The organism is Oceanobacillus sp. CFH 90083, from assembly GCF_009389585.1.
Classification (GTDB): domain Bacteria; phylum Bacillota; class Bacilli; order Bacillales; family Amphibacillaceae; genus Oceanobacillus.
In genome coordinates this window covers 230,685-288,355 of record NZ_VIYG01000001.1, presented here as the reverse complement: position 1 = coordinate 288,355, position 57,671 = coordinate 230,685, and the positions used below count along the sequence as shown (strand labels likewise).

At 39.1% G+C, this 57,671-nt stretch carries 54 protein-coding genes, 2 tRNA genes and 2 other annotated features (1 of these 58 only partly in view); of the genes, 47 read left to right on the top strand and 9 right to left on the bottom strand.

The features are described 5' to 3' along the window. Positions 1 to 121 precede the first annotated feature (121 nt). The 11 genes from FLK20_RS01450 to yihA all read left to right on the top strand — a co-directional run bounded on the left by FLK20_RS01450 (position 122) and on the right by yihA (position 11,503). Positions 122 to 1,195, top strand: a complete 1,074-nt coding sequence (locus FLK20_RS01450; RefSeq protein WP_152654780.1) for a GerMN domain-containing protein — start codon at positions 122 to 124, stop codon at positions 1,193 to 1,195. A 168-nt stretch (positions 1,196 to 1,363) separates the two neighbouring features. Then, positions 1,364 to 2,110: a ribonuclease PH gene (gene rph / locus FLK20_RS01445; RefSeq protein WP_152654779.1), complete on the top strand. Its 747-nt coding sequence runs from the start codon at positions 1,364 to 1,366 to the stop codon at positions 2,108 to 2,110. A 19-nt stretch (positions 2,111 to 2,129) separates the two neighbouring features. Further along, positions 2,130 to 2,723 carry an XTP/dITP diphosphatase gene (locus FLK20_RS01440; RefSeq protein ID WP_152654778.1) on the top strand — a complete coding sequence of 198 codons (594 nt, stop codon included), beginning with the start codon at positions 2,130 to 2,132 and terminating at the stop codon, positions 2,721 to 2,723. Between the two features lie 21 nt (positions 2,724 to 2,744). After that, a complete protein-coding gene (locus FLK20_RS01435; RefSeq protein ID WP_152654777.1) occupies positions 2,745 to 3,254 on the top strand; it encodes a metallophosphoesterase family protein in 510 nt (169 codons plus the stop codon). Between the two features lie 193 nt (positions 3,255 to 3,447). Continuing rightward, positions 3,448 to 3,521: transfer RNA gene (locus FLK20_RS01430), tRNA-Gly, on the top strand. 4 nt (positions 3,522 to 3,525) lie between these two features. After that, positions 3,526 to 3,599: transfer RNA gene (locus FLK20_RS01425), tRNA-Arg, on the top strand. A gap of 398 nt (positions 3,600 to 3,997) precedes the next feature. Then, the gene (locus FLK20_RS01420) at positions 3,998 to 4,972 is read left to right on the top strand and encodes a tetratricopeptide repeat protein (protein WP_152654776.1); all 975 of its coding nucleotides are present in this window, start codon (positions 3,998 to 4,000) and stop codon (positions 4,970 to 4,972) included. A 119-nt stretch (positions 4,973 to 5,091) separates the two neighbouring features. Beyond that, the gene (gene tig / locus FLK20_RS01415; RefSeq protein ID WP_152654775.1) at positions 5,092 to 6,378 is read left to right on the top strand and encodes a trigger factor; all 1,287 of its coding nucleotides are present in this window, start codon (positions 5,092 to 5,094) and stop codon (positions 6,376 to 6,378) included. A gap of 551 nt (positions 6,379 to 6,929) precedes the next feature. Next, positions 6,930 to 8,207, top strand: a complete 1,278-nt coding sequence (clpX, locus tag FLK20_RS01410; RefSeq protein ID WP_152654774.1) for an ATP-dependent protease ATP-binding subunit ClpX — start codon at positions 6,930 to 6,932, stop codon at positions 8,205 to 8,207. A 388-nt stretch (positions 8,208 to 8,595) separates the two neighbouring features. Then, positions 8,596 to 10,932, top strand: a complete 2,337-nt coding sequence (lon, locus tag FLK20_RS01405; protein ID WP_152654773.1) for an endopeptidase La — start codon at positions 8,596 to 8,598, stop codon at positions 10,930 to 10,932. Then, positions 10,922 to 11,503 (top strand): ribosome biogenesis GTP-binding protein YihA/YsxC, encoded by a 582-nt coding sequence (gene yihA, locus FLK20_RS01400; protein WP_152654772.1) that lies wholly within the window; start codon positions 10,922 to 10,924, stop codon positions 11,501 to 11,503. The genes lon and yihA overlap by 11 nt, the downstream gene beginning before the upstream one ends. Positions 11,504 to 11,549: 46 nt before the next feature. Here the strand turns inward: yihA and FLK20_RS01395 are convergent, their stop codons facing one another. Then, positions 11,550 to 12,029: a LiaF transmembrane domain-containing protein gene (locus FLK20_RS01395; RefSeq protein ID WP_152654771.1), complete on the bottom strand. Its 480-nt coding sequence runs from the start codon at positions 12,027 to 12,029 to the stop codon at positions 11,550 to 11,552. A gap of 367 nt (positions 12,030 to 12,396) precedes the next feature. On the opposite strand from FLK20_RS01395, the gene hemA reads away from it, so the two are divergent. The 8 genes from hemA to ysxE all read left to right on the top strand — a co-directional run bounded on the left by hemA (position 12,397) and on the right by ysxE (position 21,079). Beyond that, positions 12,397 to 13,770 carry a glutamyl-tRNA reductase gene (hemA, locus tag FLK20_RS01390; protein WP_152654770.1) on the top strand — a complete coding sequence of 458 codons (1,374 nt, stop codon included), beginning with the start codon at positions 12,397 to 12,399 and terminating at the stop codon, positions 13,768 to 13,770. Positions 13,771 to 13,893: 123 nt separating this feature from the next. Then, the gene (hemC, locus tag FLK20_RS01385) at positions 13,894 to 14,820 is read left to right on the top strand and encodes a hydroxymethylbilane synthase (RefSeq protein ID WP_152654769.1); all 927 of its coding nucleotides are present in this window, start codon (positions 13,894 to 13,896) and stop codon (positions 14,818 to 14,820) included. A 2-nt stretch (positions 14,821 to 14,822) separates the two neighbouring features. Beyond that, the gene (locus FLK20_RS01380) at positions 14,823 to 15,590 is read left to right on the top strand and encodes a uroporphyrinogen-III synthase (protein ID WP_152654768.1); all 768 of its coding nucleotides are present in this window, start codon (positions 14,823 to 14,825) and stop codon (positions 15,588 to 15,590) included. Beyond that, on the top strand, positions 15,583 to 16,566 hold the full coding sequence (gene hemB / locus FLK20_RS01375) for a porphobilinogen synthase (protein WP_152654767.1): 984 nt from the start codon (positions 15,583 to 15,585) through the stop codon (positions 16,564 to 16,566). Before FLK20_RS01380 ends, hemB begins: the two co-directional genes overlap by 8 nt. Positions 16,567 to 16,579: 13 nt before the next feature. Then, positions 16,580 to 17,866 carry a glutamate-1-semialdehyde 2,1-aminomutase gene (hemL, locus tag FLK20_RS01370; RefSeq protein ID WP_152654766.1) on the top strand — a complete coding sequence of 429 codons (1,287 nt, stop codon included), beginning with the start codon at positions 16,580 to 16,582 and terminating at the stop codon, positions 17,864 to 17,866. A 214-nt stretch (positions 17,867 to 18,080) separates the two neighbouring features. Beyond that, entirely contained in the window at positions 18,081 to 18,623 is a 543-nt protein-coding gene (locus tag FLK20_RS01365) for a GNAT family N-acetyltransferase (protein WP_152654765.1), read from the top strand. Positions 18,624 to 18,791: 168 nt separating this feature from the next. After that, the gene (spoVID, locus tag FLK20_RS01360; RefSeq protein ID WP_152654764.1) at positions 18,792 to 19,943 is read left to right on the top strand and encodes a stage VI sporulation protein D; all 1,152 of its coding nucleotides are present in this window, start codon (positions 18,792 to 18,794) and stop codon (positions 19,941 to 19,943) included. Between the two features lie 137 nt (positions 19,944 to 20,080). Further along, positions 20,081 to 21,079, top strand: coding sequence for a spore coat protein YsxE (gene ysxE, locus FLK20_RS01355; protein WP_152654763.1), 999 nt, complete (start codon positions 20,081 to 20,083; stop codon positions 21,077 to 21,079). Here ysxE and FLK20_RS01350 read toward each other — a convergent pair. Continuing rightward, positions 21,076 to 21,264: a hypothetical protein gene (locus FLK20_RS01350; RefSeq protein WP_152654762.1), complete on the bottom strand. Its 189-nt coding sequence runs from the start codon at positions 21,262 to 21,264 to the stop codon at positions 21,076 to 21,078. The two genes, ysxE and FLK20_RS01350, sit on opposite strands and share 4 nt — an antisense overlap. Positions 21,265 to 21,489: 225 nt before the next feature. After that, positions 21,490 to 21,735 (top strand) — a binding site (T-box leader). Between the two features lie 194 nt (positions 21,736 to 21,929). On the opposite strand from FLK20_RS01350, the gene FLK20_RS01345 reads away from it, so the two are divergent. Continuing rightward, the gene (locus FLK20_RS01345; RefSeq protein ID WP_152654761.1) at positions 21,930 to 24,575 is read left to right on the top strand and encodes a valine--tRNA ligase; all 2,646 of its coding nucleotides are present in this window, start codon (positions 21,930 to 21,932) and stop codon (positions 24,573 to 24,575) included. Between the two features lie 49 nt (positions 24,576 to 24,624). On the opposite strand, the gene FLK20_RS01340 is transcribed toward FLK20_RS01345, so the two are convergent. Then, complete coding sequence (locus FLK20_RS01340) at positions 24,625 to 25,473, bottom strand: ATP-grasp domain-containing protein (protein ID WP_152654760.1); 849 nt, start codon at positions 25,471 to 25,473, stop codon at positions 24,625 to 24,627. Then, the gene (locus FLK20_RS01335) at positions 25,470 to 26,366 is read right to left on the bottom strand and encodes an ATP-grasp domain-containing protein (protein WP_152654759.1); all 897 of its coding nucleotides are present in this window, start codon (positions 26,364 to 26,366) and stop codon (positions 25,470 to 25,472) included. The genes FLK20_RS01340 and FLK20_RS01335 overlap by 4 nt, the downstream gene beginning before the upstream one ends. 262 nt (positions 26,367 to 26,628) lie before the next feature. Here FLK20_RS01335 and FLK20_RS01330 point away from each other — a divergent pair, with 262 nt between their 5' ends. From FLK20_RS01330 to minD, 8 genes are all read left to right on the top strand, one after another. Continuing rightward, positions 26,629 to 27,885 (top strand): bifunctional folylpolyglutamate synthase/dihydrofolate synthase, encoded by a 1,257-nt coding sequence (locus tag FLK20_RS01330; RefSeq protein WP_152654758.1) that lies wholly within the window; start codon positions 26,629 to 26,631, stop codon positions 27,883 to 27,885. 251 nt (positions 27,886 to 28,136) lie between these two features. Next, positions 28,137 to 28,997, top strand: coding sequence for an SPOR domain-containing protein (locus tag FLK20_RS01325; RefSeq protein ID WP_152654757.1), 861 nt, complete (start codon positions 28,137 to 28,139; stop codon positions 28,995 to 28,997). Positions 28,998 to 29,251: 254 nt separating this feature from the next. Continuing rightward, entirely contained in the window at positions 29,252 to 29,938 is a 687-nt protein-coding gene (gene radC, locus FLK20_RS01320; RefSeq protein ID WP_152654756.1) for a RadC family protein, read from the top strand. A gap of 205 nt (positions 29,939 to 30,143) precedes the next feature. After that, complete coding sequence (locus tag FLK20_RS01315) at positions 30,144 to 31,181, top strand: rod shape-determining protein (protein ID WP_194165489.1); 1,038 nt, start codon at positions 30,144 to 30,146, stop codon at positions 31,179 to 31,181. 266 nt (positions 31,182 to 31,447) lie between these two features. Beyond that, positions 31,448 to 32,332: a rod shape-determining protein MreC gene (mreC, locus tag FLK20_RS01310; protein ID WP_152654755.1), complete on the top strand. Its 885-nt coding sequence runs from the start codon at positions 31,448 to 31,450 to the stop codon at positions 32,330 to 32,332. After that, the gene (gene mreD, locus FLK20_RS01305; RefSeq protein WP_152654754.1) at positions 32,329 to 32,853 is read left to right on the top strand and encodes a rod shape-determining protein MreD; all 525 of its coding nucleotides are present in this window, start codon (positions 32,329 to 32,331) and stop codon (positions 32,851 to 32,853) included. Before mreC ends, mreD begins: the two co-directional genes overlap by 4 nt. A gap of 111 nt (positions 32,854 to 32,964) precedes the next feature. Beyond that, a complete protein-coding gene (minC, locus tag FLK20_RS01300) occupies positions 32,965 to 33,651 on the top strand; it encodes a septum site-determining protein MinC (protein ID WP_152654753.1) in 687 nt (228 codons plus the stop codon). Beyond that, the gene (gene minD / locus FLK20_RS01295; RefSeq protein WP_152654752.1) at positions 33,644 to 34,438 is read left to right on the top strand and encodes a septum site-determining protein MinD; all 795 of its coding nucleotides are present in this window, start codon (positions 33,644 to 33,646) and stop codon (positions 34,436 to 34,438) included. Before minC ends, minD begins: the two co-directional genes overlap by 8 nt. A 118-nt stretch (positions 34,439 to 34,556) precedes the next feature. Here minD and FLK20_RS01290 read toward each other — a convergent pair whose 3' ends face one another. Continuing rightward, positions 34,557 to 35,423, bottom strand: a complete 867-nt coding sequence (locus FLK20_RS01290) for a site-2 protease family protein (protein WP_370453145.1) — start codon at positions 35,421 to 35,423, stop codon at positions 34,557 to 34,559. Next, entirely contained in the window at positions 35,407 to 36,195 is a 789-nt protein-coding gene (locus tag FLK20_RS01285) for a M23 family metallopeptidase (RefSeq protein WP_152654751.1), read from the bottom strand. The genes FLK20_RS01290 and FLK20_RS01285 overlap by 17 nt, the downstream gene beginning before the upstream one ends. 246 nt (positions 36,196 to 36,441) lie before the next feature. Beyond that, positions 36,442 to 36,517, top strand: a sequence feature (ribosomal protein L21 leader region). Positions 36,518 to 36,532: 15 nt separating this feature from the next. On the opposite strand from FLK20_RS01285, the gene rplU reads away from it, so the two are divergent. From rplU to pheA, 6 genes are all read left to right on the top strand, one after another. Beyond that, positions 36,533 to 36,841 carry a 50S ribosomal protein L21 gene (rplU, locus tag FLK20_RS01280; protein ID WP_147207905.1) on the top strand — a complete coding sequence of 103 codons (309 nt, stop codon included), beginning with the start codon at positions 36,533 to 36,535 and terminating at the stop codon, positions 36,839 to 36,841. Positions 36,842 to 36,858: 17 nt separating this feature from the next. Then, a complete protein-coding gene (locus FLK20_RS01275) occupies positions 36,859 to 37,188 on the top strand; it encodes a ribosomal-processing cysteine protease Prp (RefSeq protein WP_152654750.1) in 330 nt (109 codons plus the stop codon). Between the two features lie 14 nt (positions 37,189 to 37,202). Beyond that, on the top strand, positions 37,203 to 37,493 hold the full coding sequence (gene rpmA / locus FLK20_RS01270) for a 50S ribosomal protein L27 (RefSeq protein WP_152654749.1): 291 nt from the start codon (positions 37,203 to 37,205) through the stop codon (positions 37,491 to 37,493). 205 nt (positions 37,494 to 37,698) lie between these two features. Continuing rightward, a complete protein-coding gene (locus FLK20_RS01265; protein WP_152654748.1) occupies positions 37,699 to 38,232 on the top strand; it encodes a Spo0B domain-containing protein in 534 nt (177 codons plus the stop codon). 2 nt (positions 38,233 to 38,234) lie between these two features. Further along, complete coding sequence (gene obgE, locus FLK20_RS01260) at positions 38,235 to 39,515, top strand: GTPase ObgE (protein WP_152654747.1); 1,281 nt, start codon at positions 38,235 to 38,237, stop codon at positions 39,513 to 39,515. Between the two features lie 308 nt (positions 39,516 to 39,823). After that, on the top strand, positions 39,824 to 40,678 hold the full coding sequence (gene pheA / locus FLK20_RS01255; protein ID WP_152654746.1) for a prephenate dehydratase: 855 nt from the start codon (positions 39,824 to 39,826) through the stop codon (positions 40,676 to 40,678). Between the two features lie 148 nt (positions 40,679 to 40,826). Here the strand turns inward: pheA and FLK20_RS01250 are convergent, their stop codons facing one another. Continuing rightward, the gene (locus tag FLK20_RS01250; RefSeq protein ID WP_152654745.1) at positions 40,827 to 42,449 is read right to left on the bottom strand and encodes a BCCT family transporter; all 1,623 of its coding nucleotides are present in this window, start codon (positions 42,447 to 42,449) and stop codon (positions 40,827 to 40,829) included. A gap of 494 nt (positions 42,450 to 42,943) precedes the next feature. Between FLK20_RS01250 and safA the strand changes: the two genes are divergently transcribed. The 9 genes from safA (at position 42,944) to yajC (ending at position 50,207) form a co-directional block, all read left to right on the top strand. Continuing rightward, a complete protein-coding gene (safA, locus tag FLK20_RS21510) occupies positions 42,944 to 44,125 on the top strand; it encodes a SafA/ExsA family spore coat assembly protein (RefSeq protein WP_194165488.1) in 1,182 nt (393 codons plus the stop codon). Between the two features lie 283 nt (positions 44,126 to 44,408). Continuing rightward, the gene (locus FLK20_RS01240; RefSeq protein WP_194165487.1) at positions 44,409 to 44,903 is read left to right on the top strand and encodes a YhcN/YlaJ family sporulation lipoprotein; all 495 of its coding nucleotides are present in this window, start codon (positions 44,409 to 44,411) and stop codon (positions 44,901 to 44,903) included. Positions 44,904 to 44,987: 84 nt separating this feature from the next. Then, entirely contained in the window at positions 44,988 to 45,719 is a 732-nt protein-coding gene (locus tag FLK20_RS01235) for a YebC/PmpR family DNA-binding transcriptional regulator (protein ID WP_152654743.1), read from the top strand. A gap of 65 nt (positions 45,720 to 45,784) precedes the next feature. Further along, the gene (gene ruvA, locus FLK20_RS01230; protein ID WP_152654742.1) at positions 45,785 to 46,393 is read left to right on the top strand and encodes a Holliday junction branch migration protein RuvA; all 609 of its coding nucleotides are present in this window, start codon (positions 45,785 to 45,787) and stop codon (positions 46,391 to 46,393) included. 77 nt (positions 46,394 to 46,470) lie between these two features. Continuing rightward, the gene (gene ruvB, locus FLK20_RS01225; protein WP_152654741.1) at positions 46,471 to 47,478 is read left to right on the top strand and encodes a Holliday junction branch migration DNA helicase RuvB; all 1,008 of its coding nucleotides are present in this window, start codon (positions 46,471 to 46,473) and stop codon (positions 47,476 to 47,478) included. Beyond that, complete coding sequence (locus FLK20_RS01220; protein ID WP_152654740.1) at positions 47,478 to 47,669, top strand: DUF2905 domain-containing protein; 192 nt, start codon at positions 47,478 to 47,480, stop codon at positions 47,667 to 47,669. The genes ruvB and FLK20_RS01220 overlap by 1 nt, the downstream gene beginning before the upstream one ends. Before the next feature lie 36 nt (positions 47,670 to 47,705). Further along, positions 47,706 to 48,734: a tRNA preQ1(34) S-adenosylmethionine ribosyltransferase-isomerase QueA gene (gene queA / locus FLK20_RS01215; protein ID WP_152654739.1), complete on the top strand. Its 1,029-nt coding sequence runs from the start codon at positions 47,706 to 47,708 to the stop codon at positions 48,732 to 48,734. 59 nt (positions 48,735 to 48,793) lie between these two features. Next, positions 48,794 to 49,933, top strand: coding sequence for a tRNA guanosine(34) transglycosylase Tgt (gene tgt, locus FLK20_RS01210; RefSeq protein WP_152654738.1), 1,140 nt, complete (start codon positions 48,794 to 48,796; stop codon positions 49,931 to 49,933). 16 nt (positions 49,934 to 49,949) lie between these two features. Then, entirely contained in the window at positions 49,950 to 50,207 is a 258-nt protein-coding gene (gene yajC, locus FLK20_RS01205; protein ID WP_152654737.1) for a preprotein translocase subunit YajC, read from the top strand. 74 nt (positions 50,208 to 50,281) lie between these two features. On the opposite strand, the gene FLK20_RS01200 is transcribed toward yajC, so the two are convergent. Beyond that, the gene (locus tag FLK20_RS01200) at positions 50,282 to 50,665 is read right to left on the bottom strand and encodes a TIGR04086 family membrane protein (protein ID WP_152654736.1); all 384 of its coding nucleotides are present in this window, start codon (positions 50,663 to 50,665) and stop codon (positions 50,282 to 50,284) included. 124 nt (positions 50,666 to 50,789) lie between these two features. Further along, positions 50,790 to 52,343 carry a stage V sporulation protein B gene (spoVB, locus tag FLK20_RS01195; RefSeq protein WP_152654735.1) on the bottom strand — a complete coding sequence of 518 codons (1,554 nt, stop codon included), beginning with the start codon at positions 52,341 to 52,343 and terminating at the stop codon, positions 50,790 to 50,792. Positions 52,344 to 52,486: 143 nt separating this feature from the next. On the opposite strand from spoVB, the gene FLK20_RS01190 reads away from it, so the two are divergent. From FLK20_RS01190 to recJ, 4 genes are all read left to right on the top strand, one after another. Beyond that, entirely contained in the window at positions 52,487 to 52,786 is a 300-nt protein-coding gene (locus FLK20_RS01190; protein WP_152654734.1) for a post-transcriptional regulator, read from the top strand. A gap of 42 nt (positions 52,787 to 52,828) precedes the next feature. Beyond that, complete coding sequence (gene secDF / locus FLK20_RS01185) at positions 52,829 to 55,081, top strand: protein translocase subunit SecDF (protein WP_152654733.1); 2,253 nt, start codon at positions 52,829 to 52,831, stop codon at positions 55,079 to 55,081. A gap of 194 nt (positions 55,082 to 55,275) precedes the next feature. Beyond that, positions 55,276 to 55,638, top strand: coding sequence for a LapA family protein (locus tag FLK20_RS01180; RefSeq protein ID WP_152654732.1), 363 nt, complete (start codon positions 55,276 to 55,278; stop codon positions 55,636 to 55,638). A gap of 89 nt (positions 55,639 to 55,727) precedes the next feature. Beyond that, positions 55,728 to 57,671, top strand: the 5' portion of a protein-coding gene (recJ, locus tag FLK20_RS01175; protein WP_152654731.1) for a single-stranded-DNA-specific exonuclease RecJ. The gene runs 366 nt beyond the window's last position; the window shows 1,944 of its 2,310 coding nt (coding positions 1–1,944); its start codon is at positions 55,728 to 55,730; its stop codon lies beyond the right edge, outside the window.

The window sequence follows — 57,671 nt, the reverse complement described above, 5'->3', positions numbered from 1 at the left end:
GCTGTGTCTTTTATCGTATCCAATGAATTAGAAGTTTATTAATAAACAATCTAATTCATGGTCTATTTCTTGAGGTGGGCTCGTATGATTAATAGTACAAACCATCTTGGGAGGTAGTTGCATGAGTAAAAAGATAATCCGAATAATAGGAGCTTTTGGAATATTAGTCTTGTTGGCAGGATGCTTTAAAGGAGAGCAGTCATCAAAAGAGGTAGATCCTCCGCAAAATGCAGAAGCAGTAAACGGTGAAGAGACGGTAGATGAAGAAACAGTGGATGGGGAAGATACTGCAGCTACTCCTGTGGAAGCAGAAGATACGGTTTCCAGAGAGTTGTATTTAATTGATTCAAATGGGATGGTTGCTTCGCAAATGGTTGAACTTCCTGTTCCTGAAGCAAATCAAGTGGCACAGCAAGTAATGGAATATATGGTTAAAGGTGGTCCAATAACACCGATGCTGCCAAACGGCTTCCAAGCGGTACTACCAGAGGACACGGAAATTCTCGGTATTGACCTTCAGGAGGATGGCACGATTATCGTAGATTTATCAGGTGAATTTTCTGATTATGAGGCAGCATCAGAACTTCCTATTTTAGAAGCTGTTACGCATACCTTGACACAATTTGATAATGTTCATAAAGTCAAGCTCCGGGTAGAAGGAGTTGATTTAAAAGAAATGCCTGTAAATGGTACACCGATTAATAATGGATATACGCGGGCAAATGGAATTAACCTGACAAATAATGATACATTGGATTATTTTAATAGCAGTCCTGTAACGATGTTTTACCCGGTAGAGCGGGAAAATAATCGCTATTATGTTCCTGTGACGCAGTATGTAGAGATGGAAGATGAAAATGATTTGGAAGGTATTGTCAATGAGCTGATAGATGGTCCCGGATATCAAAATGATGTGGTAAATGTATTTAGTCCGGAAGCTGCTTTAACTGCAGAGCCGGTTATAAAAGAAGGCGTCGCTCATCTAACTTTCAATGAAGGCATTCTGATGGATGCCGAGCAAAATATTATTTCAGATGAAGTGATGGAGACAATGGTCAGAACCTTAACACAGCAGTCGAACATTGATGCAGTTAATGTACAGGTTGAAAATGTGGATGAAGTATTTAATGAAAATGGGGAACCTTATTCTGAACCGGTATCTGCACAATTGTTTACACCAAGTGAAGAATTATAACCGAATCATATATACCCTGTAGCATCTAATGCGTGATTTAATCACGCATTAGATGCTTTTTTATTTAACAATACAATTTGATAATACATCATTCTTTTCATTGCATTCTCATGTTTCTTTTTTAGAAAATATGATAAGCTATGTAATGTGAAATAAGGAGGAAGTCGAATGGAAAGACACGATAATAGAAAAGAAAACGAGTTACGAACAATAAAAATAACACCAGGTTATATTACACATCCGGAAGGGTCTGTTTTGATTGAAATGGGTCAGACAAAGGTGATTTGTAATGCAAGTATTGAAGATAGAGTACCGCCATTTATGAGAGGGCAGGGAAAAGGCTGGATTACAGCGGAATATGCGATGCTGCCGCGTGCAACAGAACAACGTAATATTCGGGAATCTTCAAAAGGAAAAGTAAGCGGGAGAACAATGGAGATTCAGCGCCTGATTGGACGTGCGTTACGCTCTGTCGTTGATCTATCAAAAATCGGTGAACGGACAATCTGGATTGATTGTGATGTTATCCAGGCAGATGGAGGAACAAGAACTGCTTCCATCACTGGTGCGTATGTTGCTATGGTAATGGCGCTACATCAGCTTGTTGAAAAGGAACTGCTTAAGGAGCTTCCAGTAACAGATTACTTAGCAGCCATTTCTGTTGGTGTATTACCAGATGGAAAAGAAGTACTGGATTTAGATTATCAGGAGGACAGTACAGCTGATGTCGATATGAATATTGTTATGACTGGAAAAGGTGAATTTGTAGAGCTTCAAGGAACTGGAGAGGAAGCTACGTTTAGTGTGAATCAATTACAGGCAATGCTTCGTTTAGGGGAACAAGGTATTAATGAGTTAATCAGCCAACAGAAAGAAACACTTGGCTCTATCACAGATTTGGTTAACCAAGACTGATTTCATTAGGGGAGGTACCATGAAGAAAATTATTATTGCAACCAAAAACAAAGGAAAAGTAAAAGAATTTAGATCTTTTTTTGCTCCGTATGATATTGAAGTTGTGTCCTTGCTTGATTTAGATGAGGAAGTTCCAGATATTGAAGAAACAGGAGACAGCTTTGTGGAGAATGCAGCGATAAAAGCAGAGCAGATTTCCAATCTGTTTCAGCAGCCAGTGCTTGCGGATGATTCGGGACTTGTAATTGACAGCTTAGATGGAAGACCAGGGATTTATTCGGCACGTTATGCAGGAGAGCCAACAGATGATCAGGCAAATATGGATAAAGTGCTGAAGGAAATGCAAGATATTCCTGAAGAAGAACGCGGTGCCCGATTTGTTTGTGTTTTAGCCATTGCTCACCCTGGTGAAGAGCCTATGTTTGTAACGGGCTATTGTGAAGGGCGTATTCAAACAGAACAGAGTGGAGAAAATGGTTTTGGCTATGATCCTATTTTTGTGCCGGCAGGGTATAAGAAAACAATGGCAGAGCTTGATCCAATTGAAAAAAATCAAATAAGTCACCGGAAGAAAGCTATGAAACAATTGGAAAATAAAATACATTTGCTGTAAATAAGGAAGAGAGGGAGTATAATGACAAGCGTACTGATTACAAGTGACAGTCATGGATTAACGAAAGAACTGAATGAGATTACAAAAAGACATAGTGTAGATTTATACATTCATTGCGGTGATTCTGAACTGGATTTTGATGCAGCAGAGCTAAGTGCTTTTTATAAAGTAGGCGGGAATTGTGATTTTGATTCTCTCTATCCAGATCAGGAAGTATTCGATTTAGATGAGCTGCGTTTTTTTGTAACACATGGCCATCTGCATCAGGTAAAAGGAAGCTTAACTAATCTATCCTACGCAGCTGAGGAATATAAAGCAAATGTGGTATGCTTTGGTCATACGCATATTGCAGGCGCTGAAAAAATTGGCGCTCAGTTATTTATTAATCCGGGAAGTATTCGTATGCCCAGAAATCGTGTTGAGAAAACCTATGCTATTTTAAGCTGGGAAAACACTAATCAAGTACTGGTAGACTTCTACACGTTAAAAGGTCGGAAAGTAGAAGATATGACCTATCGGACATCTTTATAAAAGATCATAAAAGCAGATCCTATTTTGGATATGGGGTCTGCTTTTAAAGGTCGTTTTTTTCTTTGTACAAAGGGAATTTAATCTCTTTGAGAAAGCTTAAAATAAAATTAAAAAATCTGTTGACAAATACTTCTATCCAACATATAATATTACTTGTCCGTTAAAAACGGCGTACATAATGGCTACGGCAATTGCGGGTGTAGTTTAATGGTAAAACCTCAGCCTTCCAAGCTGATGACGAGGGTTCGATTCCCTTCACCCGCTCCATCTTGTCCCAGTAGCTCAGCTGGATAGAGCAACAGCCTTCTAAGCTGTGGGTCGCAGGTTCGAATCCTGCCTGGGACGTAAATAGACAAAAAACTCAAACCCTTGCATATCAAGGATTTGAGTTTTTTTGTCTGTGGCGTACGATGCACTCACACATTTTGCTTACCTCACTCTGGAGTAATTCCCCTTTGATAAAAATGAAACCTCGAAGAAAAAATGCAGGATCAAAGGTAGTCCTGATGATAGTTCATCTTTTCGCAATTTTATTACATGAGAGAATAAAAAAATGTATAATAAATTTATCTGTTAATATAGACCCTGTCCATTTTTAACGGTAACATGATAAGAGGATATTAGTATGTGGGATAAACGCTTTAAAATTCAGCCCCGAATAAAAAGTTTAAATAATAAAGATTAGGGAATAACAGATTTAGACTTCAAGCATATTTTGGGCAAGCCAGAATAGAGGTGAACAAATGAAAGATAGTACAAAAATCATTTTATTTCCGAATACCAAAAAGCAGCTGGAAGAGGAAGGGCTGCATGCTTTAAAGGAAAAGAGATATAAAGAAGCATTAGATAAATTAAACTGTCTCATTGCATATCATGAAGGAAGTCATGAAATCTACATTGGTAAATTAATGTGTTTGATGGAATTAGGAAATTATAAAGACGCTGAACGGCTCAGTGAAGAACTTCTGGCCAAAAAGGATGCACATTATTATCATTACTTCCATATTTATTTAACGATTCTTTTTCAAACAAGCCAATATCAGCATTTGATGGATTTGTTAGAAATAGAGTTTGAACATAATATGATTCCTGACATGCTTCAGGAACCTTTTCAGCAGCTATACGAGATGAGCGGCAATATGAAAATCGGAATTGATGAAGATAATGCTATAGGCTTTGCGAAAGAGCTGAAGGAAGCAGTAAGAGAGAATGATTACCTGAAGCAATGGAATCTGATCGACAATCTTCGGCGAATACAGGCAGATCCAAACGAGGAGAATATCCGGATGCTGGAAAACCCTCAGGTGCATCCGGTTATAAAAACAGCTCTGTTAGAATGGTTTAAGGAATCAGGTGTAGAAAGATCAGTCCACATACATAAGTTTGAAACAAAAATGATGATGCAGCCGTCTGAACTGAGCCGGATCTCTAAGGAAAAAACGTACATAGCTATCATGAAAGAATTAGAAAAACGTGCAGAAGCTAATCCTACTTTACTAAATATGATTGGACAGCTAGTATATCGTTATTTTTACGTAACCTATCCGTTTACACCAAAAGAAAGTGATATACTTATCTTTGCAGAAGCAGTCTATCTGCTTGGAAATGATTATTTGCAGATGGATACCCGGCAAGAGGAAATGGATAATGCGGCAGAAGCCTGGACGGAATCTATAAAAATTTGCAACTCTCTTTATTTAAGTATTATTGAAGAGTAGTAAAATGCTTGAAACACGAAAGATATGTGTTATAATGAGGTGGTTGTAAATTAGGAAAAATGATTAATCAAATGAATAATGAAATACAATGATAGATTTGATTTTTGGAGGGAATAATAATGACAACAAAATGGGAAAAACAAGAAGGAAACAAAGGAGTATTAACGTTTGAAGTATCCGTAGAAGATTTCGATCAAGCGTTAGACCAAGCTTTTAAGAAAGTATCGAAGGATGTTCAAATTCCTGGATTTCGTAAAGGGAAAATTCCTCGCGGTCTTTTTGAAAAACGTTTTGGTGTAGAATCTTTATATCAAGATGCAGTGGATATTGTACTTCCAGGTGCTTATTCTGAAGCGGTGGATGAAGCGAATATTTTCCCAATTGCACAACCTTCTATTGATATTGACCAGATTGAAAAAGGGCAGCCGCTTGTTTTCACTGCTGAAGTAGAAGTGAAGCCAGAGGTGAAGCTTGGTGAATATAAAGGGTTAGAAGTAGAAGAAAAATCTGTAGAAGTAACGGATGAAGATGTAGACCAGGAAATTGAAAATCTTCGCGAACGTCAAGCAGAATTAGTTGTAAAAGAAGATAGTGAAATTGAAGATGGCGATACGGCTGTCATCGATTTTGAAGGCTTCAAGGATGGGGAAGCTTTTGAAGGCGGACAAGGTGAAAATCATTCATTGGAAATTGGTTCCGGTCAATTCATTCCAGGTTTTGAAGAGCAGTTAATCGGTAAAAAAGCTGGCGATGAAACAGAAGTTAAAGTAACCTTCCCTGAAGAGTACCATGCAGAAGATTTAGCAGGTCAAGAAGCTGTATTTAAAGTGAAAATTCATGAAGTAAAAGCAAAAGAATTGCCAGAGCTTGATGATGAATTTGCTAAAGATGTAGATGAAGATGTAGAAACACTTGATGAATTAAAAACGAAAAAACGCGAAGAACTTGAAAACAGCAAAAAACAGCAAGCTGAAAATGAAAAACGCGAAGAACTGCTTCAACAAGCTTCAGACAATATCGAAGTAGATATTCCTGATGCGATGGTAGATACCGAAGTAAACCAAATGGTTCGCGAATTTGAACAACAGCTTCAAATGCAAGGTATGACCCTGGAAATGTACAGCCAATTCTCAGGACAAGACGAAGATGCGTTAAAAGAGCAAATGCGTGCTGATGCTGAAAAACGTGTGAAAACAAATCTTACTTTAGAAGCAATCGCTGAGGCAGAAGATCTTACAGCTACGCAAGAAGATATTGATGCAGAGCTTGAAAAAATGAGCTCTACGTATGGTGTCGAAAAAGAACAGCTTGTACAAATGCTCGGCGGCTCAACAGAAACATTAGAAAATGATTTGAAAATGCGTGCGGCAATTGACTTCTTAGCAGAAAACAGCAAAACAAAATAAGATAATTATTAAACAAATAGAAAAGACAAGGTGCGCTAAAATTCGTGCCTTGTCTTTCCTGTTAATTAAAGCAGAGTCGTAAAATGAATCCTTTTGTCAAAGATTAGATGTATTAAGCAGTTGCAGATGCTCTGCAGATAGAATTGCAAATAGTTGACATTTAAAAGAATTAATGCATACTGGAATGACAGACTTATCATACAATTGCTTATGGAAGTGCAGAAGAGGATGCTCAAAAAGCCCCCAAATGATAAATGGCAAGTGAATGAACTTCTTGCTTCTATTTTGGTTACTTTTTGAACACGTATAAAAAGGTAAATTATTTTGTATTTCCATATGTATCTGATATGATGAATTATAAAGCTGACTGCTAATCGGTAATGACACAAGAAAAGGTTGCTGGAATGATGTAAGCTGAATGTTCCCGGCCAAATGATTTTTTGTGAAGAGAACGAAGAAGTTCAAATGATGGCAGCTGGTTCAGGTGTTATATATGTAATGACTGTGTTGAGAAAGTCTAGAGAGATTGTTGAGGAAGGCGGCGAAAAGTAATGTTTAAATTTAATGAAGAAAAGGGACAATTAAAATGTTCTTTTTGTGGCAAAAGCCAAGAGCAGGTCCGGAAGCTGGTAGCTGGCCCTGGCGTATATATATGTGATGAATGTATTGAATTATGTACAGAAATTGTTGAGGAAGAGCTTGGTACAGAAGAAGGTATGGAAATGAATGAGATTCCAAAGCCCAAAGAAATCTGTGATATCCTTGATGATTATGTTATCGGGCAGGATAAAGCAAAGAGAAATCTTTCTGTTGCGGTGTATAACCATTACAAACGTGTAAACTCAGGTATGCAAAATGGTGATGTAGAAATTTCGAAAAGTAATATTGCAATGATTGGCCCGACAGGCAGCGGTAAAACACTCTTAGCTCAAACATTAGCAAGAATTATTAATGTACCATTTGCAATGGCAGATGCAACATCATTAACAGAAGCAGGGTATGTAGGAGAAGATGTGGAAAACATTCTTCTTAAATTGATTCAATCTGCAGACTACGATGTAGAAAAAGCAGAAAAAGGAATTATTTACATTGATGAGATTGATAAAGTAGCCAGAAAATCTGAAAATCCTTCTATTACAAGAGATGTATCTGGAGAGGGTGTACAGCAGGCGCTTTTAAAAATTCTTGAAGGTACCGTAGCAAGTGTTCCTCCTCAAGGCGGAAGAAAACATCCGCATCAGGAGTTCATTCAAATCGATACAACAAATATTCTCTTTATCGTCGGCGGAGCATTTGACGGAATTGATCAAGTAATTAAACGTCGTATTGGTAAAAAAGTTATTGGCTTTGGTGCCAATGAAGAGCAGGAAGAGCTGGATACTGCACAGCTGTTAGCCAAAGTCCTTCCGGAAGATTTATTACGCTATGGTCTTATCCCGGAATTTATCGGGCGTATCCCGGTAATCGGCAGCCTTACTCCATTGGATGAGGATGCACTTATTGAAATTCTGACCAAGCCAAAAAATGCACTGGTCAAGCAATATCAAAAGCTGTTTGAAATCGATAATGTAGAGCTGGAATTTGAGGAAGATGCACTTACGGAAATTGCTAAAAAAGCAATTGAACGGAAAACAGGTGCACGTGGTCTTCGCTCTATCATAGAAGGCATCATTGTAGATGTTATGTTTGATCTTCCTTCTAGAGAAGATGTGGAAAAATGCGTCATTACAAAGGATACTGTTATTCAAGAAAATGGCAGTCCAAAACTGATTTTTCAGGATGGAACCATTCAAGAAGGAAACGAAAAATTACCAAAAGAAAGTGCATAATTAAAAATAAATAAAGGAATGAAGAATGCAGATTCTAAGCAGGATCTGCATTCTTCCTCTTTTTTTACTTTAGGAAGGTTTATGTTATGCAATAAAGTACAACAGCCAGGATGTCCAAGTATCAACACTTCCCACTTAATGTGGTCTTGCTCAATCGATGAAAGCGTAACGAAAGCTATCTGCGCCTTTCAGGGTTAGCTTGCTCGGTTTTCCTTAGTCAATAAAGGCTATTATTTTTTTAAAACGAGTATAGTTACTCATAGATGTCTGTATACTTGTTCATAATAAAAGAAGACATGATGTGTTTACATTTTGATGATTTTTTTTTACACTGAGAAAGAGCCTTACAGAGAAAAATAATTAATAAAAGAAAACAGGGGGTGAATGTATGACAGCAAACTATTTAAAAATGCCGCTGCTGCCTTTGCGGGGATTAATTGTATTTCCGTCCATGGTACTGCACCTTGATGTTGGCAGAGATAAGTCTATTGCTTCATTAGAACAAGCTATGTTAGCTGATCAATACATATTTTTAGCTTCACAAAAGAAAATGAATTCAGATGATCCAAGTGCTGATGATATATACCATATCGGAACGGTTGCAAAAATAAAACAAATTACAAAGCTGCCGAATGGAACACAGAGAGTACTTGTTGAAGGATTTTATCGGGCAGAGGTTGTCCGCTATCTGGAAGAAGAAGAATACTTTATTGCAGAGGTAGAGGAAAAAGAAGATATTGTCGGAGATGCGTATGAAACAGAAGCTCTAATGCGTACGTTACTTGAACAATTCCAGCAATACATAAAAGTTTCCCGGAAATTAACGGAGGAAACATTTGAAACAGTTGGAGATATAGATAACCCGGGTCGATTAGCAGATATGATTACCTCTCATCTTTCTTTAAAGTTAAATGATAAGCAGGAAATATTAGAATGCTTCGATGTGACAGAAAGAATACATAAACTCTTAAGTATTATTGCTGATGAGCGGAAAATTTTATCCATTGAAAAGAAAATTGGACAAAAGATTAAAACGTCGATGGAAAAAACACAAAAAGAATATTATTTAAGAGAGCAGTTGAAGGTTATACAAAAGGAATTGGGTGACCGTGATGGAAGAACTGGCGATTTAGAGCAGCTCCGGACAAAAATTGAACAGTCCGATATGCCTGAGAGAATTACCAATGTTGCAATGAAAGAGCTGAGCCGTTATGAAAAAGTGCCGCAGTCATCAGCAGAAAGCTCTGTCATCCGGACTTATATTGAATGGCTTGTTGCGCTTCCTTGGCAAACGAAAACAGAAGATAATATCCAAATGAAAAAAGCGGAAAAAGTATTAAATGCTGATCACTATGGATTGGAAAAAGTAAAGGAACGCATCCTGGAATATTTAGCGGTTCAAAAGCTGACCAATACAATAAAGGGTCCTATTCTATGTTTAGTTGGACCGCCTGGAGTTGGGAAAACTTCTTTAGCGAAATCTATTGCTGGGGCGATTGACCGGAATTTTGTCCGTGTTTCTTTAGGCGGAGTTCGTGATGAAGCGGAAATTCGCGGTCATCGCCGGACTTATATTGGAGCAATGCCGGGGAGGATCATGCAAGGTATGCGGCGGGCAGAAACGATTAATCCCGTATTTCTATTAGATGAAATCGAGAAAATGTCAAATGATTTTCGAGGGGATCCATCTTCTGCCATGCTGGAGGTTTTAGACCCGGAGCAAAATCATACCTTCAGTGATCATTATATTGAAGAGACCTATGATTTATCCAATGTATTATTTATTGCTACAGCAAATAATGTTAATAGCATTCCAGGGCCGCTGCTTGACCGGATGGAATTAATCTCGATACCCGGATATACAGAGGTTGAAAAATTGCATATTGCAAAGCGTCATCTCTTACCGAAGCAAATTAATGAACATGGACTTTCAAAGCGTAAAATACAGATTCGTGAGTCTGCTATTATGAAGCTGATCCGGACGTATACCAGAGAAGCAGGTGTCCGTGGTTTAGAAAGACAAATTGCAACACTTTGCAGGAAAGCAGCCAAGGAACTGGTTTCTGACGAGGCTAAGGATCGAATTATTATTACCGATCGAATCGTTGAAGAATATTTAGGTAAGCCGATATATCGTTATGGATTAATTGAAGAGGAAAATCAAATTGGTGCTGCCACAGGACTTGCATACACAGCGGCAGGCGGCGATATTTTATCGATTGAAGTGACCCATTATCCTGGAAAAGGAAATTTAAAGCTTACTGGTAAACTCGGTGGAGTTATGCAGGAATCGGCACAGGCTGCCTTTAGCTATGTACGTTCTCGTACACAGCAATTGGATATTGAAGCTGACTTCTATGAAAAATATGATATTCATATTCATGTTCCTGCTGGTGCTACACCAAAAGATGGTCCTTCAGCTGGCATCACGATTGCTACTGCACTTGTATCCTCATTGACAGGGTGTCCTATCAAAAGAGAAGTTGGGATGACTGGTGAAATTACACTTCGCGGTCGTGTTTTACCTATTGGAGGATTAAAGGAAAAAGCATTAAGTGCACATCGTGCCGGGGTGACAACGATTATTTTACCTGCGGATAATGAAAAGGATATAGAAGATATTCCGGAAAGTGTCCGGGAAGGACTTCAGTTTATCCCGGTAAAGCACTTAGATGAAGTATTAGAAATTGCATTAGAAAAAGGGGGCGAGCAATATGAAAGTTAATCAGGCAGAAATTGTTATCAGTGCTGTCAGCGAGAAGCAATATCCAGAAGAACAATATCCTGAATTTGCATTGGCAGGCCGCTCGAATGTTGGGAAATCCTCCTTAATTAACAAATTAATTAACCGAAAAAACCTGGCAAGGACTTCCTCCAAACCAGGAAAAACACAAACATTGAATTTTTATTTGATTAATGAATCCATTTATTTTGTCGATGTCCCGGGTTATGGCTATGCGCAAGTGTCTAAAAAGGAACGAGCAAAATGGGGCGGTATGATGGAGGAATATTTTAAAAACAGAGAATCGCTTCGGGCTGTTATTCTGATTACAGATTTACGTCATGAGCCAACAGCTGATGATGTACAGATGTATGATTATTTAAAATTCTTTGAGCTGCCGGTCATTGTGATTGGAACTAAACTGGATAAAATTGCAAAAACAAAACAGTATAAGCATATTAAGCGCTCTAAAAAGGTCCTTGAAATGGATCCGGATGATATCTTTATTCCTTTTTCAGCCGAAACTGGAGAGGGGAAAGATGCAGTCTGGGGAGCAATAAAATCCTTTATATAGAGATACAAGAGGGTGCGGTTAAAAGCAGAAGCTTCTAACCGCACCCTTATTTACGTTTTAGCATAATAATACCTAAAAGGATAAGCAGAATCGGCCAAAAACGCTCTAAAAATGAAACAATCGGTGCAAGCCAGCTTGTATATATAGACAGCTGTTCTGCAAAAAGAAAAATTAAACCTAGCAGAATGGAGGAAGCACCTAAGAAAAATCCTTTCTTCGTTTTGGTATAACGAACGATAAAGGAAAGACCGATAATAATTAAATAAATAGACCAATCATCAATCCAAAAGGGATACTGTTTTACGCCATGCAGATGGATACCAACACCAAACAGTAATGTGCCTATAAACAAATTCTGATATGTTTTTGTTGTATAACTGTGAGCAATGATCCCAAGCCCAATCACAATCAGTAAAGATTGCCATGAGTAAAGGTCTACAAAAAACGGAATGCGCAGCTCCCGGAGCAAAAGAAAAACACCAATTCCGATACACAGATAAGCAAGCAGCGAATGCTTTCTTTTCATTGAAGTTCCTCCTTTCATGCCTGTCATCTACCTAATGTTAAACTACTATGTAATTGTAAGAACAATCCTCATTAGAAAGATCAAGAAAATCGCTTGGTCTTTAAGCATATTTAAAGTGCAAAAAAGCGAGTTCCTTGCTATAAAAGATTAGTTATGTTACATTACAGTCGGAATAAGTTGTTGTGGCGAGCGTATTTTAATTCACTTGAATGAATTATTGTTTTTATACATATTCTTATGTAACGTACGAATTGTTTCAGATTCTGTTCACATTTTAGCACGAAATGGATTTTATAGCATGTTATAATGATTATTAGTTAATAATAATAAAAGATAAGAACTATTTTATCATAGTGGGGGTAGTACTGTGCATATTTTAAAGGTTGGTTTTAATTACAAAACAACCCCTGTAGAAATTAGGGAAAAATTCACATTTAATGAAGAACAACTGACTGAAGCAATGATTGCATTAAAGAATCAGAAAAGTATTCTTGAAGATGTCATTGTTTCAACGTGCAATCGGACGGAAGTATATGCAGTTGTAGACCAGCTCCATACCGGGAGATACTATATAAAGCAATTTTTAGCAGATTGGTTTGGAGAGGACAAAGAAATATTTTCAACCTATCTGCATATTACAGAGAATGATGGTGCAATGGAGCATTTATTTCGGGTAACAACCGGGCTTGACTCTATGGTGCTTGGAGAAACACAAATTCTTGGACAGCTGAAACAAGCTTTTTCCAAAGGGCAGCAAGTAAATACAACAGGTACTATATTCAATGAATTGTTTAAACAAGCTATTACATTTGGAAAACGAATGCATAAAGAAACAGGTATTGCTGAGCATGCTGTTTCCATCAGCTATGCAGCTGTGGAATTAGCAAAGGAGAAGTTTGGAGACTTAACGGATAAGCATGTTGCTATTTTAGGTGCTGGAAAAATGGGCGAGTTGGCAGCAAAGAATATTCAAGGTGCCGGTGTAAAAGAAATTACTGTCATTAATCGCACACAAGAAAAAGCAAAAAGGATGGCTGATAAATTTGAAGCCAAGATTGCGGGAATGGATGAATTATCCTTTATACTTGAAGAAGCTGATATATTAATCAGTTCTACTGGATCAGAGTCTGTTATTTTATCCAAACAAGATATTGAAAAGGTACGAAAGAAACGTCAGGACAAAGAATTATTCTTAATAGACATTGCTGTTCCCCGGGATATTGATCCGGAAATCGCCGGGGTGGATCAGGTTGCTTTATATGATATTGATCACTTGCAGCATATTGTAGATGATAATTTAGAGTCCAGAAAAGCAGCAGCCGGACAAATTGAATTATCCATTGAAGAGGAAATTGTTCAATTTAAGGAATGGATGAAAACACTTGGGGTTGTTCCTGTTATATCTGCGCTTAGACAAAAAGCATTATCTATTCAATCGGAGACAATGAAAAGTATCGAACGGAAAATACCGAGCTTAACAGAACGTGAGAAAAAAGTACTTAATAAGCATACAAAAAGTATTATTAATCAGCTATTGAAAGAGCCGATTACGCAAGCAAAGGAATTGGCAGGTACGGAGCAGGCAGATGAGGCATTGCAGCTATTTGTTGATATTTTTGGAATTGAGAATGAGGTAAGAGAGGAGCTTGAGAAACAAATGAGAAAAAAGGAGACATCAACCCAATTTACTCAAGAGGATATTGCATCTTTTCCAGCAGTGGAGCAGGTACCAACTGCTTAATTGAAGTAATTCCTTTATCCTACATCATTCATATCCAACCAGGAGGTCATTTCATCACTTTCTGGTTGCTTTTTATTGTAAAAGAATTGCGAAACCCTAAAGAAGAATCAAGGAGGAGACATCATGCGAAAAATTATGGTTGGTTCCAGAAAGAGTAATTTAGCGATTACACAAACGAAATGGGTTATTGAACAGTTGAAAAAAGCTGGTGTAAACAATGAATTTGAGATAAAAAAGATTGTTACCAAGGGAGATCAAATTCTTGATGTAACGTTATCAAAAGTTGGCGGAAAAGGTCTTTTTGTGAAAGAAATTGAAAAAGCGCTGTTTGACAAAGAGATTGACTTTGCTGTCCACAGTATGAAGGACATGCCGTCTACACTTCCAGAAGGACTGGAAATTTCCTCTATTCCTGTCAGGGAAGATCACCGCGACGCTTATATTGCGAAAAATAATGTGAAATTAGCAGACCTTCGTGAAGGTTCAATTGTTGGAACGAGCAGCTTACGCAGAGGTGCACAAATTCTTGCTGCCAGGCCGGATTTAAAAATTAAATGGATCCGCGGCAATGTAGAAACGCGTATCCGCAAGTTAAATGAAGAGGATTATGATGCGATTATTTTAGCTGTATCCGGCTTGAAGCGTGTCGGTTTAAGTGAGAATCTGATTACAGAGTACTTGGACCCGGAAATTTGTGTGCCTGCTGTAGGACAAGGGGCGCTGGCGATTGAAAGCCGTGCAGATGATTTGGAATTAAAAGAAATTGTTCAAAAGATTCATGATGAATATACAGCAAAAACGGTATTAGCAGAACGTACTTTTCTGCATTTATTAGAAGGCGGCTGTCAGGTTCCTATTGGAGGTTATGCTTATTTAGATGGCGAGGAAATTGTATTAACTGCCTTAGTAGGTACACCGGATGGAAAAACAATTTTGAAAGAAGTGGTTCGTGGAGACGATCCAGTTCGAGTTGGCAGAGAAGCTGCTGAGCTATTAGGGAAACAAGGTGCTAAGGAAATTGTGGAACGTGTGAAAGAGGAGATGGAGTAATCATGGGGGAGCCGCTTCGTGGGGAGCGCATTTTAATTACGAGAGAAGAAACAAAAGCTGCTGAGATGGCAGAGAAGGTCTCTAAGCTGGGGGGAAGCCCAGTTGTCGTCCCGATGATTGAAATAAATGATGTAGAGAAGCCTGAAAATAAAATAATTCTGGAGCGCCTTTCCAGTTTTGAGTGGGTATTTATAACAAGTGCAAATGGTGTACAGGCCTTTTTTCAACTGCTCCAACAACATCATAAAAAACTTCCACAAGGATTACAGTTCGGCATTGTTGGAAAGAAGACAGAGGAAGTATTAGAAGCATACGGTTATACTGCCTCTTTTGTCCCGTCATCTTTTGATGCGCTGACGATGGCAGAAGAATTTACGTCATTTCATACCACAGATAAACCTGTGTTGTTAATTCGAGGCAATTTATCTCGACAGATTCTGCCAGAAAAACTGCGAGAAGCACAGATTCCTTATGAAACGTTAGAGGTATATGAGACAATATACTGTACAGAATCCAAGCAGGAGCTTAACAATGTGCTTTCGACCATAGATTATATAACGTTTACAAGCCCATCAACCATAGATGCATTTGTGACTTTGGCAGAGTACATTCCCGATAAGGCAATGTATATTTGCATCGGTAAAACAACGAGCGAAAGGGCAAAGGAGTTAGGTATTCCTAATTTATATACATCTGATCCATATACAACAGATGCAATGCTGCATTTGATTACTGAGTTAGCGAATGAAAGGAAGATGAATCATGAGTGAATTCATATTTGACAGACATAGACGTTTGCGTTCATCGGCTTCGATGCGCGCGCTTGTCCAAGAAACACATTTAAGGGTGACTGATTTTATTTATCCGATATTTGTTATTGAGGGGGAGGATATCCGGAATGAAGTTCCTTCTATGCCGGGAGTGTACCAGCTTTCTTTTGACCATTTGTTAACAGAAGTGGAGGAAGCTTATCAATTGGGAATTCGTTCCCTTATTTTATTTGGTGTTGTTGCAGAAAAGGATGAAATTGGCTCAGAAGCTTTTCATGATCATGGAATTATTCAGGAAGCAACAAGGATGGTAAAACAAGCATACCCGGAAATGCTTGTTGTTGCAGATACCTGCTTATGCGAATATACTTCACATGGCCATTGCGGTGTGATTGAAAATGGTGATGTATCGAATGATGCTTCTCTGGAGCTGTTAGCCAAAACGGCTGTTTCTCAGGCGCAAGCAGGTGCTGATATTATCGCGCCTTCCAATATGATGGACGGCTTTGTAACGGTTATCCGCCATGCTCTGGATGAAGCTGGCTTTGACCATATTCCGATTATGTCCTATGCAGTGAAATACGCATCAGCTTACTATGGTCCTTTTCGTGATGCAGCAGACAGCACACCGCAATTTGGTGACCGGAAGACTTATCAGATGAACCCTGCCAATCGTTTAGAGGCAATCCGTGAGGCAACATCTGATATTAAAGAAGGAGCTGATTTCTTGATTGTCAAACCGAGCCTGTCCTATATGGACATTATGCGCGAGGTAAGAAATCGTTTTGATGTTCCTGTTGTTGCGTATAATGTAAGCGGAGAGTATGCCATGATTAAAGCGGCTGCTTTAAATGGCTGGGTGGATGAGAAAAAACTTGTTACAGAAACACTGTTATCCATGAAACGTGCAGGTGCAGACTTAATTATTACCTATTTTGCAAAAGATGTGGCAAAATGGTTGCAGGAAGAGAATTAAAAGGAGGAAGAGCATGGTAAATACAAAGTCAGTAGATGCTTATAAAGAAGCCGTTGATTTAATGCCCGGCGGAGTAAATTCTCCGGTCCGAGCGTTTAAATCAGTTGGATTAGATCCAATTTTTATGGAAAAAGGAAAAGGCTCTAAAATTACCGACATTGATGGTAATTCCTATATTGATTATGTATTAAGCTGGGGGCCGTTAATTTTAGGACATGCGGATGAACGTGTTACGAACAGCTTAAAAGAAGTTGTTGAGAAGGGGACAAGCTTTGGAGCGCCTTCGCTGTTAGAAAATAAACTGGCAAAGCTCGTTATCGATCGTGTGCCATCGATTGAAATGGTAAGAATGGTAAACTCCGGAACAGAAGCAACAATGAGTGCAATTCGTCTGGCACGCGGTTATACAAACAGAGATTTAATTATTAAATTTGAAGGAAGCTACCACGGTCATGGAGATTCCCTGCTGATTAAAGCTGGTTCTGGTGTTGCAACGCTTGGTTTGCCAGATAGTCCCGGTGTTCCTGCAAATATCGCGAAGAATACGATTACGGTTCCTTACAATGATATAAACAGCTTAAAACTGGCTTTTGAACACTATGGAGACCAAATTGCAGCTGTCATTATGGAACCGGTGTGCGGGAACATGGGAGTTGTGCCTCCAAAAGAAGGATTCTTACAAGAGGTAAGGAAAATAACAGAACAAAATGGTTCTCTGCTTATCTTTGATGAGGTGATGTCAGGTTTCCGTGTAGGCTACTATAGTGCGCAGGGACATTTTGATGTAACGCCTGATTTAACTTGTCTTGGTAAAGTAATCGGCGGCGGTCTTCCTGTCGGCGCTTATGGTGGAAAACGTGAAATTGTCGAGCAGATTGCTCCAACTGGCCCCATTTATCAGGCAGGTACGTTATCTGGTAATCCATTAGCGATGACAGCAGGCTATGAATCTTTAGCTTCCTTGACAGAAGCCTCTTACGTGCAAATGAACAAGAAGGTTGATCGACTGATAGAAGGGTTCCGCCAGGCGGCTGATAAATATGATATACCACTTCATATTAATCGTGCCGGGTCCATGGTTGGTGTCTTCTTCACGGATCAGGAAGTGGTTGACTTTGAAACAGCACAATCCTCTAATTTAGATTATTTTGCGCAATACTATCGCACGATGATTGAAGAAGGTGTATTTTTGCCGCCATCTCAATTTGAGGGATTATTCTTATCTACTGCCCATTCAGATGAAGATATTGAAAAGACGATTGAAGCTGTGCATACTGCTTTTTCTAAGATTGAAAAGTAACTAGATAGTAATGTTTACAGCTCTGATAAACCGAAAGCCCAAATATTGTATTTGGGTTTTTTATGGATTGATTTGTGTTTTTGAAAGAAAAAAATTGATAAAATGAAATATCAAAGATAGTATTACGTAAGAAACTGCTTTTTGCAATACTGTTTTCCATCAACGATGACCAAATTGAATGACTTCCAAAACATGCTTAACGGAGGATACGTTTATGTTGTTTCAAAACGGTAAGCTGACCGTTCGTGAATTAGAACAAAAAGATAATCATTTTTTAGCAAAGTGGCTGTCTGATCCCTATGTTCTTCAATTTTATGAAGGCAGGGATAATCCATTTCATTTACAAAAAGTAAATGAAAAATTTTATACTCCACAAGAGGATTTAATCAGATGTCTGATAAAGTTTGAAAATATGGAAATAGGATATATTCAATTTTATCAATTAGATAAAAGTATGAGAGAAAATTATGGTTATCCTAATGATGAAGAGGTTATCTACGGAATGGATCAATTCATAGGTGAAACAAAATATTGGAACAAAGGTATTGGCGAAACTCTAATTAAGTCCATGGTTGATTATTTGGTAAATAAAAGACATGCCGATAAAGTGGTTATGGATCCGCAGACATGGAATAAAAGAGCTCTTCGCTGTTATGAGAAATGTGGTTTTAAAAAAATAAAATTACTTCCTGAGCATGAGCTTCACGAAGGTGAATATCGGGATAGCTGGTTAATTGAATATCAAAAACCGGAGTAGCGTATCTCCCAGTAAGCTATTTAAGCCTGTCATCTAAAAATATTTTGAGATGCAGGCTTTTTTCGTATTCCCTTTCATTCCTTGTCTTAGCATAATCCGCTGCCGACAATCATATAAATGATAACGAATGATTCGCATCTGGACTGTTTGCGAGAGGAGGAATACATTTTGTCAGTAGAGCCTAATGCATTTATTTTTGATCTGGAAGAATCCCTGTTTTTTGAAAAAGGACAGGAAGTAGAAGAAATAAGAGGAATTTCTATCGAACCAGAAATAACAATCGAATCATTGGATAATTATATTTCTATTCGCGGTAATATTGAGCTGCAAGGGGAATATCAAAAGGTGGGTGCAGATGAGGGAGAAGAGGAATTTATTGATTTTGATCAGATTCAGGCTAAGCGTTATGTAGAAAGTATTCGAGAGGTGAATGGGCTTTATATATTTACACATAAATTTCCAGTAGATATATCTGTACCGCCTCATCGGGTTAAAAATTTGGAAGATGTAACCGTACAAATTGAATCCTTTGATTATGATTTATTAGGACCAGATAGTTTAAAAATAGCTGCTGCAGTTGAAATTCATGGCATCTTGCAGGATGAAGCATACCGTCCTGCAGAAGAGGATTGGGAAACAGAAGAAGCGGATCAAGAGCAAGTTGGAGAAACATTTTCATTTGAAATAGAGCACCCGGAAGAAGCTTTAACACGTAATGAACAAACTACGTCAAAAGAGCAAACGGTATCGGAAGAACATATCGTATCAGAAGAGCAAATAGTATCAGAAGAGCAAACCATATCGGAAGAGCAACATGTGGATGATCCTGATCGATGGAAAATAAAATCACAGCCTCTATCTGAATATTTTCAATCCCTTTCAGAATCAAAGGTTTCAGAAGAAGAAATGGAGGTTGAGGAGCAGGAAGAAGCTGAATTAGAAATTGTTGAAGCTGCTGAAGTGATAGAAGAAATAGAAGAAGAATCAGGCTGGGAGGTTGCAGATGAATCAGAGCTTGTGGATTATATAGAAGAGACGGATTATTCTGAAGTGCCCAGAGAGGAAGAGATAACTGTCGTGGAAGAGCAGGAGGAAGAAGAACGAGCAGAAAACGCATCTATCCTATCCGAGATTTTTCGGGAAGCAGATGAAAATCATTATGTGAGAATGCGGCTATGCATTGTCCAGGAGAACGATACGATTGATACCATAGCGGAGCGTTTTGCAATCAGTCCACTGCAATTAATTAAACATAATCAGCTGGAAGCCGATTATGAAGTAAATGAAGGACAGCTGCTCTATATTCCTGCAAAACATTAGATCAGAACCCTGCACGAAGAGATTATTTGTGCAGGGAGCTTTACATAATTTATATCTTATTTTAGAAAAAGGGTTAGAAACGATTAAGTCATTAAAAACGAGCAAATGGAAGCTTTTCTAATAAGAGGTGACATGTGATGAATATATGGAAAAAAGTTCTGGAAGCATATCATATCTATCCCGTCAGTATTGAGAAGCAAACAGAACGCGTTGTAAAAGTATTTGACGGTATGCAGGAATATGCATTGAAGCGCAGTTTTTTAACCGAACAGACAATGGAGAATTGGCAGCACATTTACCACACTGCTCGAGAAAAAAATGTGACGGAGATTTTACCTGTGTATTTGACACAGGATAATGCATTTTTTCAAAAGGAGGAGAACTTTTATTATTATTTAACACCTTGGATTGATTCTCCGGAGATCACAGATTCCACCTATAATATAGAAAGGACACTGCAAACACTTGCGCAAATTCATAAAAAAACCAGGCAGACCAGCCGAATAAAATCTGATCGTTTAAAAGAATCATTCCAGGGCTTTTCAAACTTTTGTAAACAGTCTTTAGATCAGCTTCATATACGTATTACAGATTATGAAAGCAGAAAATACATGTCTCCATTTGAACTTCTTTATTGCACGCATTATAAAGGAATTTGTCATGCAGTGGGTTTGCTGCAGGACAAACTGGAACAAATTTATGGGGAAGAAGAAACAGATATTTTATGGTCTACCAGTTTATGCCATCAACGGGTGGATGACACGCATTCAAAGGGGGGGTATTTAATTAACTGGGAATCGGGCGGTTTTGAGCATCCGGCTCGTGATTTATCACATTATTTTCAGAGCTTGACAGGTGCTTATAATCAGCCGGAAAGAACGATACAGCAGGCATTTACAGTTTATCAAAAAACAAATCATCTGACTGTGAGGGAGATGCATCTTGTTTCTGTCTATTTACTTAACCCGTCATCCTATTTGAATGTGCTCAAAAATTATACAGACCGTCACACAAAAAAATCAATGGTAAATCAGGTGAAGGAGCTGCAGCGGCAATTTCGCCGTTTAGAATTTGGCATGAGCTGGGTAGATTTTATACAAGAAACATATGAATCAAAGGAGGAACAGCCAGACTAGATCCATTGCAGGTAAAAAGCGATAACAAGACCAATTAATACAGCCAGTATTAAAATATCAAGTGTTGTAGGTATAAAAAGTGTTCGAATAAGCTGAAAAACCATTATTGGTGTAACACAGGTTTCTACAACAAAAATACATTTTCTAGCCCAAGGCGGAATACGATAGCGATAAAAACGGGACATATTTTTCCCCTCCTGTTTCTTTCCATGAAGTTAGATTTCTGGACTTTGATATAATATGTTATGTATAAACCTGTGAAAAGTGTGTCAATAATATAGATACACTTTTTTAATGGTTATTTTTCTTATCAAGCTGGCTGTAAAAATGCCTATTTACCGTTAATTGTATGAAAATATAGTTGACGTTCTCTTGAGGAAACGATAAAATAAATGTTACGAAGAAAACATACGAATGCGTGAAAGAGAAGTAGTAAAGAATAAACGCTCATAGAGAGGGAAATGAATTGGTGAAAGTTTCCCGGGAAGGTTGTTCTTGAAGTCGTCTCTGATGTAGAGTCTCTGAAAACTGGAGTAGGAGATTCCGGTTGTCAGCCGATATCCATGACCTTAAGTGTGCTTTATAAAAGTGAAAACCGCTTTTATTGACAAGCAAACAAAGGTGGTACCACGGAAATATACCTTTTCGTCCTTTATTTATCAGGATGAAAGGGTTTTTTTGTTTTAGAGGACGTTCAAAAAGCTCGTCGCTTTGTACTTTTGACGCACAAATGTTTTCGGTGGGGCGAGTAATCCTAGGTCCCAGGACGCCTGAGGCCTTAGCAGGCTTGGTCCTTTTTATCGAACTTTTTGAACACAAAATTTTAATGAGAATGAAGGAGGTTTTTAACATGTCAGATAAACAAAATCAGCTTCCTCCTAAATACAATCCGCAAGAAGTGGAAACAGGAAGATATCAATTTTGGTTAGATGGTAAGTTTTTTGAAGCAAAGGATGATCCGGAGAAGGAGCCTTATTCCATTGTAATTCCGCCGCCAAACGTAACAGGACGTCTGCATTTAGGGCATGCCTGGGATACAACGATGCAGGATACGATTACACGTATGAAACGGATGCAGGGCTATGATGTATTGTGGCTTCCTGGAATGGATCATGCGGGAATTGCAACACAGGCGAAGGTAGAGGCAAAGCTTAAAGAACTGGGAACAAACCGTTATGAGCTTGGTCGTGAGAAGTTTCTTGAAAAAGCCTGGGAGTGGAAAGGGGAGTATGCAAGCTTTATCCGTTCGCAGTGGGAGAAGCTTGGACTTGGCTTAGATTATTCCCGTGAACGTTTTACACTGGACGACGGTTTATCCGAAGCTGTTCGGGAAGTGTTTGTCCGCCTTTATGAAAAAGAGCTTATTTATCGCGGTGAGTACATTATTAACTGGGATCCTTCCACAAAAACAGCACTTTCTGATATTGAGGTTATTTACGAAGAAATCCCGGGTAAATTTTATCATATGCGCTATCCAATTAAAGACAGTGATGAAACGATTGAAATTGCAACAACGCGTCCGGAAACAATGCTTGGAGATACTGCTGTTGCCGTACACCCCAAAGATGAGCGCTATCAGCATTTAATTGGCAAAACAGTTATTTTGCCGATTGTAGGCAAAGAAATGCAAATTGTAGCAGACGACTACGTAGATATGGAGCTTGGTTCCGGAGCTGTTAAAATTACACCTGCACATGATCCGAATGACTTTGAAATCGGGAACCGTCATAATTTAGAACGCGTGCTTGTGATGAATGAAGATGGAACGATGAATGAGAATGCAGGAAAATATCAGGGATTAGACCGGTTTGAATGCCGCAAGCAAATTGTTCAGGACTTACAGGATTTAGGTGTTCTGTTTGAAATTGAAGAACGCCCGCATCAGGTTGGACATTCAGAAAGAAGTGGGGCGGTGGTTGAGCCTTACTTATCCACACAATGGTTTGTAAAAATGGAGCCGTTGGCAGAAGCTGCTTTAAACATGCAGGATGTGGATGAAGAAAAAGTAAACTTTGTTCCAGAGCGATTTGAGAAAACCTATTTCAACTGGATGGATAATATTCGCGACTGGTGTATTTCCAGACAATTATGGTGGGGTCATCGGATTCCGGCCTGGTACCATAAAGAAACAGGAGAAATCTATGTAGGCAAGGAAGCTCCGGCAGACGCTGAAAACTGGGAACAGGACGAAGATGTGTTAGACACATGGTTCTCCTCTGCATTATGGCCGTTTTCTACCATGGGCTGGCCAAATGAAGAGTCAGCGGATTTAAAACGTTATTTCCCTACAAACGTTCTGGTAACAGGCTATGATATTATTTTCTTCTGGGTATCCCGGATGATTTTCCAGTCAAAAGAATTTATGGATGAACGTCCGTTTAAAGATACGTTGCTGCATGGTTTAATTCGTGATGCAGAAGGAAGAAAAATGAGTAAATCCTTGGGGAACGGTGTAGATCCGATGGATGTCATTGATAAATATGGTGCCGATTCGCTCCGCTATTTCTTAATGACCGGATCAACACCTGGTCAGGATCTGCGCTTCCACTGGGAAAAAATCGAGTCTACCTGGAATTTTGCCAATAAAGTATGGAACGCATCCCGTTTTTCTCTTATGAATATGGAAGGATTCAAGTATGAGGATATTGATTTAACCGGAAACTTAACAGTTGCAGACAGATGGATCTTATCCCGTTTGAATGAAACGATAGATCATGTAACGAGAAACGCAGATAAATATGAATTTGGTGAAGCGGGAAGACATCTCTATAACTTTATCTGGGATGAATTCTGTGATTGGTATATTGAAATGGCCAAACTGACGTTATATGGCGAAGATGAAGCAAAGAAAAAAACAACACGTTCTGTGTTAGCGCATGTTTTAGATCAGACAATGCGTATGCTGCATCCGTTTATGCCGTTTATCACAGAGGAAATCTGGCAGCAGCTCCCACATGAGGGACCATCGATTACCATCAGCGAATGGCCAAAAGTAAATCCGGCATTTGATGATAAAAAAGCTGTGTCTGAAATGCAGCGTTTAGTTGCTATTATCAAATCTGTTCGTAACAGCCGGGCAGAGGTGGATACGCCAATGTCTAAGCAGATTGAGATGCTTATTTCTACAGAAAACGAGGCACTGGTGCAGGAATTAGAGAAGAACCGGGAATATTTAGAGCGGTTCTGTAATCCGAGCTCCCTGAAAATTGCAGAAGGTATCGAAGCTCCAGGTAAAGCGATGACCTCTGTAGTTACTGGTGCAGAGATCTTCCTTCCTTTAGAAGGTTTAATTGATTTCGATAAAGAAATCGCACGTTTAGAAAACGAACTCACAAAATGGAATAAAGAAGTAGAAAGAGTGCAAAAGAAGCTTTCTAATCAAGGCTTTATCAGTAAAGCACCAGAAGCATTGGTAGAAGAAGAAAAACAGAAAGAAAAAGATTATCTGGATAAACAGGCGAAAGTAAAAGCCCGTTTGGCAGAGCTGAAGCAGTAAAACTGAAAAAATAGCTATGTGAAAATTTCTGCATAGCTATTTTTTAGTTTTACTGCATTTTTTCTTTTATAAAACGAATATATTCTTTTAAAATATTGATATCACTCAGCATGCTCAGGGTACGGGAACCGACGGCATCTTCAATTTCATTAAATATTAATTGCCCATCATCTGTAAACATAAAATCAATACCTGCAAGTCCGAATTCGTAAGCATCTATAATTCTTTGGATTGTGCTTTTCTCTGTTTTATTTAAAGTGTACAGAGATGCTGTTCCTCCAAGCGAATAATTCGCCCGAAAATCATTTGTATTTATTCGCAGAACAGCAGCAATGATTTTTTTATCAATGATAAATACTCTTAAATCCTTTCCGGCCTGAATCTGTCGGGGCGATTGTAATATAAAGTCTTCCGTTAACGTCTGGCGGTATGCTTCCCACTCTTTTTGATTATAAATCATTGCAACCTGCTTCCCGCCTTTCCCCTTAGCTGATTTGACAACAAAGGGAAAATCTAACGGTAGAGGCGAAGGATTAATTTTCCCGGGGAAAAAATAGCTTTGCGGTACAGGTATGCCTAACTGCTGGATAGCCAGATAAGCGTGTGCCTTATGATTAAATGTTTCTGAGATTATCCGGTTGTTGAATACAGTAATTCCTATTTGCTCCAATTGTCTATTAAGGAAAGGGTCCATCGTACGGACAACTGCAAAATCGGCACTGATTTCTTTCCCGTTTGCACGGATAACGGGTTTATTTTTGTGTATACCAATTGAAATGTTTTCTCTTAGTAATAATGTGAGATGGATGGATTGTTTTTTTGCTTCATCTATAAACCAGTCAATATAACTTTTATTTCTTATTGAATCGTTCTTCGTATAGATTAACCATCCATTCATTGGAAAAGCTCCTTTTTTATATAACTTATCATGTAATCGGCAGCGTTGACCCCTGTGCATTCATACAAATTTCGGATATGTGCATTCGCATTTATTTCACAAATCAATAGCTCCTTATTTTGACCAAATAACAAGTCAACACCGGCGAAATCAGCTCCGATTGCTTTTGCAGCTGTAACAGCCAGCTTTTCTATCGTTTCATCAAGGGGGAATGGCAGCATTTTACCTCCATTTGTTACGTTAGCACGAAAATCTTTATTATTTCTTCGTTCGACAGCGGTTATTGCTTTATCACCAACAACCTGAACACGGATATCCCGTCCCTCACTTTCCTCTATATAACTTTGAAATACGAATGGTCGCTCTCCAATAAAGGAGATAACCTCAGTTAATTCCTTTTTATTGTGAATCAAATGAACCTGTTCGCCAAAGGAGCCAAACGCTTCTTTAACAATCAGAGGAAGCCCAAGATGATTGATTACTTCCTGAATATATGCCGAGGATAGATTTCCAGCATGATACTTTTTAGGTGCAATAATCGTTTTTGGAATAGGGAGCTGCTGTTTATGGAGCATTTGATAGGTGTAAATTTTATCATCACTGATTTCAATTGCGCGGGAAGAGTTAAACACACGAATTCCCAGCTGCTCCAGCTGTCTTGCTAAGTGTATATCTTTATCAATAAAAAAAGCAAAATCAGGCATTTTATTCTCGTTTTGTATAGATGACACCATTCCATTTTTCGGGCATAATAAAGTTAAAACATCATCATTTTTTAAAGAAATTGTTTTGATTTCTTGTTTTGCAGCAGCATCTGCAATCATATTTGCATAGTCAAGAAATTTTTCAGTTGCAATACTGCCATTAATAACAATCCAACCAGTATTATTCAAAGTAGAACATCCTTTCTGCTAAACGGTTAAACTTGATTTAGCGGGCGGTTTTCCCAGCAAAAATAAGGAACACAAACTACTGTCTTCATATCCTGCGAAAACGCTTGTGTGACCAACGTCCTGTTGGCCAAAACCAACCAGGAGATGATGAGTCCGTTTTTCCTGGCAGACAAAAATGCTTCTGCTGTAAGTAAAAGGGAAATTACGGAGACTCATGCTGTGATACTTAGTATACGACGAATAGGTGAAGGGGGAAAGAAAGATGCGTACAAACATTTATGATTTTTTTGAAAAACGTCAGCAGCTTGGTGTACAGCCGGGGCTGGATCGGATAAAAGCGTTGTTAGAAGCGTTAGACCATCCTGAGGAAAAATTTACATCTATTCATATTGCCGGCACAAACGGAAAGGGATCTACCGGAGCTTTCCTTCAGGCTGCATTAAGAGCAAACCGTTATCAGGTCGGGACATTTACATCACCAAGTTTACACGGTTTGACAGGCTTTATTCTTATCAATGGTGAACCGATTTCGGAGACTGCATTTACAGAGCTGTTTCAAGAAATCGAGCCGGTCATCGAACAAATGGATAAGGAAGGCAGATCACCAAGCCATTTTGAAATTATTACGGCACTTTCCTTTCTATATTTTTCAAGAAATGTTGATATAGCTATTATTGAGGCTGGTATGGGTGGAAGAGAAGATACGACAAATGTGATTAAACCGGTTTTATCCATTATTACTACCGTTTCTAAAGATCATACTGCTTTTTTAGGGGAGACACTGGAGGAAATAGCTGCACATAAAGCCGGGATTATTAAACCCTTTACGCCGATTATAACAGGAGTTGAAGGAGAGGGGCTCCTTCCAATTGTTACAGAGGCAAATAAAAAACGGGCAGTTTTATATCGATTTGGTATGGATTTTATGATGGAAAATGTACAAGTTGATGAATTTGAATGGAAAAATATTGCATCGAGCTATCGTGTAAAGCTTCAGACAATTGGTTTGCATCAGCATCATAATGCTTCCATAGCCATACAGGCTTTAAAAGTGCTGAAAAATCGATTTGGTCATTTGGATATACAGGTTGCAATAGAGGCTATCCAGAAGGTGATGATACCTGGCAGAATGGAAAAAATTCACGATAATCCATTTATTTTAGTAGATGGTGCTCATAATGAAGCAGGAATGAAAGCTTTTATTAAAACAGTGAGAGCCATTTATCCAAGAAGGAAAGTGAAGGTATTGTTTGCGGCTTTTAAAGATAAAGATTTAAAGGAAATGCAAAGCCTGCTTGCAGATGTATTCCCTAACTTGTATATCACTTCTTTCGATCATCCGCGGGCAGCTGCATTAACAGACTACCCGATACAAGATAAAGGAGAGCAGGTTGAAGACTGGAAGACATGGATAGAAGATAAAATAAATTCATCCACTGCACCGATTCTGATAACGGGTTCATTTCATTTTATTGATATTATCCGTTCTTTTGTTAAATCGCTTGAGAGACCGGAATGAGATAATTGATTGACATATCTTCCGGCTCCTTAAGAAAATTGTAGAACGATTATAATAGAGCATGTCATAATTCGCCTTACTTTTTACAAGAGCTATGCTAGAGTGTAATAAAGTGAAACTTCGTTCAGCGGAGCCTCTTTTATCCCGCTGAATAAGTCACAAACACTAAGCACGTGACGTCGTGTCGCAGCGCTTTTGTGGCTTACAGCCAGTTACACGGCAACAAATACTAGCATTGGAGGGCTGGATGAATGACAAAGCATAAACAGGATATTGTAAATGATACGAAAGGCACTTGGACATATAAAGTCCATACAACCTCCAAAGAAGATAGGATAAACAAAGAATTGGCAGCATCGGTTGAAAAAGAGCAAGAAGAAGCTGATTTCACAATGCTGTCACCTGTTCCAAAAACGAATCAGAGTAAGCTGAAACGAAATACGATTTGGAAAGCGATCTTAGTCAGTGGGTTAAGTGCGGTTTTAGTTGGTACAGTTATAGGCTTTTTTCTTTTTCGGATGTTTGTACAAGTTGATACACCAGCAACCGCTGAAAATCCATTACAAACAGCACCAACAGCTGCACAAACAGAGAGAGAGGAGGAGCGTCCTGCTTTTGTGATGGCATCCCTCGATCCGTTAGAAGCATATATACTACAGGCTGGTATTTTTTCAGAGCAAGAAAATGCAGATGCATTAATTGGCAGTTTAACGAACCTAAATATCTCAACGGTATTCTTTGAAAGAGAAGAAGAACATTATTTAATGGCAGGGGTTGGGCCGTCAGAGGATACAGCAAAATCTCTCGCTGATTCTCTTTCTGATAATCAAGTAGAGCTTTATGTGAAGGAATGGAGTACCCAATTCAGGGAAATAGAAATGACAGAAGCAGAAAGGGAATGGATAACGGCATTTCAAGCTTTTTTTGATGAGCAGCTCCATCAGGCTGACTTAAATGAGCCCATAGCAGAAGAGGAAATAACTGATCTGGTAGACAAAGCGCCGGATGAAGCAGATAGGATAGACGAATTAGTAACCCATTTAACAGAGCTGCAGGGAGAACCTTCCTCTTATCAATTATTGAGCTGGATGCAGGTCTATGACGAGTTATAGTGTGTAAATGCAACCAGTATATGAATATTGCCCTTAGAAAGCAGATTAGAAGACTAGCTTTTTAAGGGTTTTATCATGAATTGATAATTTTATATAAAATCCATTTTTATTATAATAAAAAGCCAGTAAAGTAGCAGTTTCTTATTAGAAAAAAATAATTATTGCCGGTTAAAGCGCAGTAGAAATCAATAATTGTCAAGTTGTAGAAATAGTGCGGTATCACTATGATGTAAATAAACGAAAGGTGAGATATTATGGGGAAACCAATTTTTATACGAGATTTACCGACAGAAGACAGACCAAGGGAACGCCTGCTAAAGTATGGTGCAGATAAACTGAGCAATCAAGAAATACTTTCTATCTTAATTGGCAGCGGTTCTAAGAATGATCCTGTTCAACTACTTGCAGATCGAATTCTGATGCACTTTGAAGGAATAAAATTGTTAAGAGATGCTACAGTGGAAGAATTAACAGCAATTAAAGGGATTGGTATTGCAAAGAGTTTAAATATACTGGCAGCCATCGAGCTCGGAAAAAGAATCAGCAGTTATAGACCTATAGATGCATATATCATCCGTTCCCCGGAGGATGGAGCAAATTATGTGATGGAAGAGATGCGTAATTTAGCACAGGAGCATTTTGTCGCGCTTTTTTTAAATACGAAAAATCAAATCATCCATCGGCAAACCCTTTTTATTGGTTCATTAAATGCCTCAATAGTACATCCTCGTGAGCTGTTTCGTGAAGCTGTAAAACGATCTGCTGCTTCGATTTTAGTTTGTCATAACCACCCTTCCGGCGACCCGACCCCTTCACAGGAAGATATCCTTGTTACCAAGCGGCTTGTGGAATCTGGAAAAATAATTGGCATAGAGGTGATTGATCATTTAGTTATTGGGAATGAGCGGTTTGTTTCATTAAAACAAAAAGGATACTTATAAATACTATCTATTTTAGCGTTTTTTTCGTATAATTGATATGGAATTAATTTTCAGCGCCATTTTTCAGGAAAATGTAAAAGTGGCGCTTCTTGGAATTGTTTAAGTAAAGCTTGGCTGATAAAAGATTTTATGCGGTGTGTATGTGGATATAAAAGAACAGCTGAAAAGATAATGATTGATGTGAGGATAAGAAAGGATGAAAGTAATGGGGATGTTTAATTTTTCACAGGATTTAGGGATTGATTTAGGGACGGCAAATACATTAGTCTATGTAAAGGGGAAAGGGATTATTGTCAGAGAGCCATCTGTTGTCGCTAAAAATTTGGAGATAGGTAATATTGAAGCTGTTGGAAGTGATGCGCGTATGATGATTGGGCGTACACCGGGAAATATTTCTGTTATTCGCCCGATGAAGGATGGTGTCATTGCAGATTATGATACAACTTCTATTATGATGAATTACTACATGAAAAAAGCAATGAAAAAGCGCTCGCTCTTTGCCAAGAAGCCGAATGTCATGGTATGTGTTCCATCTGGCATTACCATGGTGGAGGAACGTGCAGTTATTGATGCAACAAAGCAGGCTGGAGCAAAGGAAGCCTATCCAATTGCAGAGCCTTTTGCTGCTGCAATTGGAGCGGGATTGCCAGTTTGGGAGCCGACAGGAAGTATGATTGTTGATATTGGCGGAGGAACGACGGAAATAGCTGTTATTTCATTAGGGGGAATTGTAACAAGCAAATCCATTCGCATTGCCGGGGACGACATGGATGAGGCAATTATTTCTTACATAAGAAAAAAATATAACCTAATGATTGGAGAAAGATCAGCCGAATCGATTAAAATGGATATAGCAGCAGCGAAACAAGGCATTGTTGGAGAAGAAATGGATATTAGAGGGCGTGATTTATTGACGGGACTGCCAAAAACAATTACAGTTACATCGGAAGAAATTTCAGGGGCTTTGAATGAAAATATAGATGCAATTGTGAATGCCGTCAAATCAACATTAGAAAAAACGCCACCGGAATTATCCGCTGATATTATGGATCGGGGAATTGTTTTATCAGGTGGCGGTGCGCTTTTAGAGAATCTTGACAAAGTCATTAGTGATGAAACAAAAATTCCAGTATTTGTTGCAGATGAACCTTTGGAAAGTGTAGCAATTGGAACGGGTAAATCACTTGATTATATTGACCAATTCCGGTCGGCTCCAAGTGTGTCTTCTCGCGCGTTAAATTAATAGAAGATGTTCAAAAAGTCCGGTGAAAATGACAGGGCAGAAAAAGGAACTTCTACTAGGAACGCCCATGTGGTGTGGGCAACGTAGAAATCACCACAACACGTGAGAAGCCTGTTGGCTTGTTTCTCCGCTGAGGTTGCGATTACTCGGTCTATTAAAACCGTTGAGACCTGCGATTACTCGGTCTATTAAAACCGTTGCTTGAAACTGCGTCGCCTTGAACTTCTCGGTCCTTTTTGAACACGAATTAATAAGTAGGTGTTTGTATGAATTTTTTTCGTAGCAAGAAATTATTTATAATCCTTGTTGGATTTATCGTACTAGTCGTATTAATTGGTTATTCCCTTAACAATCGGGGACATTTAAACTTTGCAGAAAAGATTGTCAGTGATGCTGTGGGATGGGTGCAGAATGTTGCACAAGCTCCAGTAACGTTTGTTACTGATATTGCTTCCAATATCAGTGATTTCAAGACAACATATGAGGAAAATCAAGTGTTGAGAGAACAATTGTCTCAGCAAAAAAGTATAGCATATGAATTGCAAAGCCTGGAAGAAGAGAATGAAGAGCTGCGTTCCATGATTGATATGACGGAAACAGCACGGGATTATGAGCCGATCTATGCAACGGTGATTGCCCGTTCGCCAGAGCAATGGGTGAATCAAGTAACCATTAATCGTGGAGAAAATGATGGCGTACAAGAAAATATGGTTGTCAGAACAGCAGAAGGGATGATTGGAAAAGTCCTTCATACATCCCGAGGGACATCTACTGTACAGTTACTGACAGGTTTTGATGAATTTAATCGTGTTTCTGCAACTATATTGAGAGAAAATGATAGTGATATTTTTGGAATGATCGAAGGATTTGATGAAGAGACGGAGATGCTGTTATTCCGTATTATTGAGGAATCAGATTCGGATATTGAAGAAGGAGACACGGTTTATTCCTCTGAGCTTGGCGGGGAGTTCCCGGCGGGTATCACAATTGGTGAGGTAAATGAGGTAGTGGCTGATCAGTACGGTTTAACTAGAATTGCAATGATTGAACCGGCCGCTGATTTATTTGATATTCGTAACGTAATTGTAGTCAATCGTTCCATAGAGCAGCCAGAAGAAATACAAGAAGAAGAAGGGGATGACGAGTCTTGACTAGACGTGTGATTTTCCCTTTGATTCTGTTCATTGTAATGGTGCTGAGCGGAGTGGCTTTGGAGCTCTTGCCCCACCAGCTATTGATGGGTACATATATGATTGTACCCCATTGGTTGTTTGTTATGCTTATCTACATTGCGATCTTCTATGATCGCAATGATACCTATTATGCAGTTTTATATGCACTTATTTTTGGACTGCTTTTTGATATTGTCTATACAGGTATTTTAGGTGTTTATATGTTTTCCTATGGGCTGGTAATTTATATTGTCCGCGGTTTGAAAAAAATGCTACAAGGGAACTTTTATGTGCTGCTGATACTATCTGCTTTTGGAATTGCCTTAGCGGATATCAGTATTTATACCACTTTCACCGTGATTGGATTAGCAGATATGCCGATAGAAGTATACTTATTGAATCGATTAGTGCCTACCATTCTTCTGAACCTTTTATTCCTGGTATTGATCTATCCGTTAATAATAAAGCCAATGCGGAAATGGGGTAGAGAATTAACGTAATCTGACCGTTTGAAATAAATATGTCCGGACGTATATTTATGAGGAGCGGCAGACTCTGCTCGGTCAGTATACTTTTTTAGGCTGACTGTAAAAAAAAGAGGTGAATATATCGTGCAAGAAACCAAACCGACCATCACGATTAAAGGGACAAGAGATGGTTTGATTTTATTTATAGATGAAAATTCTTCTTTTGAAGAAATTGTACAGGATTTAACGAAAAAGCTGGACGCCAGCAGTCCGCAAAAAGAAGAACCCGTTGTTTCTGTGAAAGTAAAGCTGGGACACCGTTATTTAGCGGAGGAGCAGCGCCGGCAATTAAAGAAAATTATTGAAGAAAAGAATCGTTTTCAAATCGAAGCCATGGAATCGGAAGTGATACCGATTAAAGATGCAAAGACATGGCTGGACCAGAGTAAATTACAAGTAGTTAACCAGATTGTCAGATCTGGACAAGTACTTGAGGCAAAAGGAGATTTGCTATTAATTGGTGATGTAAACCCTGGCGGGAGAGTAAGAGCAAGGGGGAATATCTATATTATGGGCAATCTGTTGGGAATTGCTCATGCCGGCATAGAAGGAGATCAAGAGGCTTTTATAGCTGCTTCTTATATGAAGCCGGCACAGCTTCGAATTGCTGAATATATCAGTCGGGCACCTGACTATGAAGCGGATGGAGTATACATGGAATGCGGAATTATTGATCCGGATCAGAACAAGATTGTAATTGATTCGATCAAAATACTTTCGAAGCAGAGAAAGGTGATTAGCGCATTTGAGAGGAGAATGAATAATGGGTGAAGCGATTGTCATTACATCCGGGAAGGGTGGAGTTGGTAAAACAACCACATCTGCAAATATTGGGACATCTTTAGCATTAATGGACAAAAAAGTTTGTTTAATTGATACAGATATTGGTCTTCGTAACCTTGATGTAATTATGGGGCTCGAAAACCGGATTATATATGATATTGTTGACGTTATTCAAGGACGTTGTAAGCTGCAGCAGGCTTTAATCAAAGATAAGCGTTTTGATTATCTTTCCTTGCTTCCGGCTGCCCAAACAAGTGATAAATCAGCTGTAACAACAGATGGCATGAAAGAGATTGTTACAGAATTAAAGCAAGAGTACGATTATATCATTATTGATTGTCCAGCAGGTATTGAACAAGGCTTTCAAAATGCTATCGCTGGTGCTGATAGAGCCATTGTGGTTACAACACCTGAAAATTCAAGTGTACGAGATGCTGATCGGATTATCGGTCTGATAGAAAAAAAAGATATGTTAGAGCCGCCAAGATTAATTATCAACCGGATTCGTAATCAAATGATGAAAAATGGCGATATGCTTGATATCGATGATATTGTCCAGTTGTTAGCAATTGATTTAATTGGGATTGTAGCGGATAGTGAAGAAATGATTAAAGCTTCTAATAAGGGAGAGCCGATTGCACTGCACCCTCATTTCAAAGCTTCTATCAGCTATCGGAATATAGCAAGAAGAATTTTAGGTGAAACGGTTCCCCTTCAGTCGCTGGAGGAAGAAAAAAGTTTTATGCAAAAGGTAAAAGCATTCTTTAAAATATAATAATTATAGTAAGTGCGAGTGTAACAAGCTGTTACTGTTAAGTTAGAAACTCTTGCTGCACATCGTCTAATCAGCAAAACATCCGACCTGGTATATGTCAGATCGGATGTTTTGCTATTCAGTAATTCGTAAATGCTTCCCCAATCGTTTTTCGATATGGTCTTTCGTTAAAATAGAAATCTAAACATTCATTATCCTCAACAGAAATTCGTTCCTTGTCAGGATATTCGATATAGATGGTGTGTTTCTTTTCCCGGTGAAAACAGGCTAATACGTCTAAAAAGCTGTCATGGGGGGAGGCGTAAATTGGCTTGATAGCACGTACAAAATGCCCTCCTTCGTATCTTTTTAAAAGAAAACGGATAAAAACATAAAAACGATATTTCCATTCTTTCCAGTTTTCATGTATTAAAAAGAGCCATATTAGGAAGCTGCTTAGTGTAAATGGAAAGAAAAGAAGCTGTACGAAAACAATGACGGCACATATCGCTAAAGAACTAATAATCGTTGCGTAATATGCTTTTTTAAAGGTTAAAAATGTAGTTAATGCTAAGAAAACAAGCTTTCCGCCATCCAACGGCCAAATTGGCAGTAAATTAAAGAGGAGAATAATTGTATTGTAATATAGAACTAATTCGTAATAATATTCCGGAATGATCCCAAAAGAAGATGCGCCATAAAGAAAGCCGTATATTAAAATCTGTACAAAAGGTCCTGCCAGTATAACGATTGCTTCTTCTCTGACGGGGCGGGTTCCATGCTCATCTGTTTTCATCACTCCGCCAAATGCCCATAAAACGATAGAGGAAACTCGCCATTTAAAAGAAGCGGCGGCAGTGAAATGCCCTAATTCGTGCAGAAGAATAATACTAAAAATAATCGCCAGCTCTGTAAAAGAGCCTGTCAAGAAGGAAATCACAATAAATATCCATAGAATTGGATGAAAATGAATAAGTTGTACGGAAGATTTAAGGCTGTTGATCAACCAGAATCACCTGCTCAGGATCAATATATTGGTTTTCATGTTCAATTGCGAAAAAAACAGATGGGCTATTACCTTCAGCTCCGGATGTTCCGAGCACTTGTCCATTGGCAATATGCTGATATAAATGAACCTCGACAGAATCTAAAAAGCCGTATTGTGTCGTTGTCCCATCAGCATGCTGAATTTTGACTGTTTTATCCGTGGAACGGTCATTACCAGCAAAAACGACAATACCTTCCCCAACAGCAGCTACATTTCCTTCTTCTTCCGCATCAATATATACACCTTGACCATTTTCATGGAAACGTTCTGAAATGGTTCCGTTGACTGGAAGATATGCCGGATCTGTGACCACTTCCTCTGTAATCGTGCTTGGCCTAAAGGATAGAGATAAAGGTGTGCCAAACGCCTCTGAATACCATGCATTTACTTTTGCGAAAGGAAACTGATTTGTTAAAGTTGAAGTTATCCATTCTTTAGGCTGGTGCATAAATGGTTTATCAACCTCTGTAACCAGTGCTGTTCCCAGAAAAAGTGAAACAGATAAGAGTGCTTTTACAGCAATACTGGTAATCTGAGAACTTTTTTCAGGATTTGCTGCACTTGTATGGCTGGCAGATACAGAAGGATAAAAACCATGTGATTCTTCCATATCTGGTAAGGCATTGCTGTGTAGATAATCTTCCTGTTCATTTTGCTTTACTCTATTTACCCCTTTTGCTTTTTGACGCATTTCAATGGCTTTACGAATTTTTTTTACGTTTTTATCCATACATCTCACAATCCTTTATAGCGTGGTGTGTGATTCATTATATGCTGAACAAGCTGCCTATATGAGTAAATGTGAGAAAGGAGGAAGAACATGCTGGACATGGCTATCTCTGCATAAAAAGTAATTAGTGGAACTGCGATGACTCGCCCCGCCGAAAACATTTGCAAAACTTATAAACTTATTCTATAAAAAGGTTGACACTGGGACCCGTAAAATGATAAGATTTATCTGTTATTCTAAGTAGCACCCGTGCTACAACCGCGCATAACAGGTTTTAAAACTGCAAAATGCAGTACCTTAAGTGGCGAGTCTGAGTTTAATGAGGAGGTGCATATAAATGTACGCAATTATTGAAACTGGTGGTAAGCAAGTGAAAGTAACAGAAGGACAAGAAATTTATGTGGAGAAGGTTGCTGGTGAGGTAAATGACACAGTAACTTTTGAAAAAGTTCTATTCGTTGGCGGAGATGATGTGAAGGTTGGTGCTCCATACGTTGAGGGCGCATCTGTAACAGCTAAGGTTGAAAAACATGGCCGTCAAAAGAAAATTGACGTTGTGAAGTTCAAGCCTAAAAAGAACTATCATCGCAAACAAGGTCATCGTCAGCCATACACAAAACTTGTAGTTGACAAAATTAGCTTATAAGGGACCTGTTGTTCATAATGATTCAAATAACTGTTTTTCAATCAGATAATCAGGTTACGGCTTTTGAGCTTACTGGACATGCAGATAGCGGTCCTTATGGATATGACCTTGTTTGTGCAGGAGTTTCAGCTGTGACATTTGGTGCTGTGAATGCAATTATGAAGCTATGTGAGACAGACCTCGATATCGATCAGGGAGCTGACGGCGGTTATCTTGCTGTAAAGCTTCCAATGAACATAAACTCCGAAAAACTTGAAAGGATGCAGTGGTTAGTGCAAGGGATGATTGTCTCTTTAGAAACCATTGCAGAGAGTTATGGGGAGCATGTTCAACTGAATTTTTCATAAGGAGGTGCATTTTCATGTTACGTCTTGATTTACAATTTTTCGCATCTAAAAAAGGTGTAGGTAGTTCTAAAAACGGTCGTGATTCAGAATCAAAACGACTTGGTTCTAAACGTGCTGATGGACAGTTTGTAACTGGTGGTTCCATTCTTTATCGTCAACGCGGCACTAAAATTTATCCAGGTGAGAACGTTGGTCGCGGTGGAGATGACACGCTTTTCGCTAAAATCGATGGTGTTGTGAAATTCGAACGCTTCGGTAGAAACCGCAAAAAAGTCAGTGTTTATCCTGTAGCCAAAGAAGCATAATGCTTGGGTAGCAATTAAGTTAACGACAAATAGACAGGCTGTCGAGATAATCTCTCGGCAGCCTGTCTTTTGGTATACGATAGAAAGCATCTCTAAAGAGGCTTAACCTGTAACGCTTCTTTTATCGGATAAGGACGGAATCTATCGTTTACAGCTTTTGATTTCCTGTGTTTTCTGCTATACTCAATTTTAATGAGGTGAAAGTATGATCGAACAAGAGGTAGTCCGCTTAATACAAAAATACCGGCATGATTTAATGAACCGATTACAGATTGTTTCCGGTTATTTAACTATGGGGAAAGCTGATAAAGCAAAAATGAATTTAGATGATGTGCTGGCATTTTATGAGGAAGAACGGAAACTGATGCAATTAAACGCAGATAAGTTTATGATTTGGGTATTACAATTTCAAGAAGTATATCCTTCTTTTTCCTTAACATATCATGTAGATTTACTTGAATCTCAGGTAAAAACAATTGATGAGCAAGAGCTTCTTTTATCCTGTGAGAGGCTGTTAGCTTTTCTGTCAGAGGCTGCGGAGGATTTACATGTGTATGATTTGACTCTTCACATTGAAGAAAAAGAAACACATTGGGTAATTCGGATGAACATCAAAGATAACATTGTTGAAACAATAAATATTGAAAACATAGAACAACAATACAGTGTTTCTGTGACACAGAAACAGGAAAAAACAAGCTTTGAATGGAATATAGCAAAGGAAGAAAGAGGTGATTAACAATGTTTGTCGATCAGGTGAGTGTCTATGTAAAAGCAGGAGACGGCGGAAATGGGCTTGTTGCTTACCGGCGGGAGAAATATGTTCCTAAAGGTGGACCGGCAGGCGGAGACGGCGGAAATGGGGCAGATATTGTCTTTAAAGTTGATGAGGGCTTAAATACCTTGATGGATTTCCGTTACAATCGTCATTTTAAAGGAAAACGCGGTGAAAATGGAATGAGTAAAACGCAGCATGGGAAAAATGCTGCTGCTTATGTGATTCCAGTACCGCCGGGAACTACTGTTATAGATGAAGATACAGAAGAAGTGATTGCTGATTTAACAACCCATGAGCAGGAGGCTGTGATCGCAAAAGGCGGACGTGGCGGAAGAGGTAATACCAGATTCGCCAGCCCGCGTAATCCGGCTCCGGATATGGCTGAAAATGGTGAGCCAGGTCAGGAACGTAATATAAAAGTAGAACTGAAGCTGATTGCTGATGTGGGATTAGTCGGCTTCCCAAGTGTCGGCAAGTCCACTTTACTATCTGTCGTCAGCGCAGCGAAGCCCAAGGTTGCTGCCTATCATTTTACCACGATCGCCCCAAATCTCGGAGTAGTTGATACAGGAGATCAGCGCAGCTTTGTGATGGCAGATTTGCCGGGATTAATTGAGGGCGCTTCTCAAGGTATTGGACTGGGCCATCAGTTTCTGCGTCACGTGGAACGTACAAGGGTGATTGTGCATGTGATTGATATGGCTGGAACAGAAGGACGCGACCCTTATGAAGATTATGTGAAGATTAATGAAGAACTGGCAGCATATGATGAAAAGCTGTTAACAAGACCGCAAATCATCGCTGCCAATAAAATGGACATGCCGGGTGCAGAAGAGCATTTAAAAGCATTTAAAGAAAAACTGGGAGAAGAAGTCCCGATTTATCATATTTCTGCGATTACAAAAGCTGGGCTGCGAGATTTATTATTTGCAGTGGCAGATAAGCTGGAAGAGATTCCAAAATATGAGCCGGAGATAGAGCAGGCAGATGAAACGGTTGTTTATCGTTATCAGAAGGAAGAGGAGCCTTTCCATATAACTAGAGATCCGGACGGTGCTTTTGTACTTTATGGTCATCGGATTGAAACGCTATTTAAAATGACAGATTTTCAACACGATGAAGCTGTTCAGCGCTTCTCCCGCCAACTAAGAGGGATGGGTGTTGACAAAGCACTTCGTGAACGCGGGGCGCAAGACGGTGATACTGTCCGACTGTTAGATTATGAATTTGATTTTATTGAGTAGTTTTTTAATTTGTTTAGTTTCAAGCGCCAAAAACTAGAAGATTTCACGTCGCCCCTACGATAAAGAAGCCTTAGCGATTGGCAAGCCGTCAGACGCAGACAGAGCTAAAGTTGGGACTGCGATTACTCGCCCCATCAACACCGCCGCACTTATGCCCTGTGGGTGAAAGTCAACATCAGCTTCCTTTGGTTTGTGTTTCCTTTATCACTTCAGTTAAAGGAGTTCGGCCAAGGTTGAACCACCCACAGTTCGGGGCGCAATCTTTACGTTTTTAAACAGGCGCTTTGCACTTTTCTATTTAGGAGGAAATGAAGTTGACGAGTGTTGGTTATTTAGGTCCTAAAGGAACATTTACAAAATTAGCAGTAGACGCAACGTTTAATGGAGAACATAAGGAAGGCTTCAAAACAATTCCAGAATGTATTGACGCAGTCGACAAGGGTGAAATTGATATTGGAGTTGTTCCGTTGGAAAATGCGATTGAAGGTACGGTCCAGTTAACGGTTGATTACTTGATTCATCAAGTACGGATACCAGTAGTAGGAGAAATTGTGGTACCGATTCAGCAGCATTTACTTGTACGAAGTGATATTATTCAGGATGCGTTAGAAATAAAAGAAGTGCATTCACATAGTCATGCAATCGCGCAATGTCATCAATATTTACATCAGAATTTAAAACATGCCAAAATAGCCTTTACCTCTTCAACAGGAAGAGCTGCAGAGATTGTCAGCAGCTCTGATCAGCCTATTGCGGCAATTGGAAACCGTTCTGCTGCTTCAGAGTATGGCTTGGAAATCTTCAAAGAAAATATTCATGATTATCCAAATAATCATACCCGTTTTCTAGTTCTTTCTCATCAGCCGGAGAAAGTTAAAATAAAAGCGGAAGCTAAAGGGGATAAAACGACGCTTTTAATTACGCTGCCAAGCGATCAGGCCGGTGCACTGCATCAAATTCTTTCCGCTTTTGCATGGCGTAAATTGAACTTATCCAAGATTGAATCCAGACCTACTAAAACGGGGTTGGGAAATTATTTCTTTATTATCGATGTAAATCAGGCTTATGATGATGTTCTGCTTCCTGGTGTTAAGGCCGAGCTGGAAGCATTGGGCTGTCAGGTCACTATTCTGGGGTCATATTCTGTTTATGATATTTTATAGGACAGTAAATGTTGAAATCGGAAATAGCTTATCTGCAAGTGAAAATACAATTATAAGAGGCCGATAAAAAGCTGTGGTTAAATCATAAAAAAATAGTCAATCGTATAAGAAAAAAGTGCTGTGACATTATCCAGCACTTTTTTCTAACTTATATTCCTTTTGTATCGTCTTTTTGTCGTTCTCTATATGTTTCTAATTTCTTTTCATATTCCTCTGGTGAAGTTTCCAGATACGTTTGCACCCTTTGTTTATTAGGTGTTATCGTCAGCCCTAAGAATTTCCGTTCTTCATTGGCAATTTTGAAGAAGGATATAACCAGTAAGATGACAACAATACTAAATGGCAGTGCAGCGGTGATTGCGGCTGCTTGCAATGCATCCAGACCAGTTTCACCACCTGCCAGTAAAAGAATAAATGCAATAGCGGATAAGGAAACTCCCCATACAATCTTAACTCTTCCAGCTGGAGATAAAGACCCGAATGATGTTTGCATACCTAACACGAAAGTTGCTGAATCTGCCGAAGTGATAAAGAAAATTGCCACAAGCAGAATCGCAACAATGGATAGAACCGTACCCATCGGAATTTCATTGAAAATGCCAAACAGCTGTGTCTCAGGCGGCATATCAAATATATGTGGTGCACTTTGACCAACAGAGATACCTGTTACGCCAAATACACTAAACCATAAGGTCCCAATAATGGTAGGGACTAAAAGAACAGCTAAAATAAATTCACGGATGGTCCGTCCTTTCGAAACGCGGGCAATAAAGATTCCCACGAACGGACTCCAGCTCATCCACCAGCCCCAGTAATAAATTGTCCATTGTGACATCCATTCACTTTTTTGTTCATTTAACGGTGCGACATCCAGAGCACTGTATAAGAAATTCTGCAAGTAACCACCAGTTCCGGTCGTCAACATATTCAGGATTAAAATAGTTGGTCCTACAATCAATACGATAAGAAATAAAATCCCGGCTAATACCATGTTGATATTACTCAAATATTGAATTCCTTTACTTAACCCGCTCCAAGCACTGATTAAGAATAGTACAGTGACAACAGCTATAATGATTGCTTGTACAAAGATATTATTAGGTATACCGAATAAGTAATGTAAACCGCCATTAATTTGTAAAGCTCCGACACCAAGTGATACTGCAACACCGATAACTGTGGCAAAAACAGCTAAAACATCTACAACAGTACCTAATGGTCCATCAACACGATCATGAAATAATGGACGTAATGCTTTAGATAAGAGCCCGACCTCTCCTCTTCTAAATTGTGAATATGCTAATGCAAGGGCAACAACACCATAGATAGCCCAAGCATGAAAACCATAATGTAAAAAAGTTGAGCGCATCGCTTCAAGCATTGCTTCATTTGTTTCTGGATTGGTGGTTGGTGGAGCAAGATAATGCGAAATAGGCTCCGATGCACCATAGAATACTAATCCAATCCCCATCCCGGCACTAAACAACATTGCCAGCCAAGAGATAGTCCGGAATTCAGGCTTATCTTTTGGCTTCCCTAATTTTAGAGTTCCAATTGGACTGAAAATAAGGAATGCACAAAAGAAAACAAGTATTGTGGTAAGAATCATGTAGTACCAGCCGAAATTTTGAGTAATCCAGGATGATATATTGCCGGCAATTTTTCCGAATCCATCTGGAAATACTGCTCCCAGTACTACTAAAATGCCTATAAAAATAGAGGCAAAAAGAAAAACGTCAGACATTTTTCTTTTTGTTGAGGTTTTACTCATAATTTTCTCCTTCCTATATTTGAACGAACGTCAATACAAAATGTAATATTGTATTGTTTAGACTTTCATATCCTAACAAGTATTTATTATAAAATCAACTATTACCAAGATACCGGTAAAGCTGTAAGCGAGGATTATTACTGGAACAGTATGAAATAAAGCTTCATGCTGGCTTATCTTTTGTTACAGGATACGGTAGTAGTTCTATACCCCTTTATTAGACAAAAGTAAACGCTCGATAGGTGATCCATTGCCAAGTACTATTGCTGTAAAATTTAAAGCGGTATCTCTGCTTTGATAGTATGCCCAATTATATTTTTACCATATCATTTTTCTATCGCAGTTTAACGGCTTGTCGTCCTTTCTGATGATAGAAGATTCGGCATTCTGAACAATATGACAGCACCCATGTGCAACTTTTTTCTATATCATGCATATGCTGATATAGAGCATTAGCCCATTTCAATTACGAAAGGGAAGGGAGTTCGTTATTTTTGAAAATACACATTGTGCAACTTGGAGATACGTTATGGAATTTGGCGGAGAAGTATAATGCTTCTTTTGAGGAGTTGAAAAAGGTAAATTCACACTTAGCTAACCCGGAAAAACTTATGCCAGGAATGAAAATAAAAATACCTGGTTCCAAAAAATCAGTACAAAAAGAAGTGTCTAAAAAGGAACAAATGACGCCCGTTTCTAAAAAGAAAGAAGAGACAAAAACAGCAAAAAAAGAACAAAAAAAACCAGTACAAAAAGAAGAGAAGAAAAAAGAGGAGCATCCGTATAAACAAAAAACACCGACACCCATCGCTGTATTAAAAGAAGACGATCAACAAGAAAAGAAAAAAGAGCAATTTGAGGCAGTTATGCCCAAAATGCCAAAGGTACCCGCGATACCTATTTTAGAAAAAGAAATGAAAGCGGAGGAGAAGCCAATAAAGAAGGCCGAACCACCGAAGCCAAAAGAACATAAGAAAGAGCATAAGAAAGAAAAAATGAAGCCAAGTGAGGAACAGAAGCCAGCCTGCAAAGAGAAGCAACAGCCACCGCAGCAGAAGCCAGCTGAGTTTGAAGGATATCAGCCACAACCGGCGATACCTTGTGAGCCAATGGTATTGCTACCACAAATGATGCCAATATTTTACATGCCTTGCCCGCCAATGCCACCGATGCACCCTTGTAGTCCTTATCCTGGCCAGCCGGGAATGCAGCATGGTTTTCCTATGATGCCGCCAATGGGAGACTGCGGCTGTGGAAATCAATATCCATTACAGCAGACTCAAGGAACTTTTCATCCGATGCCGGCTGGATTTCCTACAGAACAATTTGAAGCAGCTAATCAAGACTTTCAAACAATGATGGCTCACCAGCGGCAAGCATCTGTAAATCAAATAAATCAGCAAGCACCTGCGCCTAAAGCATATCCAGCAGACGATATGGATATAACTTCTAATCAAAAGACAGATCATAGACAGTCATCAGCTTATAATCCAAATCATTTACCAACATCAGCATCATTTGTGCATAACCCCGGTCAGGTTCCGGGATTCGCTGAAAATCGACATTATTTCCAGCCTGATCAGACTGGTTTATCTGATTCACAAAGAAACACTTTCTATCCAAAGCCGCCATTTTTTCCGGAATTATCTGATAATAAACATGACGCCAATTCATAAAAGCTTAAATGTAAGAAAAACCAAGAAATGACTTGGTTTTAAAAACTTAGTGTGCCCGCCAAAGATTGGTGCTTCAATGAGTTTCGATGGGGCGAGTAATCAGAGTCCTGGCTGGAAGACGCCATAGAAAAACACACTTTTTTCTGGAAGATAAGTCCGGCGGAAAGCGGAGTGTATTTCTGGACGGCAATTTCCAGCATTTTTAACCCATTCTTATTCTCTAAAAATAGTGGTGTAAAAAATCCTTCCTTATCCATACTATAGTATGAGGGAGGATTTTATGATGTTTAAAATACAATATCTGTTTTATGCCATATTGGTAACATTATTTCTGACAGGCTGTGCAAATACATCTACAGAAGATGACGTAAGCAATGAACAGCCTGTTCAGCCAATTCACTATGAGGACAATAGAAATCAACCTGTTTCAGAAGAAGATCCTGAAGAACACGTTGAACCGCCGTCATTAGCATCTTTTGACAGGGAAGAATCTGCTGCATTCCAAGAATTAATTCGCGAGCATGCAGAAGTGGAGGATGCACAAGTTGTTACGGAAGCAGATCGCGTCGTCGTGGCAGTTCAAATGAAAATAGGTACAGATCAGCGTGATTTTGAGGAAATAAGTGAGGATATCGAGCAAATTCTGAATACAGAAAAGAAGCTGTACATTTATAATAATAAGGCAAAATGGGAACGGGTAAAAGATTTTTATGCACGGGATGAAGCGGATCAGATGGATAAAGAGATGGAACGTCTGTTTCAAAATCTATTCGAATAGTTGCAGGAAAAAGACGGTTTTCCTTTTCTGAAGGGACTTTTTTTGATATAGTAAAAAAAGAGTTTCGAGAGAGGAGTATGTCTAATGGCTGGACATTCCAAATGGAAAAACATACAGAAAAGAAAAAATGCACAGGATGCAAAAAAAGGTAAAATTTTTATGAGGCATGCAAAAGATATCTATCTTGCTGCAAAAAATGGCGGTGGAGATCTGGATACAAATGCCGCTTTGAGAACAGCTGTTGAAAAAGCAAAGGCTGACAATATGCCAAATGATAATATAGAGCGAAATATAAAAAAAGCAACAGGTACACTGGATGGTGCTACTTATGAGGAAATCACGTATGAAGGCTATGGTCCCGGCGGAGTCGCGGTAATTGTTCATGTATTAACCGATAATAAAAATCGTACCGCAGCGGAGATTAGACACGCTTTTAAAAAGAATGGCGGAAACCTTGGAGAAAATGGCAGTGTATCCTTTATGTTTGACCGTAAAGGATATATTGTGATTGAAAATGAAGATGGTTCTATTGATGAAGATACCATTACTTTAGATGCACTGGAAGCCGGCGCAGAGGATGTCAGTGTGGAGGACGGAGCTTATGAAATTTTCACAAGCCCGGAGGATTATCAAAATGTTGTTTCTTATTTAGAGGAGCAGTCTTACAAGCTGGCTGATGCAGAAGTCACATTAATTCCACAAAATTATAACTCTCTGTCTGAAGAAGATGAGGAGAAGATGATGAAGCTGGTGGACACATTGGAAGAAAATGAAGATGTGCAAGATGTTCATCATAATCTGGAGTCGAATGAATAAACTTCTATTTAGAAAAATAGAAGTTTATTCATTGATTTCGTCTCGAACAAAAGGAGTTTAATAATTTGATTGCATATATAAACGGAAAGCTTAGTTCCATAAAAGAGAATGCTGTCATTGTCGATGTACATGGTGTCGGGTATGAAATTATTTGCCCAAATCCGTATGTATTTGAACCGGAAATGAATCAGCAGGTCCAAATACATACGCATCATCATGTCAGAGAGGATGCGCAAATCTTATTCGGTTTTCGCAATACGGATGAGAAATACTTATTCACAAAGCTTATTTCTGTGTCAGGAATCGGACCAAAAGGAGCTTTGGCAATTTTAGCCGGCGTCAATATCCAAGGGTTTATTGCTGCCGTTGAAAATGAAGATGAAAAGTTTTTAACAACCTTTCCGGGGGTTGGAAAAAAAACCGCCCGTCAAATCATTTTGGATTTGAAAGGAAAGCTGGTTAATGACTTTGCCATCGAAAGTACTGCCGGGCACTCTGAATCAACGGCAAATACACAAGATCGGGAGATTGTTTCAGAAGCGCTGGATGCTTTAAAATCATTAGGCTTTACAGCAAGTGAATTGAAGAAAATTACACCGCGATTAAAATCAGATAGTACGCTTCAAAATACGGATGAAGTGATTCGCAAAGCATTCAGCTTGTTAGCAAAATAATGGCGCAGGATGTTCAAAAAGGAGAATAAAATGTCATATGAGACTTCTTGGACATGTACCAGAAAGGAGGGCTATCCTTGAATGAACGGATGATTGACGGAAATTTGCATGATGAAGATATATCGATAGAGCAAAGCTTAAGACCGTTGCAACTAGAGGATTATATTGGCCAGCCCAAGGTGAAGGAAAATTTAAGCATCTTTATTCAAGCAGCAAAAATGCGTGAAGAGCCACTTGATCATGTATTGTTATATGGACCGCCGGGATTAGGGAAAACAACGCTGGCTTCAATTATTGCGAATGAAATGGGTGTGCAGTTCCGGTCTACTTCAGGTCCGGCAATTGAACGGGCAGGGGATTTAGCGGCAATCCTTTCCTCGCTGGAGCCGGGAGATGTATTATTTATTGATGAAGTACACCGCCTTCCGAGAGCTGTTGAAGAAGTGCTGTATCCAGCAATGGAAGACTTTTTTATTGATATCGTAATAGGCAGTGGACCAAGCGCGCGCAGTGTCCGGATTGATTTACCGCCTTTTACGCTAGTAGGAGCGACGACACGATCCGGACTTTTAAGTGCGCCTTTACGTGACCGGTTTGGGGTACTCAGTCGTCTAGAATACTATGATGTATCTGACCTGCGCCTGATTGTCATGCGTACAGCAGATATATTTCATATGACCATTTCAGAGGATGCGGCCGTAGAGATTGCCCGCAGATCGAGAGGAACACCGCGTATCGCCAACCGTCTATTGAAAAGAGTACGTGATATTTCCCAGGTAAAAGGGGAAACAGAGATCAGTTTTGAGACAACAAGACAGGCTTTGCAAATGCTGCAGGTTGATGACGCCGGCCTGGATCATATTGATCATAAACTGTTAAAAGGGATTATAGAAGGTTTTGATGGTGGTCCTGTTGGACTGGATACCATTGCCGCAACAATTGGTGAGGAATCTCAAACGATTGAGGAAGTATACGAACCCTTTCTGCTTCAATTAGGTCTGATCCAGCGGACACCAAGAGGCAGGAAAGTGACGCCAAAAGCTTATGAACATTTTGGAATACCAATGGTAAATGGGGAAGAATAATGGGAAAAATCTTTATTATTGCCGGGATTATACTAATTGTAGCAGGTTTGCTTTGGTCATTTATCGGCAGACTTCCGGGAGATTTTACGTTTCAAAAAGGAAATATAACCTTTCACTTCCCATTAATGACATCCATTCTCGTTAGTGTTATATTAACACTAATTCTGTTTATTATAAGCAGATTCCGATAAGGTTCTATTCGATAAGAGGAAAGTAAGGAGATAGACATGAATATAGAAGATTTTGATTTCGACCTGCCCGAAGAATTAATTGCGCAGACACCACTGAAGGATCGGACGGCCTCCAGACTTTGCGTTTTGGACAAGCAGACAGGTCAAATACAGCACCGGCATTTTTCAGATATCAAAGATTATCTTCGTGCAGGAGATTGTCTTGTTTTAAATGACACAAAGGTTTTGCCGGCCCGTTTATATGGTGTAAAAGCAGATACAGGAGCTAAGATAGAGGTTCTTTTGCTGCATCAGGGAGAAGGCGATGATTGGGAAGTTTTAGTAAAGCCAGCGAAGAAAGTAAAAAAGGGTACCGTGATTGATTTTGGAGATGGATTATTACAAGCTGTTTGTACAGATATCAAAGAGCATGGCGGACGAAAAGTAAGGTTTTCTTATGACGGTATTTTTTATGAAATATTAGATGAGCTTGGTGAGATGCCATTGCCGCCATATATTAAGGAACAGCTTTCTGAAAAAGACCGATACCAGACTGTTTATGCCAAAGAAAAAGGATCTGCTGCTGCTCCAACCGCCGGACTTCATTTTACCGATGAATTATTAGGCCAATTAAAAGAAAAAGGTGTACAGATTGTTTTTATCACACTTCATGTCGGGCTGGGTACATTTCGGCCTGTAAGTGTGGATTCTGTCGAAGAGCACACGATGCACAGTGAATTTTACCGTATGTCCCAAGAAACAAGTGAAGTATTAAACAGTGCTAAAGCAGATGGAAGAAGAATTGTTTCGGTAGGAACCACTTCCACTCGTACATTAGAAACAATCGCCCGTGATAATAATGGGACGTTTGTGGAAACAAGCGGCTGGACAGATATTTTCATCTATCCGCCATATCAATATCAGGCGATTGATGGATTAATTACGAATTTTCATCTGCCTAAATCAACGCTTATTATGCTTGTAAGTGCATTGGCCGGCAAAGATGAGGTACTTCATGCATATCATGAGGCGGTGAAAGAGCGTTATCGCTTTTTCAGCTTCGGTGATGCCATGCTTATTATCTAGCTTAACCGGGTATAAATGCGTTATGATATGTTTAGACTGAAAAAAAAGGAAGAGAAATCATGATACCTATTACGTATGAATTCATAAAAACAGATAAACAGACAGGGGCAAGGCTTGGTCGTGTGCATACACCGCATGGTTCTTTTGATACGCCAACATTTATGCCTGTCGGTACCTTAGCAACTGTTAAGACGATGAGTCCTGAAGATTTAAGCTCCATGCAGGCAAATATAATCCTCTCTAACACATATCATTTATGGCTTCGTCCTGGAGAAGATATTATTGAAGAAGCTGGCGGCCTGCACAAGTTCATGAATTGGGATAAAGCCATTTTAACTGATTCAGGAGGGTTTCAGGTATTCAGCTTAAGTGATATGCGCCAAATTGAAGAAAAAGGCGTTCATTTCCGTAATCATTTAAATGGAGAAAAGCTATTCCTTTCACCGGAAAAAGCCATGCAGATTCAAAATGCATTGGGATCAGATATTATGATGGCATTTGATGAATGCCCTCCATACCCGGCAACATATGAGTATATGAAGTCATCTGTTGAACGGACTTCCAGGTGGGCAGAACGTTGTCTGGAAGCACATCAGCGCCCGGAAACCCAAGGGCTGTTCGGAATTATTCAAGGTGGAGAATACGAAGAGTTGCGCAGACAAAGTGCAAGTGATTTAGTCTCACTTGATTTTCCAGGTTATGCTATTGGCGGGTTATCCGTGGGTGAGCCAAAAGATGTGATGAATCAGGTTCTCGAATTCACAACACCGTTATTGCCGGCCAATAAGCCGAGATATTTAATGGGAGTAGGCTCTCCCGATGCTTTAATTGATGGAGCAATCCGTGGTGTAGATATGTTTGATTGTGTGCTGCCGACCCGTATAGCCAGAAATGGAACCTGTATGACTTCTAATGGCAGGCTGGTCGTCCGGAACGCAAAATATGCACGTGATTTCACGCCGATTGATGAAAATTGTGACTGCCATGTGTGCAAAAACTATACAAGAGCTTACATTCGACATTTAATAAAATGCAATGAAACATTCGGATTCCGACTTACGACTTATCATAACCTGCATTTTCTGTTAAAATTAATGGAGCAAGTCCGAACTGCTATAAAAGAAGATCGACTTGGTGATTTCAAAGAGTCATTCTTTGAACAATATGGATTGAATCAAGAGAATCCAAAGAACTTTTAGGAAGGAGATGGAACATATGGAAATGATTACACCAATTTTATGGATTGTACTTATGTTTGCTATTTTTTATTTCTTACTTATTCGTCCGCAGCAAAAGCGTCAGAAGCAAGTAAGAGAAATGCAGGATAGCCTTCAAAAAGGAAATGACATCGTAACAATTGGCGGATTACATGCGAAAATCCATGCCATTGACGAAGGTACAATCGTGTTAATTACTCCAGAAGGAACAAAATTAACATATGATCGTTCTGCGATTCGAGAAGTAAAACAATAGTATAATGCATAAAAAAAGCTAATGGTTAACCATTAGCTTTTTTTATGCATTATATCCGCTATAGAGTATGGAGCTTATTTCTCTTCTATGGGACTTGAAAAGTTTACACCGATAATCCCTCCCAGGATAGCTGCAATCAGATAAAAGCTATGATACATTGCTTGCGTTAATGAAAAGCCCTGCTGATATCCAAGAAACTGCACGAGGAAAACAAATCCGGTAAATCCTAATCCAATCAGCACACCTAAAAGCCAACCCTTTGCTTTTCCTTTTAAACCAGTAACCAGTCCGCAAATAAATAAAATAAGCAGCCCGATGATAAAGGTAGTCCAGGATAATGTTGTTTCTTTCATATCTATAAATTTCAGTAATAATCCTAACGTAAAACTTAAGAAAAAAAGTAAGCCAAACAATATGATCCAGCCGTAGAGTAAGGATGTCCATTGAATCTTCTCCATGTATTCATCTCCTCCTGAGTTTGTCCCTTACTCTATCTTTATGCCGGGACATCTAATTTAGAAGCTAAATTTTCTCTGCTTGTACCTGCTCCCTAAAGAAGCTGAATAAGAAGCAAATGGCTTGTTACATGCCCTTTTTTCGGAAAAATGGCAGCTGTTGCAATTCATCCTTGCGAATAAATCGTAATAGAATCAGCAGAATCATATAAACCAGGACAATGATAACCAGCAGCAGGATAAATGAAATTAAATTTGTATTATCGGTGTAAAATTGATTCTTGATATAATATGTCAGCAGAAAAGTTGCTCCGCATAGGATAATCATACGGGTTATATCTCTCCAGGCAGGGAAATAATTGATTTCTTTTTTTAGTACGGCAATATGAAGAAGGGTAACGAGAACAACATTAGCGCAGATCGCAATTGCTGCTCCTTTAATTCCCAGATTTGAGCTGGTTGCCAGCAGGATCATAGCCCCAAATTTTAAGATAACGCCAATCAACGTATTCCACATGGCTGGACGGGCTAAATCCAGGGCTTGTAATGCTGCTTGTAATGGAGCTTGAATGTACAAAAACAGGAAAAATGGTGCCATGATAATCAGTAATGAAGCAGCAGAATCAGAGCGATACATCAGATCGAGCAGATCTGCTGCAAATAAGGTCATCACAATCGTAGCTAATGCCCCTGATGCAAAGGAAATCCGGATAGATTGGTGGATGCGGCTATGAATCAGTTCTGTTTGATTTTTAGCTCCTGCCTCAGAAATAGAAGGAACGAGGGCAATAGAGAGGGAGCTTGTAATAAATGTCGGCAAAAATAACAAAGGCATGGTGTAGCCCATTAATTCTCCATATTGCTTCGTTGCAGCTGCAGCAGTGACACCTGCGAGTGCGAGAGACTGGACAATAATGATTGGATCAAGAAAATTTGAAATAGAACCAATCATTCTATTTCCCAATGTTGGCATAGAGATGGATAATAGTTCTTTTGCTGTTGCCTTTCCAGACAGAACTGTTTCTGTAAAATGTTTTCGTATTCTCAGCTTTCTTTTTTGACGAAATTTTCGAATCATGTATAAGAGAGAAGCAAATTCACCAATAATAATACTGAACATAGCACCGGCTGCGGCGTATTCAATTCCATAAGGCAAGAGAATATAAATAAATACACCCACAAATGTAATCCGGACAATTTGCTCCAGTACCTGAGCAACACTTTGGGGTTTCATATTCTGTTTTCCCTGAAAATAACCTCTTAATACTGCTGATACAGCAGCAATCGGAATAATTGGACTAATAACAACCAGAGGAAGTAATACACGGCTGTCTGTAAATAAGGTAACGGATAAAATTGGTGCAGCCAGTATCAAAAGCGCTGTGAACAGGATACTTGCACTTAAGGTGATAGCCAGGGAGACAGCAACAATTTGTTTTATTTTCTTCGAATCATTTTGAGCATCTGCTTCAGCTACACGCTTGGAAATAGCAACTGGAAGACCGAATTGAGTCAGTGTCATCACTAAAAATAAGGTAGGCAGAGCCATCATGTAGAGTCCGACACCTTCCTCACCCATAAAGCGCGCTACGACCATACGGTTAATGAAACCCATAAAACGGGTAAGCATCCCGGCGATAATTAGAATCAATGCTCCCTGGATAAAGGTTTGTTTTGTCATTTATGTTGCCCCGCCTTCTCAAAAAAATAAATTTGATATACAATGATATATATGCTGGATAATGGACAAACCATGACAGTTGAATGAAAAAGCCATACAACTGGGAAAGCTTCATGGAGATCAGGTAGAAATGGTGGGATGAAATGGAGAGCCAATATGTAGACGCGTGGAAAGAAATGGTTTACCCGGCACTAAAGAGCAAACAAGAAGAGTTGGAAATGCTGGGTTATGAGCAAGCCACTCCAGAGGATGTGTGGAGATGCCTTTCGGTAAAGGTTTGGAATAGGAAGTCTGAAAAAAGATTGCACGAAATTGTTCAAGATATTTTTCATTTAAAATCATCTGTTTATTTGAGCTATTTAACGATTCAATCCTATGAGAATGATGATTTAGCCGCTTCGATTGAAGCGCTTATTGGTAATTCACCAAATACGGGTAAATAACATGGATTCAAAGGTTGATATACGAAGGAGGAAGTGCAAACGATGAAAAAAAGAGGCAGACTCGTTGCCTTTTTTCTTGTCATCGCAGTTTTGGCAGGAGTAATTGGAACAACGTTTAGCAATCTAGTAAGTAATGTAAATCTTGGCTTGGATTTGCAGGGAGGCTTTGAAGTTTTATATGAAGTAGAGCCTGTGAATGATGACCAGGAAATTTCAAGCAGCCTGATGGAAGGAACGGTTCAAACATTGAATGACCGCGTAAATCGGCTGGGAATCAGTGAAGCGGTCATTAATATAGAAGGAGAAGATCGAATTCGGGTACAGCTTGCGGGAATTGACAATCAGGCTGAGGCAAGAGATTTACTGTCCACCTCGGCACAACTTTCTTTCAGAGATGTTGATGATAAAGAATATCTTGATGGATCAGACATTGTTGAAGGAAGTGCCAGTCAGGATTATAATCCAAATACAAATGCGCCGATTGTCACCTTACAGCTGCAAGATGCAGCGAAATTCGGTGAAGTAACGGAAGAAATTAGTCAAATGGCTGATAACCGTCTTGTTATTTGGATGGATTATCAGGAAGATGAGGATTCATTCGCAGAAGAAGTGATGAAAGAGGAGCCTAAATTTGTTTCTGCTCCAGCAGTAAGCCAGGCCATCCATTCCAATAATGTCATGATTGAAGGGAACTTTACGGTAGAATCAGCACAACAAATGGCTGATATCATTAATTCTGGTTCACTGCCTGTACATATGAATGAAATTTTTTCTACATCTGTAGGTGCACAATTCGGTGAACAAGCATTAAATGAAACGGTTTTTGCCGGAATTATCGGGATCGGTTTAATCATTCTTTATCTTTGTGTGTTTTATCGCTTCAGCGGTATCATCGCTTCGATTAATTTAGTTGCTTATGTATTCCTGGTAGTTTTAATTTTTGAACTGCTGAATGGGGTTTTAACATTGCCTGGTATAGCTGCGCTAATTCTCGGAGTCGGGATGGCAGTTGATGCGAATGTTATTACTTTTGAACGTATTAAAGAAGAGTTACGGACTGGTAAGTCTGTGAAAGCTGCTTTTCAATCTGGAAACAAAAATTCGTTTGTAACCATTTTGGATGCGAACTTAACCACTTTAATTGCAGCAGGTGTGTTATTTGTATTTGGAACAAGCTCTGTTAAGGGTTTTGCGACGATGTTAATCATCAGTATTTTAATTAGTTTTATTACAGCAGTATTCGGCACAAGAGCTCTCTTGGCATTATGGGTTCAAAGTGGCTTCCTGAAAAAAAGAAAGGCTTGGCTTGGTGTTAACAAAAACCAAATCAAGGATATCACAGAAGGGAGCGAGCTTGAGCCAACGATTTTTAAAAAGCAGGTTAATTTTACGAATCATCGTAAGAAATTCTTTACCTTTACATTGCTGTTAGTTGTCATTGGAGCTATTATCATCGGTATATTTAGAATTAACCCTGGTGTTGATTTTACAAGTGGTTCACGAATAGAGGTTGTAGCTGATCAAAGCTTGACGGAAGATGAAATTGTAGAAGAATTTACAGTACTGGGCTACGAAGTAAGCTCTGTAAATTTATCCGGTGAAAACAATGATATCGGCGTTGTCCGTTTTGACACGATTCTTGATGAGGGAGAAGTAGACAATGTTCAGCAGCATTTCCTGGATTCCTATGGCCATGAGCCGAGTGTGAGTGTTGTATCACCAATTGTTGGTCAGGAACTTGTAAAAAACGCTATTTATGCAGTAGCAATAGCATCACTGTTTATTGTTGCGTACATTGCGATTCGCTTTGAATTCTTCTTTGGGGTGACGGCAGTTATTGCCCTCCTGCATGATGTGTTCTTTATGCTGGTGGCATTCAGTTTAACCCAAATTGAATTTGATGTGACAATTGTAGCTGCTATTCTAACGATCATCGGTTATTCTTTGAATAATACACTCGTTATTTTTGACCGGATCAGGGAAAACATTCGCCATGAAAAAACCGTCAAATCCTTTAAGAAACTGGCGGAAATTGTTAATAAGAGTATTGTTCAGTCCTTTACGCGGACAATGAATACATCGATTACAACCATTATTGCTGTTGTTGCTTTTATGGTGCTTGGAGCATCATCGATTTGGGCATTTGCTTTTGCTTTGTTAATCGGATTATTGGCCGGGACGTATTCTTCTCTATACTTAGCTTCACAGCTTTGGTTAGTATGGAGAGGCAAATCCGTGAAAAAGAAGCCAGTTGACTTTAGAAAGAAAGAACGGGTGGAAGGTCCGCAGGTTTAAAAAACTTAATAGTGAAGCTGAACACCTAAAGAGAGCTTTCAATACAGTAATGTCTCCAGATAAGCCTAAAAAACAGCATTTCTTGAACAATGGCATTCTAAAAATGAAAGCTCTCTTTTATTTTTTCAGGCTTAACATAATATTAAATCGGGTAATGAATAGATAATAAATATGTATTGATGGAGGAAGTTTTTATGAATGGACAAGTATATGTTATACTCGCTATTATATTTGTGATTATCATTGCAGTGTTTGCTGTTATTAATGTAGATCCGGTAACAGTAAACTATTTATTCTGGGAGACGGAATCACCTTTAATTCTCGTTATTCTCTTTTCAGTATTAATGGGAGGGTTAATTACTGCAGCAGTAGGAGCTCTCCGGCTTTATAGAGCACATCATGATGTCAAAAAGCTCAGCACAGAAAACGAACGTTTGAAAAAGCGAATGGCAGCGCATGGAATTATGGATGAACAGAATGAAGAAGAAAACAAAAAAGAAACTCGAAAAAAACTGCGTCAAGAAGCGAAACAAGCCCAAAAAGCAGATAAAGAATAATCTGTCTTATTAATTTCTTTCTTACTTAAAGGAATCTATTTGATGCCCCTGATTTAGTTTAGTATAATAACTAGGTCAGGGGTGAATTTATGCTATCAAGTAAAGCAAACTGGAAATATATAAATAATCCTCCTGCAAAGGATAGAGATTCAATAGAAATAGCAATGTCGCCTATTGTAAAGGATCTATTTTTGCAAAGAGGAATTACGACAACGGAAGAAGCAAAACAATTTATGCAGCCTGATTTAAGTAATTTGGCTGATCCATTTTTATTGCAGGGAATGGATAAAGCAGTGAAACGGATCAAGGAAGCGGCTGCCAATCAGGAAAAGATCGTTGTGTATGGGGATTATGATGCTGATGGGGTAAGCTCCACGGTTGTTCTGCTGCATGCCTTAAAAAAAATTGGTGCAGATTGTGAATATTATATTCCGAATAGATTCACAGAAGGATATGGCCCGAATGAATTGGCATTCAGGCAGCTTCATCAGGCTGGATTCGGGTTGATTATTACGGTTGATACAGGAATTGCTTCTGTACATGAAGCGGAAGTAGCAAAAGAGCTTGGAATGGATTTAATCATTACCGATCATCATGAGCCTCAGGCACAAATACCAGATTGTTATACGGTCATTCATCCAAAGCTATCGGAGGATTATACTTTTAAAGAACTTGCCGGTGTGGGTGTTTCATTGAAATTAGCACAAGCCATCATGGGAGAGCTTCCGTATGAGGTACTTCCTTTTGCTGCGATAGGTACGATTGCGGATCTGGTGCCATTGGTTTCTGAAAATCGCGTTTTAGCGACATTTGGTTTAAAAGAGCTTGAGCGGACAAACAATGTAGGGTTGAAAGCATTGAAGCAAGTGTGCCAATTGGAGGAGCGTCTTACAGAAGAGGATGTCGGTTTTCGGATCGGTCCGCGGATCAATGCAGTAGGACGTTTAGGAGATGCCGACTTAGCTGTTGACCTGTTCCTGGAGAAGGATGCTGAAATTGCCCTGGAAATGGCGAATGAACTAAATCATATGAATGAACAGCGCAAGAAAATTGTTCAAGAAATTGTTGATGAAGCAATGGGAATGATTCAAACAGATAAAAGGATTATTATTGTAGCCAAAGAAGGCTGGAATGAAGGAGTATTAGGAATTGTTGCTTCCAAATTAGTTCAAAAATATGATCGTCCGGCGATTGTGCTTGCGATAAAGCCGGAACAAGGTATTGTCAAAGGATCGGCCAGAAGTATTCCTGCATTTGATTTATTTGAAGGCTGTATGACTGTCAGAGATTTATTTACACACTTTGGCGGGCATGCCCAGGCAGCAGGGATGACATTACCTGTGGAGAATTTGGTCTCCCTGGAAGCAGCTTTGGATGATTTACTTTTTGAGCATTTATCAGAAGAAGATTTTAAGCAGGAATTAAATATTAATGCTATATTAGATATAGAAGATATTAATGTTTCAATCATTGAAGAGATAGGAAAGCTTGCCCCGTTCGGCATGGGTAACCCAAAGCCGCTATTTGAAATAAATGGAATACCAAAAGAAGTCCGTCAAATTGGAAGTAAAAAGAATCACTTGAAAATGCAATTTGCGTCTCCAAAAGCACAAATAGATATGGTTGGCTTTGGATTTGGGGAACTGAAGGAAGCTATTTCTCCATATACAAAGATATCTGTTGCCGGAGAACTTTCTGTTAATGAATGGAACGGCAGACGGATGGCGCAATTAATGATGGAAGATTTGAAAATTACAGAATGGCAGCTATTTGATTTTCGCGGCAAAAAAGCGGAGCAACTGCTTCCCGGGACAGGAAAAGAAGTTTTTGTTTGCGGAGAGCCTGTGCAGTTCACTAAGCATCAGGAGACATTCAGCTATAAAGAGGCACTGTCGATGGATCTCCGTTCTTATCAGACAATCGGCTTTACAGCGTTGCCCGAATCATTAAATGATATGAAGGAAATTATCCGTCAGATGAATCCTGAAAATATTGTAATTGCCATCCGCCAGGTGCCAAACCAATACCCATTT

Bases quoted from the DNA above. Each gene is read 5' to 3' on its own strand.
- FLK20_RS01450 (WP_152654780.1), top strand. From the start codon at position 122: ATGAGTAAAAAGATAATCCGAATAATAGGAGCTTTTGGAATATTAGTC.
- rph (WP_152654779.1), top strand. From the start codon at position 1,364: ATGGAAAGACACGATAATAGAAAAGAAAACGAGTTACGAACAATAAAA.
- FLK20_RS01440 (WP_152654778.1), top strand. From the start codon at position 2,130: ATGAAGAAAATTATTATTGCAACCAAAAACAAAGGAAAAGTAAAAGAA.
- FLK20_RS01435 (WP_152654777.1), top strand. From the start codon at position 2,745: ATGACAAGCGTACTGATTACAAGTGACAGTCATGGATTAACGAAAGAA.
- FLK20_RS01420 (WP_152654776.1), top strand. From the start codon at position 3,998: ATGAAAGATAGTACAAAAATCATTTTATTTCCGAATACCAAAAAGCAG.
- tig (WP_152654775.1), top strand. From the start codon at position 5,092: ATGACAACAAAATGGGAAAAACAAGAAGGAAACAAAGGAGTATTAACG.
- clpX (WP_152654774.1), top strand. From the start codon at position 6,930: ATGTTTAAATTTAATGAAGAAAAGGGACAATTAAAATGTTCTTTTTGT.
- lon (WP_152654773.1), top strand. From the start codon at position 8,596: ATGACAGCAAACTATTTAAAAATGCCGCTGCTGCCTTTGCGGGGATTA.
- yihA (WP_152654772.1), top strand. From the start codon at position 10,922: ATGAAAGTTAATCAGGCAGAAATTGTTATCAGTGCTGTCAGCGAGAAG.
- FLK20_RS01395 (WP_152654771.1), bottom strand. From the start codon at position 12,029: ATGAAAAGAAAGCATTCGCTGCTTGCTTATCTGTGTATCGGAATTGGT.
- hemC (WP_152654769.1), top strand. From the start codon at position 13,894: ATGCGAAAAATTATGGTTGGTTCCAGAAAGAGTAATTTAGCGATTACA.
- FLK20_RS01380 (WP_152654768.1), top strand. From the start codon at position 14,823: ATGGGGGAGCCGCTTCGTGGGGAGCGCATTTTAATTACGAGAGAAGAA.
- hemB (WP_152654767.1), top strand. From the start codon at position 15,583: ATGAGTGAATTCATATTTGACAGACATAGACGTTTGCGTTCATCGGCT.
- hemL (WP_152654766.1), top strand. From the start codon at position 16,580: ATGGTAAATACAAAGTCAGTAGATGCTTATAAAGAAGCCGTTGATTTA.
- FLK20_RS01365 (WP_152654765.1), top strand. From the start codon at position 18,081: ATGTTGTTTCAAAACGGTAAGCTGACCGTTCGTGAATTAGAACAAAAA.
- ysxE (WP_152654763.1), top strand. From the start codon at position 20,081: ATGAATATATGGAAAAAAGTTCTGGAAGCATATCATATCTATCCCGTC.
- FLK20_RS01350 (WP_152654762.1), bottom strand. From the start codon at position 21,264: ATGTCCCGTTTTTATCGCTATCGTATTCCGCCTTGGGCTAGAAAATGT.
- FLK20_RS01345 (WP_152654761.1), top strand. From the start codon at position 21,930: ATGTCAGATAAACAAAATCAGCTTCCTCCTAAATACAATCCGCAAGAA.
- FLK20_RS01340 (WP_152654760.1), bottom strand. From the start codon at position 25,473: ATGAATGGATGGTTAATCTATACGAAGAACGATTCAATAAGAAATAAA.
- FLK20_RS01330 (WP_152654758.1), top strand. From the start codon at position 26,629: ATGCGTACAAACATTTATGATTTTTTTGAAAAACGTCAGCAGCTTGGT.
- FLK20_RS01325 (WP_152654757.1), top strand. From the start codon at position 28,137: ATGACAAAGCATAAACAGGATATTGTAAATGATACGAAAGGCACTTGG.
- radC (WP_152654756.1), top strand. From the start codon at position 29,252: ATGGGGAAACCAATTTTTATACGAGATTTACCGACAGAAGACAGACCA.
- FLK20_RS01315 (WP_194165489.1), top strand. From the start codon at position 30,144: ATGGGGATGTTTAATTTTTCACAGGATTTAGGGATTGATTTAGGGACG.
- mreC (WP_152654755.1), top strand. From the start codon at position 31,448: ATGAATTTTTTTCGTAGCAAGAAATTATTTATAATCCTTGTTGGATTT.
- minD (WP_152654752.1), top strand. From the start codon at position 33,644: ATGGGTGAAGCGATTGTCATTACATCCGGGAAGGGTGGAGTTGGTAAA.
- FLK20_RS01285 (WP_152654751.1), bottom strand. From the start codon at position 36,195: ATGGATAAAAACGTAAAAAAAATTCGTAAAGCCATTGAAATGCGTCAA.
- rplU (WP_147207905.1), top strand. From the start codon at position 36,533: ATGTACGCAATTATTGAAACTGGTGGTAAGCAAGTGAAAGTAACAGAA.
- FLK20_RS01275 (WP_152654750.1), top strand. From the start codon at position 36,859: ATGATTCAAATAACTGTTTTTCAATCAGATAATCAGGTTACGGCTTTT.
- rpmA (WP_152654749.1), top strand. From the start codon at position 37,203: ATGTTACGTCTTGATTTACAATTTTTCGCATCTAAAAAAGGTGTAGGT.
- FLK20_RS01265 (WP_152654748.1), top strand. From the start codon at position 37,699: ATGATCGAACAAGAGGTAGTCCGCTTAATACAAAAATACCGGCATGAT.
- obgE (WP_152654747.1), top strand. From the start codon at position 38,235: ATGTTTGTCGATCAGGTGAGTGTCTATGTAAAAGCAGGAGACGGCGGA.
- pheA (WP_152654746.1), top strand. From the start codon at position 39,824: ATGAAGTTGACGAGTGTTGGTTATTTAGGTCCTAAAGGAACATTTACA.
- FLK20_RS01250 (WP_152654745.1), bottom strand. From the start codon at position 42,449: ATGAGTAAAACCTCAACAAAAAGAAAAATGTCTGACGTTTTTCTTTTT.
- FLK20_RS01240 (WP_194165487.1), top strand. From the start codon at position 44,409: ATGTTTAAAATACAATATCTGTTTTATGCCATATTGGTAACATTATTT.
- FLK20_RS01235 (WP_152654743.1), top strand. From the start codon at position 44,988: ATGGCTGGACATTCCAAATGGAAAAACATACAGAAAAGAAAAAATGCA.
- FLK20_RS01220 (WP_152654740.1), top strand. From the start codon at position 47,478: ATGGGAAAAATCTTTATTATTGCCGGGATTATACTAATTGTAGCAGGT.
- queA (WP_152654739.1), top strand. From the start codon at position 47,706: ATGAATATAGAAGATTTTGATTTCGACCTGCCCGAAGAATTAATTGCG.
- tgt (WP_152654738.1), top strand. From the start codon at position 48,794: ATGATACCTATTACGTATGAATTCATAAAAACAGATAAACAGACAGGG.
- yajC (WP_152654737.1), top strand. From the start codon at position 49,950: ATGGAAATGATTACACCAATTTTATGGATTGTACTTATGTTTGCTATT.
- FLK20_RS01200 (WP_152654736.1), bottom strand. From the start codon at position 50,665: ATGGAGAAGATTCAATGGACATCCTTACTCTACGGCTGGATCATATTG.
- spoVB (WP_152654735.1), bottom strand. From the start codon at position 52,343: ATGACAAAACAAACCTTTATCCAGGGAGCATTGATTCTAATTATCGCC.
- FLK20_RS01190 (WP_152654734.1), top strand. From the start codon at position 52,487: ATGGAGAGCCAATATGTAGACGCGTGGAAAGAAATGGTTTACCCGGCA.
- secDF (WP_152654733.1), top strand. From the start codon at position 52,829: ATGAAAAAAAGAGGCAGACTCGTTGCCTTTTTTCTTGTCATCGCAGTT.
- FLK20_RS01180 (WP_152654732.1), top strand. From the start codon at position 55,276: ATGAATGGACAAGTATATGTTATACTCGCTATTATATTTGTGATTATC.